This is a genomic window from Kribbella sp. NPDC043289 (genome assembly GCF_056436705.1).
This window is the reverse complement of record NZ_JBWKCB010000002.1, coordinates 377,337-433,043: the sequence shown is the minus strand read 5'-3', so window position 1 is coordinate 433,043 and position 55,707 is coordinate 377,337. Positions and strand designations below refer to the sequence as shown.

The window sequence follows — 55,707 nt, the reverse complement described above, 5'->3', positions numbered from 1 at the left end:
GCGATCAGCTGCCTCGGATCGGCCTTCCACCTGATCGAGAACGAGATGCCGTCGGTCCGGCTGGCGCCGTCGCGGTACTCGATCCGCTCCACGCTCCAGGCGTTGATCCTGACGACGACCGGCCAGCACGTCGGCGACGCGCAGGTCGCGCTCGGCGTCATCGATCTCCAAGAACCGGACGACGCGCTCGCCGCCGACCTGATCACGCTCGGCGGCAGCCTCGCCGCGCTCCCCGACGGCCGTCATCTCGTCGTCACCACCCGCGGACTGCTGGAACAGGCCACCGAACAGTTCGCCCGGATGCCGCTGCTCGACCACCTCGCGGCGCGACACAGCACGGCGTACGTCGGGTTCGGCGTCGGCCGTACCGCGGCAGAGGCCGAGGCGCTGGCCCGGCGTGCCGTCGGCCGGGCCGCCTCGATCGGGTCCGTCGCTGGCGTGGTGTCGATGTCCGACGACGTCGAGATCGTCATCGAGCCCTCCGGCGACCAGCCGTCCACCGCCCGCGGCACCGAGAGCCTGCCGCTGCTGGCCCGCCGGGTCGGCCTCAATACGCAGACCCTCGCGCGGATGCGCGAACTCACCGCCGCACTCCCCGACGGTCTCACCACGCAGGACGTCGCCGACCATCTCGCCGTACAGCTCCGCACCGCGCGCCGCGTGCTGAAACGCCTGGAACGAGCCGGCCTCGCCGCCCCCACCGGCACCCAACAACACGGCCGCACCGGCCGCCCGCCGACCGTCTACCTGATCCGCCTGTAGTCGCAGTCGTCACGTTTCGCACCGCTGCGGGATCTTCGCTGTATCAGCGAACGAAAGGATCCCGAGGATGCAGGTTGTCATCGTGTGTGTCTCCGTGTCGCACGGCAATACCCGGCGGGTCGCCGACAGCATGGCCGACGCACTGGATGCGAAGGTCGTCTCGCCTGAACAGGTCGACCCGGCGGAGCTGGCCGCGGCCGATCTCGTCGGGTTCGGATCGGGCGTCTTCTACCAGAAGCTGCACCCGGCCCTGACCGACTTCGTCAAGACCCTCCCGGCCGCCACAGGGCGCGCGTTCGTCTTCGCCACCAGCGGATTCCCCGAAGTACTGCGCTTCACCCGCCCCCTGGTCCAGCTCCTCGACACCAAGGGGTACGCCGTCGATGCGACGTTCACGTGCCGCGCGTACGACACGTGGGCGCCGCTCAAACTCGTTGGTGGGCTCAACAAACGTCGGCCGAACGCCGCGGATCTGACCGCGGCGCGGGCGTTCGCGGAGCGGCTCGTTACGGGATGATGACGGTGACGCCGGCCGGGGTGCCGTTCGTGAGGGCGGCGAGGGCGGCCGGAGTTTCGTCCAGGGTGATGCTGCGGGTGACGAGTTGGGTGGGATTCAGGTTGCCGGTGGCAACCAGATCCAGCATCTCGGGGTACGCGTGGGCCGGCATGCCGTGGCTGCCCAGCCAGGAGAGCTCCTGACCGATGAGCCGCCCGACGTCCAGCGTGACGGCGGACGGGAGGAGGCCGACCTGGACATGGCGGCCGCGAGGGCGCAACGACTGCAGGGCCTGCTGGACGATGTCGCCGGAGCCGAGCGCGTCGATGGTGACGTGCGCTCCGCCCAGAGCTTTGAGCTGGCCGACGGTGTCGGCCGATGCCAGCAGCGTGCGAGCGGCGCCGTACTCGCGAGCCATCTGCAGCGCCTGCGCGTTGGTGTCGATCGCCACGACTTCAGCACCCAGCGCGGCGGCGATCATCACGGCGGACAGACCCACGCCACCGCAGCCGAAGACGGCGACGCGTTCACCAGGCGCCACCTGACCGACCTGGTGGACGGCGCGGAACGACGTGGCGAAGCGGCACCCAAGGCCCGCCGCGGTACCGAAGTCCATGTCGTCGGGCAGTCGCACCAGGTTGACCTCGGCGTACGGCACCGCGACGTACTCGGCGAAGGAACCCCAGTAGTTGAAGCCGGGCTGCAGCTGGTTGGGGCAGACCTGCTGGTCGCCAGCGCGGCACTGCTCGCACTCGCCGCACGCGCAGATGAACGGCGTGGTGACGCGGTCGCCGATCTCCCACCCGGAGACCCCGGGACCGACCGCGGCAATGGTGCCGGCGAGCTCGTGCCCGGGGACGTGCGGGAGGACGATGTCGGAGTCATGCCCCATCCACCCGTGCCAGTCACTGCGGCACAACCCGGTGGCCTCAACCTTCAGAACCACCGAACCTGCGGCGACCTCGGGCTCCGGAACCTCACGGACCTCGGGCAGGACGCCGTACTCCTCGATGACGACAGCGCGCATCCCCGCAGCTTAATCAGCCGGCGCGCGGCGGTTCCGGGCGGTCCACGCCCAGAACCGCGCGGAAGATCAGCCGCCGGCGACCGCGGGGATGATCGAGACCTGGCCGCCGTCCTTGATCGCGGTCTGCAGACCCTCGGCGAAGCGGACGTCGTCGTCGTCGACGTACACGTTCACGAACCGGCGCAGCTCGCCCGAGTCGTCCAGCACGCGCCCCTTGATCCCGGGGTACGACGCGTCCAGCGAGTCGAGCACCTCGGTCAGCGTCGCGCCCTCGGCGGACACCTCGGACACGCCCTGGGTGTAGGGCCGCAGGATGGTCGGGACCCGAACGCTCACACTCACTGCAGTCCTGCCTTCACGAAGGCGTCGTACGACGCGGGGATGGTCACCTTGGGGCCGACCCGGTCGGCCACGGCGTCGAGCGTCTTCAGCCCGTCGCCGGAGTTGATGATCACGGTCTCGGCCTCGGGGTCGAGCTGGCCGGTGGCGATCAGCTTCTTCAGCGTCGCGACCGTCACGCCGCCCGCGGTCTCGGCGAAGACGCCCTCGGTGCGGGCCAGCAACTGGATGCCCTCGACGACCTCTTCGTCGCTGACGTCCTCGATCGCGCCACCGGTCCGGCGGGCCACGTCCAGCACGTACGGCCCGTCGGCCGGGTTGCCGATCGCCAGCGACTTCGCGATCGTGTCCGGCTTCACCGGCTTGACCACGTCGTGGCCGTCCCGGAACGCCTGCGCGACCGGCGAGCAGCCGGTGGCCTGAGCGCCGTAGATCTTGTAGTCGGTGGCGTCGACCAGCCCGAGCTTGCCGAGCTCGGTGAAACCCTTGTCGATCTTGGTCAGCTGTGAACCGGAGGCGACCGGGATAACGACCTGCTGCGGGATCCGCCAGCCGAGCTGCTCGGCGATCTCGAAGGCCAGCGTCTTCGAGCCCTCGGAGTAGTACGGGCGGACGTTGACGTTCACGAACGCCCAGCCCTCCTCCTCACCGGCGATCTCGGAGGCCAGCTTGTTCACGTCGTCGTAGTTGCCGTCGACGGCGACCAGCGTCCCGCCGTACACGGCGGTGGTGATGATCTTCGGGCGCTCCAGGTCCTTCGGGATGAAGACGACCGAGCGGATCCCGGCCCGGGCGGCGGCCGCGGCCACCGCGTTCGCCAGGTTGCCGGTGGAGGGGCAGGCGAAGACCTTCATGCCCAGCTCGCGGGTGGCGCTCAACGCGCTCGCGACCACTCGGTCCTTGAACGAGTGCGTCGGGTTGCCGGAGTCGTCCTTCACCCAGAGCTTCTTCAGGCCCAGTTCGCGGGCCAGGTTCTTGGCGTCGATGAGCCGGGTGTAGCCGGGCTCGGTGTTCGGGTAGCTCGCCACGTCGACGGGGACGGGGAGCAGCGGCTGGTAGCGCCAGATGTTCTTCGGGCCGGCCTCGATCTGCTCGCGGGTGATGGTCGGGTACTCGTATCCGACTTCCAGCGGGCCGAAGCACTCCATACAGGCGTAGAACGGACCGAGCGGCGACTTCGCGCCACAGGCGCGACAGCTCAGGTGCGTACCGTTGCCAAAGGCACCTTCACGGATGGTGTGGGTACCGGCGGCGGTCAGGCTCATGAGTGAGGTTCCCTCCTCATCTTCCCCGGACGCCGGATCTCGGCGCGGGACGGATTTGGCACCGGTCCCTCGCGGATACGCCCCGGACGGGGGCTCCACGGGGAGGGTTGCCGGGACGTCAACGGGCCGTTTCCCTCAGTCCCTCTGGATGAGCTCCCCCGAGATTACCCAATTGGGTCCAAATTGTGTCGCCCGGTCCCACGATCCGAGACGCACGATCTCAGCCCCACGGCCCGGATCCCCAGGCCATCACAATCCCGCCCGCCCGTCACCCGTGAGCGTGAACACACCCCCGGCCCGCCGATTGTGATGGCCTGCAGATCCGCACCTCGAGCCGGCGGGGTCAGCGGAGGCGGTGGGTGGCGCCGGGGGTGTGGGTGGGGAGGGATTTGCGGGGGCCGAAGCGGGGGTGGCCGATGCCGGTGAGTTCGAGGAGGCGCTGGACGCGGAAGCGGTGCCCGCGGTACGGCTCGATGAGCTCGGCGCAGCCGTCGTCGTCCAGCTCCTCGCCGATCAGCGCGTAGGACACGTTCCGGGAGACGTGGTAGTCCGCGAACGAGAACGCGTCCGCGTCACCGTGCGCCCGCTGCCGGACCTCGGCCGCGGTCCACACCCCCACGCCGGGCAACGACCGCAACCGCCGCTCGATCTCGGCCGAATCGGTCAGCTCGAGCGTCCGCTCCAAGGCCCGCGCTCGCGAGGCCGCCGTCAGCACCACCCGCGACCGCCGCCCCTCGACCCCGGCCCGCAGGAACTGCCACGACGGGATCAGCCGCCACTCCTCCGGCGCCGGCGGCACCATCATCGGCCGTCCCTCCGGCCCACCCGGCCCCGGCGCGGGCTCGCCGTACTCACGCAGCAGCAGCCGCCACGCCCGGAACGCCTCCTTGCCGGTCACCACCTGCTCGATCCCGGCGGCCGCCATCGCCTCGAACACCGCCCGCGACCGCGGCACGCGCACGTGCGGGAACCGCCGCGCCGCATCCACCAGCACCTGATGCTCCGGCAGCGGCTCGAACCCGTCCCAACTGTCGAGCTCCCCGAGCAACTCCGGCACCCCGTCGAGCGCCCACTCCGCGCCCGGACCCCACGCCTCCGCCTCGACAACACCGTCGTACGGCGAGAGTCGCAACAGCACCGGCCCCTCGGGTGTCCGGGTCGCCCGCCACACGGTCCGCCGGCCCGCGTCGAACACGTATGCCGGGTCGCCAGGGCCCTTCCGCAACCCGCCGATCACCGAATGCGGATCCACCACGCGCCCAGGCCGCCAGACCCGCACCACCGAACTCACCCGCCAAGTCTTACCCACCCCACCGACAGAACCCATACTGAGTGCCATGAGTGGCTGGCAGTGGGTGAAGCTGATCGGCAACTTCGTCAACCTGTCCACCCTCGCCGGCGCCTTCGTCGGGAAGCTCGGGCGGGCGACGTTCAGCCGCGGGCCGCGGGGGCTGTACTTCGCGAACGGGTACCGGCTCGGCTTCCCGGTCGCCGGCGCGTTCACGATCGGGAACGTGATCCTGAGCAAGCACGACCGCTCGTACTTCGACGACCCGGCACTCGTCCGGCACGAGGAACGGCACTCCTGGCAGTACTTCTGCCTGCTCGGTCTCCCGATGCTCCCGCTGTACGTCGTCGGCGTGGTGATCTCGTTCCTGCTCACCGGCGACCCGGCGTCCCGGAACCCGTTCGAGCGGCTCGCCGGCCTCAAGGACGGCGGGTACGTCGAGCATCCGGTCCAGCCGCTCGGCAAGACCGTGACGCAGGCGTTCAGCGAGCTGAGATCGCGTCCGAAAGGGCCGTGAGAACCGTCACGACGCCGCTCGGGTCGTCGACCACGATGTCCGCGGCCTCGATCAGCTCGGTCGCGTTCGACGACCGGGTCGCGAGCAGTACGGCGCGCAGCCCAGCCGCCCGCTGCTCCTGGATCGCCCGGAACGCGGCGAGATCGCCGAGGTCGTCACCGGCGTACAGGATCGACCGGGCGCCGGTCGACTCGATCAGGCGGCGGAGTGCGACGCCCTTGTCGATCCCCGGCGGGCGCAGCTCGAGGACCAGGTTGCCCGGCTCCAGCCGCAGCTCGGTCTCCGCGGCCAGCGCGGTCAGCGGACCCCTGAGCAGCTCCAGCGCCCCAGCCGGATCGTCCAGCCGACGCGTGTGCACGGCCAGGGAGCTTTCCTTGTCCTCCACGAACGCATCCGGTACGCCGACCTCGCTCAGCAGCCCCGGGAGCCGGTCACGAGCGGTCGCTACGCCCGCCGGCACCGCGTCGCTCGTCACTTTGCCGGTCGCCGCTTCCCATCGCTCGAGTCCGTAGTGGCCGAGCACGACGAGCCGGCCCAGACCGGGGTGAGCGGTCACGCCGGAGAGCTCCGTCACCACCAGCGCCGGGCGACCGGTCACGATCGCCACCTGGTCGACCGAGCGGGCCAGCCGGGCCAGGGCATCCAGTGCACCCTCGACGGGCCGGGACCGGGCCGGGTCCTCGACCAGCGGCGAGAGCACGCCGTCGAAGTCCGACGAGATCACCGCGGTCGCCGGATCGGTCACGATGGCTTCCCAGCCCTCGTGTCCGGCGTCGGTCTGGATGACCGGAACGTTCATCCGGCCGTCATCCCGCATAGTCCGAGGTGAGGATCACGGTCAGGCGGTCCTTCTTCATGTTGTCCAGCGCACCCTTGGTCCGGCCGACGCCGAGGTCGCGGGCGAGCTGGTTGGCGGCGTCGAGCATGCCCGGCGGGTAGTACACGGTGCTCTCGGCGACCTTGCCGTGCCAGTTGTCCGGCGACCCGGCCACGGTCCAGCCGGCCTGCCGCGCACGGCCGGCGACCTGGTCGGCCAGGCCCTTGCGCGGAGTGTTGTTGTAGACCTCGATCGCCGGCCGCTCCTCGGCCGGGATCGTCGCCGGCTGCCCCGGCGGCTGGGTGCTCGCCGGCGGCTGGGTGGGCTCGGTCGACGTCGGCTCGCTGCTCGGAGCCGTGGTCGGGGTCGTCGACGGCTGGGTCGGCTGGGTCTCCGTCGGTTGCGCGGACGGCTTCGGCACGCTCGCACCGACGGTCGACGGCCCGGCCGTGGGCTTCCCGGTCTCCGAGGACTTCGGCGTACTGGCGGCGGCCGGCTTCTCGTCGGCCTGGCTGTCGTGCCCCCGGGTCCCGAACAGCACCAGCAGACCGGCCACGATCGCGACGACGGCGGCCACGGCGACGAGGGACGACAGCACCTGTCCCTGATCGCCGCCCCTAGGGCGGGACATGCTCAGACCTCGATACCCAGGCGGCGGGCGGAGCGGGCGCGCTGGCGGGCGGCCCGCAGGCGGCGCAGGCGCTTGACCAGCAACGGGTCGTGCGCGAGGGCCTCCGGCCGGTCGATGAGCGCGTTCAGGACCTGGTAGTACCGGGTCGCGGACATCTGGAACTGGTCCCGGATCGCCTGTTCCTTCGCGCCGGCGTACTTCCACCAATGGCGCTCGAAGGCAAGGATCTGGCCGTCACGTTCGGAGAGCCCCTCGATGACCGGCGGCGCAGCTTCGGCGGGGCCGGGAGAGCTGGCGTTGGCGCTGTCCATCTGCTGCTGACTCCTGTGCGGTCGGTGATCGTCCGTCCGCCAGCCACTGTACGTGTTGAACAACAGCGATGTCATTCACCGGTCAGGCGACACGAGGCGTGTCGCCCGGCGGACGGCTCGACCCGGTCAACTCTGGCAGGATCGTAGGGGTGAGCTCAACTGTGTCCAGCTCGGCGCTGGTGGAAGAGCTGGGGGCCCGGATTCGTCAGGTGGACCAGCTGGTCAACGCCATCTGCACGCCGAACCCCGCCGCTCTCACCGATGCCGCCCGCCTCGACACGGAGCGTGACGAGGGAAGGGTCCGCGGGCCACTGCACGGCGTACCGGTCCTGGTGAAGGACAACATCGACACCGCCGACCTGCCGACCACCGCCGGTTCGCTGGCGCTCGCCGACCAGCCACCGCCGCCGGAAGACGCCACCCTGGTACGGCGGCTGCGCGCGGCCGGCTGCGTGATCCTGGGGAAGACCAACCTGAGCGAGTGGGCGAACTTCCGCGGCTCGGCGTCCTCGTCCGGCTGGAGCGCGTACGGCGGCCTCACCCGCAACCCGTACGCCCTGAACCGTTCGGCCGGCGGTTCCTCGAGCGGTTCCGGTGCCGCAGTCGCCGCCGGACTCGCGGAGTACGCGATCGGCACCGAGACCAATGGCTCAATCGTTTGCCCAGCCGCGCTGAACGGCGTCGTCGGCTTGAAGCCCACCGTCGGACTGGTGCCGCAACAGGGCATCGTTCCGATCTCGCACTCGCAGGACACTGCCGGCCCGATGACCAAGACCGTCCGTCAGGCAGCTGCTCTGCTTTCGGTCCTGACCGGTGACCACATCGACTACACCGAGCACTGCCGGGGCGCCGACCTCAGCAACGTGCGCATCGGCGTACCCCGTGGTCCGTTGTGGGGCTACTCGAACGGACTGGATCAGGTCACCGAGCGTGCGCTGGAGCTCCTCAGCCAGTGCGGAGCCACCGTGGTCGACGGTCTGTCGCTGCCGACACCAGGTGGCGACGAGGACCAACTGCAGGTGCTCGCCCACGAACTCAGGGTCGACCTCGCCGCGTACCTCGCCACGCGCGCGCCCGGCGGTCCGCGGACGGTCGACGACCTGATCGCGTTCAACAACGAGCACGCGGACGTCGAGCTGCAGTGGTTCGGCCAGGAGCTGTTCGAACGCGCCGCCGCGACCGACGGCCTCAGCTCACCGGTGTACGTCGCCGCTCGGCTGACCGCGCTGCGGGCCGGGCGGGACGGTATCGACAACCTGCTCCGCGACAACCAGCTCGACGCGCTGGTGAGCCCGTCGTACTCGCCGGCCTGGGCAATCGATCTCGTCAACGGTGATCACGTTCTCGGCAGCTCCTCGTCACACGCCGCACTGGCCGGCTACCCGCTGATCTCCGTGCCGTCCGGGCTGGCCTCCGGACTGCCGGTCGGAATCACCTTCAGCGGTACGGCGCGGAGTGAGGTCACGCTCATTCGCTTGGCTCACGCCTTCGAAACCGCGAGAATCGCAGCAGACGGACCGTTCCCGACCCCGGAGTTCACACAGTGGGTATAGATCGCGTCAGGTGGGGCATCGTTGCTACTGGCAACATATCGACCCAGTTCACCCACGATCTGGGCCTGATCTCCACCGATGCCGTCGCCACCGCGGTCGCGTCCCGGTCCCAGGCGAGCGCGGACAAGTTCGCCGCCGAGTTCGGCATCCCGCACGCGTACGACGACTACCGCCGGCTGCTCGACTCCGGCCAGGTCGACGTGATCTACATCGGCACACCGCATCCGCAGCACTACGCGATCGCCCGCGCCGCGTTGCAGGCCGGCATCGCCGTATTGTGCGAGAAGCCAGTGACGTTGACCGCCAAGCAGGCGCGGGACCTGATCGCGGTCGCCACCGAACACGACGTGCTGTTCGCCGAGGCGATGTGGATGCGCACCGATCCGGTGATCCGGGCGCTGTTCGAGGATCTGCGCTCCGGCGTGATCGGTGAACCACAGCAGGTGGTCGCGGACTTCGCGTTCCACAAACCTTCATTACCGGTTCGCCTGCTCGATCCCGCCCTCGGGGGAGGCTCGTTGATGGACGGCGGCATCTACCCGATGACGCTGGCCCACATGGCCCTCGGACGTCCGGCGGAGGTGAAGGCGGTCGGTTCACTCAACGCCGACGGCATCGACGTGAACGTCGCGATGGCCTGGCGGTACGACTCCGGCGCGGTCGCCGCGCTGACCTGCGGCCTGCGTTCGCAGAACCCGTGGGTCGCCTCGATCAGCGGTCCGGACGGCAGTCTGCAACTCCCGCACCGCTTCCATCACCCCGAGTACTACCTGCGTACGACCGCTTCCGGAGCGGAGCGGATCGACGTACCCACGCATGGCCGTGGGTACCACTATGAGGCAACCGCGGTGATCGACGCGCTGCGTGCCGGGCTGCACGAAGTACCGGTCCTTCCCCATGCCGCCACCCTCGAGATTCTCGATCTCCTCGACGAGACCCGGAGCCAGATCGGGGTCCGCTACCCCGGTGACGACGACGACCTGAGTGGATGACGCTGACCATGGCTGACGTGCCGAACGGTAGGAGTTCCTTCGTAGTGGTGGCCAACCGGCTGCCGGTCGACCGGATCGAGATGCCCGACGGCAGTACGGCGTGGCGCCGCAGTCCAGGCGGACTCGTCACAGCCCTGGCGCCGGTGATGCAGTCCCACCACGGCGCCTGGATCGGCTGGACGGGCAGCGCCGACGAGAAGGTGGACCCGTTCGACAACGACGGCATGCACCTGGTCCCGGTGATGCTCACCGCCGAGGACGTGCAGCTGTACTACGAGGGTTTCTCCAACGCCACGCTCTGGCCGCTGTACCACGACGTGATCGTGCCCCCGGAGTTCCACCGGGAGTGGTGGGAGTCGTACGTCGCGGTGAACCGGCGGTTCGCGGAGGCCGCCGCGGAAGCCGCCGACGACAACGCGGACGTGTGGGTGCACGACTACCAGCTGCAGCTCGTTCCCGCGATGCTGCGCCGGCTGCGCCCCGACGTACGGATCGGGTTCTTCCTGCACATCCCGTTCCCGCCGACCGAGCTGTTCGCGCAGATGCCGTGGCGACGACAGATCCTGGACGGGCTGATGGGCGCGGACCTGGTCGGCTTCCAGCGGCCCGGCGCGGCGTCGAACTTCGCCCGGCTGGCCCGGAACCGGATGGGCCTGCGGACCCGCGGCGACCGGATCCACCTGCCGGACGACCGGATCGTCCGGGCGAAGGCGTTCCCGATCTCGATCGACGTCGGCGAACTGGAGACCCTGGCCCGTCAGCCGGAGACCACGGCGCGGGCGGCGGAGATGCGGCAGGAGGTCGGCAACCCCCAGCACGTGCTGCTCGGCGTCGACCGGCTCGACTACACCAAGGGCATTCGGCAACGGATGCGGGCGTTCGGCGAGCTGCTGGACGAGAAGCGGGTCTCGGTCGACGACGCGGTGTTCATCCAGGTCGCGACGCCGTCCCGGGAACGCGTCGAGCAGTACCGGGTACTGCGCGACGAGATCGAACTGCTGGTCGGCCGGATCAACGGCGAGCACGGCCGGATCGGTACGCCGGCGATCAACTACCTGCACACGTCGTACTCGCGAACCGAGATGGCCGCGCTGTTCCGGGCCGCGGACGTGGCCGTGGTGACACCGCTGCGGGACGGCATGAACCTGGTCGCCAAGGAGTACGTCGCCTGCCGGTACGACGACACGGGCGCGCTCGTACTGAGCGAGTTCGCCGGCGCCGCGGACGAGTTCCGGCAAGCTTTCCTCGTGAACCCGCACGACATCAACGGCATGAAGGACACCATCGTCGACGCGATGAACACCGACGACCGGCAGCTCGGCCGCCGGATGAAGGCGATGCGCAAGCACCTGGCCGCGCACGACGTGAACATCTGGGCCCAGACCTTCCTGAAGGCGTTGCATGACGAAGACTGACGGGCGCGTCCTCGCGCTCGACCTGGGGACATCGTCCGCGCGCGCACTGGTCCTGTCCGAGGCCGACGCCTCGCCGGTCCCAGGAGCGCTCGCGCGGCACAAGATCTCTCCGACGTACGGCTACGACGGCTCCGCGACGCTGGACCTGCACGAGTACGTCGAAGGTCTGCTCGGGTGCCTCGACGAGCTCCAGCAGAACGACCACCTGGACGGCATCGGCGCGATCGTGCTGTCCTCGCAGTGGCACTCGATCGTTGCCCTGGACACCAAAGGTGAAGCGCTGACGCCGGTGGTCACCTGGGCGGACACCCGCTCCGTCGACCTCGACCTCGGTACGTCGTTCGACGAGCAGGCCTTCCACGCCCGCACCGGCACCTGGCTGCACCGGTTGTACTGGCCGCGGCGGATCCCGTGGCTGCTGTCTGCCGGCGCACCGGCCGCGTTCGCGGGCCTGCCCGATCTCGTGCTCGAACGCTTGACCGGCGAGCGCGTCACGTCGGTGTCGGTCGCGTCCGGGACCGGCACGCTGGATCTCGCGACCGGCGAGTACGACGCCGAGGCGCTGCAGATCGCCGGCGTCGGGGCCGACCGGTTGCCCCCGATCGTGCCGAGCGGCTGGACCGGGACGTTGTCCCCCGAGTACGCACGCCGGTGGCCCGCGCTGGTCGGCGTACCCGTGCATCCTCCGACGGGTGACGGGGCCGCGTCGAACGTCGGGACCGGCGGGTACGACGTGGGGACCGCAGCGGTGACGGTGGGGACGTCGGCCGCCGTACGGGTGGTGCACCCGATCGACGACGCACCGGAGCTGCCGTGGGAGCTGTGGCGCTATCGGGTCGACGACCACCGGGCCGTCACCGGGATGGCGTTCTCGGCCGCCGGGAACCTGCACGCGTGGCTGACCGGCGTACTGCGGCTCGAGTCCGACGAGCCGACCGGTGTCGAGATCGGGGCGTCGCGCTCGATCGCGATCCCGTTCATGGCCGGCACCAGACCGCCCGCGAACGTGCCGGGTGGCTCGGGCGTGTACTTCGGTCTCTCGTTCGACGACACCTCGGCCGACCTGCTCGGTGCGGCGTTGCAGGGCGCGTCGCTGGAGATCGACCGCGGCCTGCGCCAGCTCGACGCGCTCTTCGAGCGGCGGTTGGACGTCGTGCTCGGCGGTGGCGGCATCGATGCGTCGGAGTGGTGGCGGCGCTGCCTGACCGCGACGTTCGCCCGACCCACGACGGTCTGCGCGGAGCCCGAGGTCGGCGCCCGCGGCGCGGCCGCCGTCGCGCTCGGTCTGTCCCCGGAGCCCGGCGGCGCACACCTCACCCCGGTCAAGGACGAGGTGGAGCGGGTCGCGGCGCTGCGCGAGCGGTACGAGGCGCTGCGCGAACTCGCCGTACGGGCGTCCGAGCTCTGATCAGGGTCTCGGTGCAGCGGTCGAGCCGCGGACGATCAGCGACGTACCGAGGCTGACCGGCTCATCGGGGTCGGCGTACGGGTCCGCGCCGTCGGTGACGTGGGCCAGGCCGGCCTTGACCGCCTCCCGACCGATTGCCTCGGTCGGGACCCGCACCGTGGTCAGCTGGGGATCGAGCGCCCGCGACAGCGGCACGTCGTCGTAGCCGACGATCGACAGGTCGTCCGGGATCCGTAGGCCGCGTTCCTTGACGGCCAGGTAGACACCGGCGGCCACCAGGTCGTTGCCGCCGAAGACTGCCGTGAAGTCCGGCTCGTGCTCGAGGATCTCCTTCATCCGCCGGTACCCGAAGTGCTGGGTGAAGGCGCCGGTGATGATCAGCTCCGGGTCCACCTTCAGGCCGCGGGTCCGGTGCGCCCGCTCGAATCCGGCGATCCGGTTCTTCGTCGTGGCCAGCGCGGGCGGTCCGCCCAGGTACAGGATCCGGTCGTGTCCGAGGGTCAGCAGATGGTCGGTGACGGCGAACGCGCCCTGCTCGTTGTCGAACTCGATCCCGATGGTGTTCGGCTCGTCCAGCGGCGGCCGGCCGCAGTGCGCCAGTCGGCACCCGGTGCTGGCCAGCCGGCGCGCCCTGGTCCGGTTCGTCTGCTCGTACCGCTCGTCCGTCGTCGCGCCGCCGACGACGACCACCAGGTCGGCCCGGTGTTCGAGCAGTAGGTCCAGGAAGCTGTCCTCCAGCTCCGGATTGCCTTGCGTGTTGCAGACCAGGCTGAGGCGGCCGCGGGCGGTCGCCTCCAGTTGCGCGCCGCGCGCGATCGCAGCGAAGTACGGGTCGCCGAGTTCCTCGATCAGGATGCCGATCAGGCGCCGGCCGGATCCCGCGAGCGCCCGGGCGTGGGCGTTGGTGACGTACCCGAGCTTCTGCATCGCCGCCTCGACCCGGGCCCGGGTCGCCGCGCTCACCGAGTAGTTGCCGTTGACGACGCGGGAGACCGTGGCGATCGACACCCGGGCCTCGTGGGCCACGTCGTAGATCGTCGCGCCCGGCTCCTCCCGGCGCGTTCTGCCCCGGCCGGTGCTTCGGTCTGCCATCGCTCGCATCATCCCTTCGGTCCGCAAGCCAACAGTAGCGATCGGAGCAGAGCGGGTCGATCCGATAGAAAGCCCTTACATTCTGCTTTCCACACGATGCCACGACTGCCTCCGAAACGCACCAAAGAGTTCCTATTGACAACGGATCTACGGCACAGCATGCTCCTTCCGTCAGCTGGTAAGCGCTTTCAAGATTGGAAGTAAGCCGATGGCGACGGACACCGAGGTGCGCGGTACGCACCAGCTTCGGCACCGGCTCGGGCACCGGATCCGCAAGGACCGGGCGATGCTGCTGCTGGCGCTGCCGGGCTTCTGTTTCTTCGTGGTTTTCCACTACGTGCCGCTGCTCGGCAACCTGATCGCGTTCAAGGACTACCAGCCGTACCTCGGCTTCCTCGGGTCGAGCTGGGTCGGGCTGCAGAACTTCGCCGTACTGGGCGATCCGGACTTCCTGCGCGCGCTGCTGAACACTCTGAAGTTCTCGTTCCTGCAGCTGGCGCTGTTCTTCCCGGCGCCGATCGCGCTGGCCCTGTTGCTGAACAGCGTCACGAGTTCGCGGATCAGACGGTTCGTGCAGAGCGTGGTCTATCTGCCGCACTTCATCGGCTGGGTGATCCTGGTGTCGATCTGCCAGCAGCTGATCGGTGGCACCGGTCTGCTGCCGCACCTGCTCGGGTCGGTCGGGCTGCCGCGCCTCGACCTGATGACCAACGGATCGTTCTTCCCGTTCCTGATCACCCTCCAGACGATCTGGAAGGACGCCGGGTGGGGCACGATCATCTATCTCGCTGCCCTGCTGAACATCGACACCCAGCAGTACGAAGCCGCGGCCATCGACGGCGCCAACGGCCGCAAGCGCCTGTGGCACATCACGCTGCCGGCGATCATGCCGGTGACGATCCTGCTTCTGATCCTGCAGCTCGGCAGCATCCTGTCGGTCGGCTTCGAGCAGATCCTGTTGCAGCGCGACGCCGTCGGCGCCGACTCAGCCGAGGTCCTCGACACCTACGTGTACTTCCACGGCGTGGTCGACGGCGACTTCGGCACCAGTACGGCCGTCGGCCTGGTCAAGGGCGTCGTCGGCCTGATCCTCATCCTCGGCGCCAACAAGCTCGCGCACGTCTTCGGGCAGGAAGGGGTCTACTCCAAATGACCACCGTCGTATCCGAAGCCCGGCGCCTCGGCACCCGGACCGCCGCCGAGAAGGCCTACATCCGGGACAGCCGGCGCCCACCGTGGATGGAGAAGCCGCCGGCGTGGCTGTCCGCGCTGAAAGGGATCGCGCTGGTGCTGGTCTGCCTCGCGGTGATCTACCCGTTCTGGAACATCATCGCGACCAGTTTCGCCTCCGAGCACGAGATCACCCAGCACGGCGGCCTGATCCCGTTCTTCCCGCAGGCGCCGACGCTGGCGGCGTACCGGACGATCTTCGCCGGTGGCACCGTCACCCGGGCGATGCTGATCAGCATCGGCGTCACCGGGGTCGGGACCGTGCTGAACGTGCTGGCCACCGCGAGCCTCGCCTATGCCCTCAGCCGGCCGATCGTCGGTGGGCGTCTCATCCTGACCACCGTCCTGCTGACCATGCTGTTCGGTGCCGGGATCATCCCGAACTTCCTGCTGATCAACGCGCTCGGGCTGTACGACAACCTGGCCGCCCTGATCCTTCCGGGCCTGGTCAGCGCCTTCAACTTCCTGGTGATGCGGAACTTCTTCCAATCCATCCCCGGTGAACTGCTGGACTCCGCCCGCGTCGACGGGGCCGGTGACGTGGCGATCTTCGTCCGGATCGTGCTGCCGCTGTCGAAGGCGGTCACCGCGGTGGTCGCGTTGTTCTACGCCGTCGGCCACTGGAACGCCTACTTCAACGCGTTGCTCTACCTGCAGGACCAGAACAAATGGCCGCTGCCACTGGTCCTCCGGCTCTACGTCCTGCAGGGCCAGCCGGTCGGCAACACCAGCAGCGCGGTGAGCGATGCGATCCCGTCGATCCAGGCGATCCAGATGGCGGTCGTGGTCGTCGCCCTCGTGCCGATCCTGCTCGTCTACCCGTTCCTGCAGCGCTACTTCACCAAGGGCGTCCTGACCGGCGCCATCAAGGGCTGATCCACCCGCGATCAGCCGACGTAGAAAGGACAGTCCCTGATGTCATCGAATGCGACGCCGCTCAGCCGCCGCAGCATCCTCCGCGGGCTGGCGGGGGCCGGCGCCCTGGCCACGGTCGGTACGCCGCTGCTGTCGGCGTGCTCCACCGGCCCGAAGGTCGCCAACTCCAAGCCCGCCGTGAACACGGTCAAACTGCCGACGTACGTGGCGTTCGACGGACCGAAACCACAGTTCCCGTCCACCGTGCCAGGCGCGCCGGCGGGCTTCTCGAAGTACCCGGTCGACGCCGTCAAGACCGTCACCGAGGCGCCGCTCACCAAGCCGATGTCGGGGATGGTCGGCATCTTCAACCCGCTGCCGACGCCGCGGGCGAAGAACGCTGCCTGGCAGGAGGTGGAACGCCGGCTCGGGGCCCAGCTCGATCTGACGATCGTGCCGAACAGCGACTACCTGACGAAGTTCCAGACCGCGGTGGCCGGTAAGAAGCTGCCCGACGTCTCGCTGTACTCCGTGGTCGACCATCCGGCCCAGTTCTTCAACGCGCTGGCGGTCGACCTGACGCCGTACCTGTCCGGCGACGCGGTCAAGGACTATCCCAACCTGGCAGCGATCCCGACGATGGCCTGGAAGGACTGCGTCGTCGACAACAAGCTGTTCATGCTGCCGATCCCCCGCGGCGGCTGCGCGGGCGCCGGCTTCTACAACCAGGCCTTGCTCGACAAGGCGGGCATCTCGGCGATGCCGACCAGCACCGAGGAGTACTACGACGCGCTGGTCGAACTGACCCGGCCGCAGGACGGGCACTGGGGTTTCATCAACACGACCGGCAACACGTACTTCCAGATCATCGCGATGATGTTCGCCGTGCCGTACGGCTGGCGCAACGACAACGGCAAGCTGACCGCGGATGTGGAGACGGACGAGTACGCGGCCGCGATCGAGTTCATGACGAAGATGGTGAAGAACGGGCTGCAGATACCGGGCTCAGACGGCATCGACGGCACCGCGCGGAGCAACGGCTTCAAGGCCGGTAAGGCGGCCTTCGTCCAGGACGGTCTGCCGGGCTACCTGGGGTACTGGACCGGGATGCCCGAAGGCAAGCCGCTGCCGTACATCCCGGCCGGTCAGCCGGGGAAGAAGGCCGTCACCTACTACGACAACGTCACCTTCGGATCGACCCTGATCAGCAAGAAGAACGACGAGGCCAGGGTCAAGGAACTCCTGGGTGCGTTGAACTTCTTCGCCGCGCCGTTCGGCAGCGAGGAGTACACGCTGCTGCACTACGGCGTCGAGGGCAAGGACCACACTCTCGACAAGAACGGGTTCCCGGTGCTCACCGACCAGGGCACTCGGGACATGACCGTGCCGTGGAACTACCTGGCCGGCCCCGGGCTGACGATCTCCAATTCCGACGCGGAGTACGTCAAGCGCTACATCGAGGCGAACGCGACGGTCGACAAGACGGCGATCGAGAACCCCTGCAAGAACCTCATCTCACCGACTGCCGACAAGGTGGCCAAGGAGCTCGGCAGCGACATCAGCGATGTCCGCAACGACATCATCGCCGGGCGCAAGAAGATGACGGACTGGAAACCGGCCGTCGAGAAATGGCGCAAGGACGGCGGCGACAAGATCCGCCAGGAGTACCAGACCGTGCTCTGACATCGGGAGAATTCGACAGAAGAGGACCCGCCCATGCACAACGAATCATCGAACGTCAGCCGTCGTACCGCTCTCGGGCTCGGCGCCGCCGCCGTCGCCGGTCTCGCGGTACCGGCCCTGTCCACCACGACCGCGGCGGCAACACCGGCGCTGCCGCCAGATAAGGCGATCCCCGGGAACTTCCTCGCCACGGTGGCCGCCGACTCCTCCGCCGTACTCAAGAATCCCTTGTCCGGTTGGGTTCTGTACGGCACCACCGGGGTCGCCGACGATTACTGGTCGTCGCTGGATGCACTGGCCGCGCCGGTGCAGATCCAGGAGTACGCGCACACGCTCTACATGCGGATCGCCTGGTCGGTCCTCAACCCGGCCGAGGACGTGTACGGCTGGGACACCGACGAGAAGCTGAAGGCCCTGATCGCCACCGCGCGCCAACGGGGCATGAAGCTCGCGTTCCGGGTGGTCACCGACAGCCGTGACAAGACCACCGATTTCACACCGGCCTACGTCCGTGCCGCAGGTGCTCAGGGGTACGAGACGAAGACCGGCAGCGTGACCGTCTGGACGGCGTACCCGGACGATCCGATCTTCCAGGCGAAGTACGAGAAGTTCATGGCCGCGTTCGGGGCCAAGTTCAACGATCCCGGACTGGTCGACTTCATGGACGGCTACGGGCTGGGCAAGTGGGGTGAGGGTCACTCGCTGATCTATCTCGACGACGCCCATCGCGAACCGGTCTTCCACTGGAGCATCGACCTATGGTTGCGGGAGTTCTCCAAGGTGCCGGTCGCGATCAACTACCACCGGTTCATCGGCTGGCACAAGCCTGGCGACCCGCCGTCGGTCTCCACGGCGTGGGGCGCTCCCGCTCCGGGCAGCGCCGACCTGCTCAACTCGGCGTTCGAGAAGGGTTGTGTACTGCGGCACGACGCGTTCGGGATGACCGGCTACTACCAGCAGTGGGAGAAGGACCTCGCGGCGCAGTGGCAATACCAGCGGCCGGTGATCATGGAAGGCGGCTGGATCGTCGGATCGATGAACTACAAGGTCGACCCGCGCGGGTACCAGACCGTCCACGACGTCCGGCAGGGCGAGTACGACGACTCGGCCCAGGCGCACGTCAACATGATGGACTTCCGCGTCGGCAACGAGACCAAGACCTGGTTCACCGACGCGCACGACCTGATCGACGGTTTCGTGGCCGAGGGCTCCTACCGGCTGTACCCGGACACGCTGTCGCTGCCGCGGGTCGCGCATGCGGGTAGTCGAGCGACGATTAGTCATCAGTGGACGAACGACGGGTGGGGGTACCTACCGAACAACATTCCGGCCTACGGCCACAAGTACAAGCCGGCGTTCGCGCTGCTGAATGCGGCCGACCTGTCGGTCGCGCAGGTCTTCGTCGACCGTGACGCCGAGCCGTCGTCCTGGCTGAAGGGGTCGCCGACGGGCTACACGTTCAGCCCGGCGCTGCCCGCGGTCCGTTCGGGCCGGTACCGGTGGGCCGTCGCGATCGTCGACACGACGCAGCAGAACCGGCCGGGGATCCAGCTCGCGGCCCAGGGCGAGATCACCGGCGACGGCTGGCTGGTTCTCGGAGACTGCACCGTCGCCTGACCGCCTGGTGACCGGATGCCCGCTCACGCTCTCCGGTGAGCGGGCATCCGGCGGCGTGACCACGGCCACTGACAGCGGGCGGCCGGAACCGGATGATGTCCCGCATGTGGCGGGAGATGATGAAGTCAAAGGTGCACCGGGCGACGGTGACACAGGCCGATCTGGACTATGTCGGATCGTGCACGCTGGACGCCGAACTGATGGACGCGGCCGACCTGCTGCCCGGTGAGAAGGTGGACATCGTCGACATCACCAACGGTCACCGACTGTCGACGTACCTGATCGAAGGTCCGCGCGGGTCCGGTGTGGTGGGGATCAACGGGGCCGCGGCGCACCTGATCCACCCGGGTGATCTGGTCATCCTGATCGCGTACGGGATGTTCGACACCGCCGAGGCGAAGGTCTTCGAACCGAGCGTAGTCTTCGTGGACGAGCACAATGCGATCACCCGCATCGGCTCCGACCCCGCCGAGGCGCTGCCCGACACCGGCACGCTTCGCGGCGACGAACTGCACCCGTAGAACCGACCTGGCGCCACCCACCGCGCCGAGATGAGGACTGGTCGACGATGACCGACACGACCGAGACCACCCCCGCCGAAGGCACTGAGGTCGCGCCGAAGACGGCGTCGCACGACAACGAGCCGAGTGCGAAGCTGCGCGCGTTCATGAACTCCGGCTGGGCCGACTCCGAGCGGCACGACCTGGCGCTCAGCGACGTCGGCGTCTGGGCGGCGAAGCGCCGCGACGCGCTCTCGCAGGCGTTCCCCGGCGAGCGGCTCGTGATCCCGGCCGGCACCTACAAGGTCCGCTCGAACGACACCGACTACGTCTTCCGCCCGCACACCGACTACGTGTGGCTGACCGGCAGCCAGACCTCGGACGCCGTCCTCGTCCTGGAGCCGAACGGCACCACCGGCCACGACCCGGTCCTGTACTTCCGCCCGCGCGCCGACCGCTCCGAGGGCGAGGAGTTCTGGCGCGACCGGATGTACGGCGAACTGTGGGCCGGCCGGCGCCCGTCGCTGACCGAGACCGCCAAGGAGTTCGGGATCGAGACCCGGCATGTCGACCAGTTGGCCGACGCGCTGAAGGGCGACGTACCGACCCGGGTCCGGCGCGCCGAGGACGAGTCGATCGCGGCGCTGCTGAGCGGTGCTCGCACCGAGGACGCGAAGGACCACGAGCTGGCGGCGACGCTGTCCGAGCTCCGGCTGGTCAAGGACGCGTACGAGCTCGAGCAGCTCCGGGACGCCGTCGCGATCACCCACCGCGGCTTCTCCGACGTACTCGCCGAGATGGACAAGGTCCGGCAGTACGGCGAACGCTGGATCGAGGGCACGTTCTGGCGCCGGGCACGCGCCGAAGGCAACGACGTCGGCTACACGTCGATCGCGGCCGCCGGTCCGCACGCGACCACGCTGCACTGGATCGAGAACGACGGCGCGGTCAACGACGGCACGCTGATGCTGCTAGACATGGGCGTCGAGAACCGCCAGCTGTACACCGCGGACATCACCCGGACGCTGCCCGTGAACGGCGAGTTCACGCCGCGCCAGCGCGACCTCTACCAGCTGGTGCTGGACGCGCAGAACGCCGGCATCGCTGCCCTTACCCCCGGTGCCGCCTTCCGCGCCGGCCACGAGGCTGCGATGGAGGTCATCGTCCACGGCCTGGACGCGATGGAACTCCTCCCGGTGTCCGCTGCGGAAGCGCTCGATCCCGAGAGCCGTCTGTACCAGCGCTACACGCTGCACGGCGTCAGCCACATGCTCGGCCTCGACGTCCACGACTGCGCCTCGGCCCGCGACGAGAACTACCGCAAGGGCACCGTCCAGCCCGGCTACGTCCTCACCGTCGAGCCCGGCCTCTACTTCCAGTCCGACGACCTGACCGTCCCCGAGGACCTCCGCGGCATCGGCATCCGCATCGAAGACGACATCCTGATCACCGACCAGGGCCCCGAAAACCTCTCCGAAGCCATGCCCCGAACCCCCGAAGCCATCCAATCCTGGATGACCTCCTAACTACACCCCCGGCAGGTGCCCCCGCCGACCGCCACAAGGTCCTCCCGGGGCACCTGCCCAACCGCCCCTCCGCCCCACCGCTAGACCTGAACGCGCGCCCCCACCCGCCCAAACCCCAACGCCACAGGCGATCCCGGGCAGCACACTCACCTCCTACGATCCGCGCCGGCCGATCCCCACGCGAGCGCCCGAGGAGAGCGCGCCCGACGTACGACCTCAACGACGGCCAACTTCCCCCAGTCGTGGCAATCGGCGGACATCCCTCATCCCGAGTCGTGACTTGTGGCGCCAAAACCTCAGCCAGTCTCCACGACTCGACGACGAGCCACCGGCAAACCGGCGCACCAGCCGCAGGGGCGCGAGACACGGCTCTTCGTCGCTGGTGGCATGAATCGCGAACCCGACGCGACGCGATACACCACCGAGCCCCACGCGGCGCAGTACACCACCGAGCCTTTACGCTCGCGCGCGCCGAAGTACCGCATCCACCAACGCCAACCCGCCTGGACCGCCGGCGCCCATCACCGGGCAAACCTCGCGCAACGCGACGGCCGAGGCCCGAACCCGCCGAGTCGTGGCGATCGGCGGACACCCTCCATCCCGAGTCGTGACATGTGGTTCCCAAACTTCAGCCCGTCTCCACGACTCGACGACCAGTCGCGTGCAAGGCCGGCGTACAAGAACGTACGCGTGCGGCACGGGTTGTTTCGGGTGCGAGATGGGAGCGGGGATTCGACGTTGGCGCCGAGAGGGTGAGGTGCGCACACGCGCCTTGGTGTGGGAAACCCGCTGGCGCAGGTGATCGGCATCGGACGGGCCGTGAAGCGCGCAGGACGCGGAGCGCGGGTGACGGCCGCACCACGTGGAGGGCGGGCGCCTGACGCACTACGTGTGGAGGGCGAGTGCCCGACGGACCACGCGTGAATGGCGGGCGCCTGAGGTACTGCGCGATGCGGGGGCGCGGGGCACCGGACGTGCCGCGCGTGAAGGGCGGGTGTCTGAGGGTACTGCGGGTGCGTGGCGTACTGCGGGCGTGTGGCACCGGATCACGCGGCGGGTGGGTGCGGCGGGTGCCGGGGTGTTGAGGGCTGGTACCTGCGTACCTCGCGCGGCATCGGACGACCGGCTGGGTGAGAGACCTGAGGCGGAGCGCGAGAGAGGCCTACTCGCAGGAACGAAGGATGCCGGAGTACGCCTGGATTGATGCGCGGGTGGTTACTCCGTGGTGCTTGGCCCAGGGCTGGGTGGGCCAAGCACCGCGGGTTGCTACCAGATGCGGACTCGTTCGTCGGGGGCTAGCCACATGCCGTCGGAATCGGTTGTTTTGTAGGTGGTGTGGAATTCGTCGATGTTCTTGACTACTGCGTTGCAGCGGAATTCCGGTGGGGAGTGGGGGTCGATGGTTAGGCGGCGGGCGGCTTCTTCGGGGCGGGTCTTGGTGGCCCAGGCGTGGGCCCAGGCTGCGAAGAAGCGCTCGCTACCGGACTGATCGCTCGTGCCGTCGCCGGATGCATCTGCGGCGGGTGTGTCGTTGCGGGAGAGTTGGTAGGCGACGTACGCGATGGAGAGGCCGCCGAGGTCGCCGATGTTCTCGCCGAGGGTGAGTTTGCCGTTGACGGTTTGGCCGGGGGTTTCGGCTGGTTCGAGGGCGTTGTACTGGGCGACGAGTTTGTCGGTGCGCTGTTCGAAGGCGGCACGGTCCTCGTCGGTCCACCAGTCGTTCAGGTTGCCGTTCGCGTCGTACCGTGAGCCCTGGTCGTCGAAGCCGTGGCCGATCTCGTGGCCGATGACCGCGCCGATCGCGCCGTAGTTGGTGGCGTCGTCGGCCTCGAGGTCGAAGAACGGCGGCTGCAGGATGCCGGCCGGGAAGACGATCTCGTTCATCCGCGGGTTGTAGTACGCGTTGACCGTCTGCGGGGTCATCTTCCACTCGTTGCGGTCGACCGGCCGGCCGAGCTTCGCGAGGTCGCGCGCGGTCTCCACCGCGACGGAGCGGCGGATGTTGCCGAACAGATCGGTCGGGTCGATCGCGAGCTCCGAGTAGTCCTTCCACTCGTCGGGGTACCCGATCTTCGGCACGAAGGTGCCGAGCTTCTCGAGCGCCCGCTGCCGGGTGTCGGGGCCCATCCAGTCCAGTGCCTCGATGCGCTGGTGGTACGCGGCGACCAGGTTCTGCACGAGCTCGACCATGCGGGCCTTGGCGTCCGGCGGGAAGTGCTCGGCGACGTACAGCTTGCCGAGGGCTTCGCCGAGGGACTGCTCGACGGCGCCGACGGCGCGCTTCCAGCGCTCACGCAGCTCGGGCGCACCGGTCAGGGTCTTGCCGTAGAAGGCGAAGTTCTCGTTGACGAAGGCGGAGCTCAGCAGCGGCGCGGCACTGTGCACGATCCGCCAGCTCAGCCACTCCTTCCAGCGGTCGAGCTCGATCTCCTGCAGCGCGGCCGCGGCGGCGCTCAGGAAGTCCGGCTCCCGGACGACGACCTGCGCGAACGCGCTCTCCGGTACGCCGGCGCCGGCCAGCCAGGTCGACCAGTCGACGCCCGGCATCAGCGCATCGAGCCGGGCGCGGTCGAACTTGTTGTACGTCAGCTGGACGTCCCGGTCCTTCACCCGGTCCCAGTGGGCGCCGGCGATCCGGGTCTCCACCTCGAGAACACGCTCGGCGGCACCGGTCGGGTCGGTCACGCCGGCCAGCTCGAGCATCTTCGCCACGTGCGCGACGTACGCCGTCCGCACCTCGGCGAAGCTGTCCTCGCGGTAGTACGACTCGTCGGGCAGGCTGATGCCGCCCTGGGTCAGGTGGACGACGTTCTCGTCGGACTTCTTCGCGTCCGGGTCGACCCAGTAGTGGAAGACACCGGGCACGCCCTGCAGCTCCAGCTGCCCGAGCACCGAGACCAGGCCGGTCACGTCGGTCACGCCACGGACCAGCGCCAACTGGTCGGCGATCGGCTCGGCACCGAGTCGCTCGATCGTCTCGGTGTCCATAAAGCTGCTGTACAGATCGGCGATCTTCCGGGGCTCGCTGCCCTCGGGGTGACTGGCCGCGACGGTCTTCTCGACGATCGCGCGGACGTCCTGCTCGGCCGTGTCCCAGAGCGCGTGGAACGCACCGTGGATCGCCTTGTCCGCGGGAATCTCGTGCTCCGCCAGCCAGGTCCCGTTCACGAACCGGTACAGATCGTCCTGCGGGCGCACCGCGCCGGCCGCCGCGGAGCTGTCGATTCCTGCTGTCATCCCTGACCCCTTGTCCCGAGTGGAGTTGCTGCCAGCGAACATACCCGTTTCGCGATCGGCCGGTCTGAACTATCCACAGGTTCCGCCCGTTCTCTCAGGCAACGCCCACGGATCAGGGAGGACCCCCGCCCATGTCACGCCTCGTCCGTCGGCTCACCGCGCTCGCCGGTGTGCCGGTCATGCTCCTCGGTCTGCTGACCCCAGCGACCGCCGCCCCACTCACCAGCTCTCAATTCCCGACCCGCATCGACCTACCCGACGGCTTCCAGCCGGAAGGCATCGCGATCGCCGGAGGTACGGCGTACTTCGGCTCCCGCGCCGACGGGGACATCTACGCCGCCGACCTGCGCACCGGACAGGGCAAGGTGATCAGCCAAGGCCCCGGCACCGGCTCGCTCGGGATGAAGGTGGACCGCTCCGGCCGCCTGTACGTCGCCGGCGCCGCCGGTGGGAACGGGCGGGTGATCGACACCCGCACCGGAAAGCTCCTGGCGAGCTACACGTTCACCACCGCGACGCCGACGTTCGTGAACGACGTCATCCTCACCAACGACGCCGCGTACTTCACCGACTCGCAGCAGCCGGTCTTCTACAAGGTGGCGCTCAACCGACCGTCAGCGAAGCCTCAGACGATCCCGCTGACCGGCGACTATCAGCACCTGCCCGGTAACAACGCGAACGGCATCTCACTCACACCCGACGGCCGTGCGCTGATCATGGTGCAGTCGTCGACCGGCTTCCTGCTTCGCGTCGACCCGAAGACCGGCGTGGCCCGGCGGATCGACCTCGGCGACGCGCTGATGACGAATGGCGACGGACTGCTGCTCATTGGCAACACGCTGTACGTCGTGCAGAACCGGTCGAACAAGATCGCGGTCGTCACTCTGAACAGCACCGGCACCAGGGGCCGGCTGGTCCGTGAGATCACCAGCCCGGACTTCGACGTACCGACGACGGCTGCGGCGTTCGGTAATCGGCTCTACCTGCCGAATGCGCGTTTCACAACGTCACCGACGCCAACCGCGCCGTACTGGGTCACCGCTGTCCGGCGCTGAGCGGTTCACGAGGGCGGCTGCTCGTCCTACGTTGGCGACAGGGGAAGGGGGAATCATGAACATCCGTCGCATCACAGCCGCCCTCGGAGTACCAGCACTCGTGCTGGGGCTCGTCGCCACGTCGGCCACCGCGACCGCCGCACCGTCGGCGCAAGGTCAGGTCGTCAAACAGTCCAAGAACTTCCCGTCACTGATCAGACTCCCGAACGGCTTCCAGCCGGAAGGCATCGCGATCAGCCACGGTACGGCGTACTTCGGCTCGCTCGTGGACGGTGACGTCTACGCCGCCTCGCTGCGGACCGGCCGAGGGAAGATCATCAGCCAGGGCCCAGGGACCCCGTCAGTCGGTCTGAAGGCGGACAACCACCGGCGGCTGTGGATCGCCGGCGGTCCCAGCGGTACCGCGCGGGTCGTCGACATCCGCACCGGCAAGATCCTCAAGAGCTACAGGCTGACCAGGTCCACCTCGACGTTCATCAACGACGTCGTCCTGGGTCACAACAGCGCGTGGTTCACCGACTCGAGCCGCGCGGCCATCTACCAGGTACCGATGGGACGCCACGGCAGGCTGCTGAACAAAGTCCGGACCATCCCGCTGACCGGTGACTTCAAGGAAGTCCCGAACGCGTTCAACGCCAACGGCATCACGCTCACGCCGGACGGCCGCGGGCTGATCATCGTGCAGTCGGCAACCGGGTTCCTGTTCAGGGTGAACCCGCGCACCGGCGTGACCCAGCGCGTGGATCTCGGCCGCACGGTGATGACCAACGGCGACGGCCTGCTGCTCCTCGGCCGCACGCTGTACGTCGTACAGAACGCCTCGAACCAGATCGGTGTGCTGAGCCTCAACCGGGCCGGCACGAGGGGCCATCTGGTCAAGACGATCAGGGATCGCACCTTCGACGTCCCCACGACCGTGGCGGCGTTCGGGCCGCGGCTCTACCTGCCGAACTCCCGGTTCAACACCGTCACGCCGACGCCGACGACCCCCTATTGGGTCACCGCCGTCCGCCGCTGACGGTCAGCCGGCTGTGCGGAGGCCGCCTCGGGCCGCGGCCTTGAGGCGGCTTCCGCACGACAGGCGCACGGAGTACCCGGCCGGGATGGTCAGCGGCTCTCCGGTCTGCGGGTTGCGACCGATCCGCGGGGCGCGCATGACGCGTTCGATGCTGAGCAGCCCGGTCAGTGACACCTTGTCACCGCGCTGGACCGCTTCGGTGACGACGTCGCCCAGCGCGTCGATGACCTTCTCGGCCTGGTTCCGCGGGATGTCCGCCTTCTGTGCCACGCCGATGATCAGTTCGTTCCGGTTCACGGCTCTCCTCAGACTCGGTTCACGCTTCCGGAGCACCTTAACCGAAATGATTGTCATTAGCGAATGTCAGAGCCCGTCCCGGTCGTGCCAGTGGTTCTGCCAACGCGCATCGACAGCGTCGTCGGCACGCTGGTACCGGATGTCGGTCGACAGCCGCATCTCGGCGGACACGTTGTCCAGTGCGGCGTGGACTGTGTGTGCAGTGTGGACAACCACGTCTCCGGCCGCGTAGTCGGCCACCAGCCAGTTGGCGTCGTACTCCGTCGCGAGAGCGGGCAGGTCCGCGGTGATCGATGCTGCGGGGCGTTTCAGTCGCCCAGCGGCCTCTTCCTCGAGCACGCGGTGGTGGCTGCGCTCCAAGTACGTCAGTCCGCCGAGGCTGACCGGGCAGTCGCCGAGCGGGATCCAGGCCGACAACACCTGGTCACTGCCGCCCCGCAGGTACACCAGGTCGTAGTGCGCCTGGGTCGCCGTACCGATGCCGTTCTCCCCCGGCGCCGTCTGCCGGATGATCTTCCGCCGGTGCAGAAACGGTTCACCACCAAGAAACCACTCGAACCAGCCCTTCAACGCCGGCTGCGCACAGAAGGCGGCGTACTCCGGCCCTGGCACGACCTCCTCGAACAGCACCTTCCGGTACGACGCTCTGTCGCTAGCGGCCCCAGTGAGTCGGAAGTAGTACTCGCGGAACTGCAGTACCACCGCCGGATCCAGCAGCCCAGTCAGGTACAGGTACCCGTCCCGCTGCAGCCGGGACCGCAGCCGCTCCCGATCGCCACGTTCCTCCTCAGGCACCGCGACCAGTTCACCCAGCCGATGCTCTTCCAGCACGTATCCGTTCGACGTCAGCACACCACCATTCCACCGGCGTACGCCGACCAGCGGAATGGACACGTGCGGTCGGCTCCTTGGACTCTTGTGACGTGCAGAACTGGTCGATCTACCTGACTCCAGGAGCTGTAGAGCGCCAACTTGGACTCTTCTGCCTCGGCGCAGGTGAGCAAACACACGGCCCGGAAGCCGCGCCGGAACGCGCTCTCGGCTGCCACGCGCTCGTCTGGCTCAAAGAGGGACGCGGCCACCTGCTGCACGGCCCTAACCGTGAACTGCACGAAGTACGCGCACCAGCGATGCTCTGGCTGTTCCCCGGCGTCATTCACGGCTACCGACCCGCATCGCGCTGGCGGCAGGCGTGGGCACTGTTCAGCGGCCCTGCGACCGCAGCGCTCACGTCACTCGGCCACCTCGACGTCAACCAACCAGTCCGCCGGTACGCCGACCCACGTCCGGTCGACCGCGCATTCACTCGCCTGCTCCGCGTCAGCACCCAACACAGCGCCGTACAACTCACCGGGGCGCTGTACGACGTGATCGGTCAGGCTGGAGCTCCATCTGGTGGCGACGTGGCCGCACAGCTCGCTGAGCTCGCCAGTACGCCAATGAGCGTTCAGGACTACGCCAGTGAGCTCGGTCTCACCGTGAAGGAGCTGCGCGATGCCGTCCGCCGTACCACAGGTTCAACTCCGCATGAACTCGTGCTGAGCACCAGACTCAGCAACGCAAAGGTTTTGCTCGCCGAGGAAGACCTGCCGGTGGCCGTGGTCGCCCGGCGTGTCGGGTACGACGATCCGGCGTACTTCAGCCGCCTGTTCGCCGCCAGGGTTGGGATGTCGCCGGTCGCGTTCCGGCGGTCTGGTTCGCTCTCGGGACGGATTTCCTCCCTTTGAAGGAGGTGCCATCGACTTTCCGACGTGTAAAACCATTCAGTGGGGTGACGTGTTCGGAGGCCGGACACCGATACGGTCGTCGCATGAGTGAAACGCAGCCCATCGACCCGCGATACGCGAACCCGTCGCCGCCGCGACGCCCGAAGAAGCGGCGTAACTGGTTCCTCCGGACCGTCGGACTGATCGTCCTGCTGTTGGTCCTCATGCTGATCTCGGTCCCGCTCTACGCGTGGAGCCGGATCGACAAGATCGAGGCGATGCCGACCGGTGACCGGCCGGCCGAGACCTCCGGGACGACGTACCTGATGGTCGGGTCGGACGCCCGCGAGGACCTCAGCCGCGCCGACCGGGCCCGCCTGCACACCGGTGGCAACGCCGGCCCGGCGCGGACCGACTCGATCATGTTGATGCACGTCCCGAAGTCCGGTCCGACCGTGCTGGTCAGCATCCCGCGCGACAGCGCGGTCAACATCCCCGGCACCAGCGGCAAGCAGAAGATCAACGCCGCGTTCAACAAGAGCCCGGCGCTGCTCATCCAGACCATCGAGAACGTCAGCGGTCTGCGCATCGACCACTACGTCGAGGTCGGCTTCGGCGGCTTCGCGTCGGTGATCGACAGCGTCGGTGGGATCAACATGTGCTTGCCGAAGGCAATGAAGGACCAGCAGGCGCACATCGACCTGCCGGCCGGCTGCCAGGACCTCGACGGCGTCAAGGCGCTGGGGTACGTGCGGTCCCGGCACGCGGACGGCAAGAACGACTTCGGCCGGGTCGAGCGGCAGCGGCAGATGGTCGGTGCGGTCGCGAAGAAGGCGAGCTCGCCGACGACGTTCCTGAACCCGGTCCGCTACTACAACGTCGCGACCAAGGGCGTGGACGCGCTGACCGTCGACAAGGACATGAGCCTGTTCGACTTCATCGGGTTCGCGCGCGGTATGAGGGCGATCTCCGGGAGCGGTGGGGTCACGCTGACCGTGCCGATCGCGGACGACAACTACCAACTCGGCCACGGACGTGGTGTCGCCGTGAAGTGGGACACCGCCAAGGCCAAGGCGCTCTTCGACGCTTTGAAGTCGGACAACACGAGCGGCCTGAAGAGTAGTTGACCGTCCTGGTCCACGCGGTGGTGAGCCTGGGCATGCTCATCGTCGTACCCCTCGGCCTCACCCTGCTCCCGACGCGAACCACCAGCACCCGCTGGTGGTTCGCGTTCGCCGTTCCAGGGGTAGTAGCGCTCTGGCTGCCCCGTGGTGCGGTCTCGATCGTGCTGGCCTCGATCTACCTCGCCGGCACGGTCGTCCTGATCACACTGGCCGCGCGGCACTTCTGGCAGCACAGGAGGTTGAGCGCGTGGCGCGTCGCTCTCTACACCGCACTGGCCACTCCGTCGATCGCCGCGCTCGCACTGGTCGCCGAGCGATCGTCGTACGAGCTGTTCGGGTTCAACCTCACGGTGCTGTCGCTGACGGTCGCACACTTTCACTTCGCGGGTTTCGCTGCCGCCCTGATGGCCTACCTCGCTGCGGACGGGCTAGCGGCCGTGAGTGTGCCGTTGGGTACTGGGATCGTTCTGCTCGGGTTCTTCCTCGGCGACGCGGTGGAACTCGCAGGAGCCGTCGTACTGACCACAGGTATGTGGCTGGTGGGCTGGAACCTCTGGCGGCGTTCCCGACGCGCGGACCGGAGTACGGCGATCCTGCTGGTGGTGTCGGGGTCTGTGTTGGTGATCACGATGCTGTTGGCAGTCAGCTGGGCACTGGGACACGTGGTCGACACGCCGTACCTGCCGTTGGAGTGGATGGTTGCCACACATGGCGTGGCGAATGCGGTTGGCTTCGGGTTGTGTGGCGTGCTGGCCATGCGGAGGGAGAGAGTTCGTGACGCTGGATGAGTTGGCGGGGCTTGAGTTCACGTACGACATCGTGGGAGCCACGCAGTACGACGAGACTCCCGATGGCTACCACCGTCTGGAGCACCGCGAGCGGATCGGGGACGGGGACGAGGTGTTCACCCGTGCCGCCGAGGCGCTGATGACGTGGCGGATGCACCGGGCCGCAGGGCTACCCATGACGGCGACGGACACGCCACCACAGGTGGGCACCAACTCGCTGGCGCGGCTCGGCCCGGGAATCCTGATCGGCCGACTCCGGACTCTCGCGCCACTCGGGCGGATCGGCGTACCGGTGCCATGCCGTGTGGTTTGGACGGTCGACGAGCCGGATCGGGTCGGTTTCGCGTACGGAACGCTCCAAGGGCACCCGGAGGCCGGTGAGGAGTCTTTCGTCGTCTCCCGCGACTCCGACGGTGTCCACGCCACTGTCCGTGCCTACAGCCGCCCCGCGACCTGGTACACCCGCGTGGCCGGTCCAATGACCCGCACTGCCCAGCGCTACGCGGCCGGCCGCTACACCGCGGCACTCCGGCGCCTCTCCACCCCATAGCGAAGGCCCCGCAGACTCATACTCTGCGGGGCCGCCACCTTTGTACAGGGCGTAGTAATACCAGCGTTTGAGCGACACGCGAACAGTGGGCGACTACCCGGGGTGCAGCGCAGGTCGCCGTACTGCGAGACTGTGGCGGGTGAGTCCTAAGACGTTGGCGGATCTGGTGGCGCCCGACTGGGCCGAGGCGTTGGCCCCGGTCGAGGACACGGTGACGCGGATGGGTGAGTTCCTGCGCGGCGAGATCACCGCGGGCCGGGCCTATCTGCCGGCTGGGGAGAACGTGCTGCGCGCGTTCCACCGGCCACTGGGACAGGTGAAGGTGCTGGTGGTCGGCCAGGACCCGTACCCGACACCAGGACACCCGGTGGGTCTCAGCTTCTCGGTGGCGCCCGATGTCCGGCCGATCCCGCGAAGCCTCGCGAACATCTACCGCGAGCTGATGGCGGACGTCGACGTACCGGCGCCGTCCAACGGTGACCTCACGCCCTGGGCCGACCAGGGCGTGCTGATGCTCAACAGAGTGCTGACCGTGCAGCCGGGCAAGTCCGGCGCGCACCGCGGCAAGGGCTGGGAGTCCGTCACCGAACAGGCCATCCACGCGCTGGTGAACCGCGGTGGCCCGCTCGTCGCGATCCTCTGGGGCCGCGACGCCCAGACGCTCAAGCCGATGCTCGGCAGCACGCCGTACGTCGAGAGCGCGCACCCGAGCCCGATGTCCGCGGACCGCGGGTTCTTCGGGTCGCGCCCGTTCAGCCGGGTCAACGCGCTCCTGGCCGAGCAGGGCGCCGAGCCGGTGGACTGGCGACTCCCCTAACTCCTCCAGCAGTACGACGCCGACGCGCCGGGACCCCCGTGGTCACGGCGCGTTACTGCGTGCTGCCGACGATTTGTTCGAATGATCCATTGCAGGATCGTTCAACAATCCTTAAGGTGAGCGGAACATCTCCCCCAGTCACACCGTTCCGTCCCCGGGAGGAACCATGTGGGTTCTGCTCGCAATCGCGGTGGTGGTCGTCGGGTTCGCCCTCCGGATCAACTCGATGCTGGTCGTCACCGCGGCCGGCATCGTGGCGGGCCTGATCGGCGGCCTGTCTCCGGTCAAGATCCTGAACGCGTTCGGCGACGGTTTCGCCGGCAGCCGATCCGTCACCGTCTTCATCGTCACGCTGCCCGTCATCGGGCTGGTCGAGCGCTACGGCCTGCAGCACCAGGCCCGCAAGCTGATCAGCAAGCTCAAGGTGCTCACCACCGGACGCCTGCTGGCCATCTATCTGCTGATCCGCCAGGGCACCGCGGCCCTCGGCCTGACCAGCATCGGCGGTCCCGCACAGGCGGTCCGCCCGCTCATCCATCCGATGGCCGCCGGCGCCGCGGAACGCCGGTACGGCAAGCTCCCGGACACGGTCCAGGAGAAGATCAAGGGCTTCGCGGCCAGCGCCGATACGGTCGGGTTGTTCTTCGGTGAGGACATCTTCGTCGCGATCGGCTCGATCCTGCTGATCACCGGGTTCGTCGACACGACGTACGGGCTGCACCTGGAGGCGATCGACATCGCGCTCTGGGCGATCCCGACCGGCATCTGCGCGCTGCTCATCCACGGCACCCGGTTGCTGCTGCTGGACCGCCAGCTCGACAAGCTGGCCGCCGAGGAGCGGGCGGCGGCGAAGGAGGCCGCGCGATGATCAAGGTCGAGTGGTTCTACTGGCTGTGCGGGATCTTCTTCGTACTGATCGCGCTGCAGGTGCTCAACGACCGCAGCAACCCCAAGCGCGTCGGGAGCGCCGCGTTCTGGGGCATTCTCGGCGTCTCGTTCGGCTATGGCACCTTCGTGGTCGACAAACGGGCACCGGCCTGGCTGCTGGGCATCGCGGTCATCGGTCTGGCCGTGCTGGCCGGCACCGGCTTCCCGGGCAAGGGCGAGGAGCGTACGACGCCGCCCGCCGAGCGCAAGCACCTCGCCGACCGGTTCGGCAACAAGCTGTTCCTGCCGGCGCTGGTGATACCGGTCGTCGCGGCGATCTTCGGGGCCTGGCTCGCCAAGGTGAAGCTCGGTGACGGCACGCTGCTGCTGCAGTCCGGGTCCGCCACGATCATCGGCCTCGGCGTCGCCTCGATCCTTGCGCTGATGCTGGGCATGGTGCTGCTCCGACCGAAGTCCCCCGCGGTGCCGCTGCACGAGGGACGCCGGTTGCTCGAGCACATCGGCTGGGCGGCGATCCTGCCGCAGATGCTGGCGACGCTGGGCCTGCTGTTCAACGCGTCCGGGGTCGGCAAGGCGGTCGGCCGGATCACCGATCACCTGGTCCCGAAGGGCTCGCTGATCGCCGCGGTCGCGCTGTACTGCATCGGGATGGCGATCTTCACGATCATCATGGGCAACGCGTTCGCGGCGTTCCCGGTGATGACGGCCGCGGTCGGTTGGCCGCTGCTGGTGCAGCAGTTCGACGGCAACCCGGCGACCGTGTTCGCGGTCGGCATGCTGGCCGGCTTCTGCGGCACCCTGTGTACGCCGATGGCCGCCAACTTCAATTTGGTGCCGGCCGCATTGCTACAGATGAAAGATCAGTACGGCCCGATCAAGGCGCAGCTCCCGACCGCCGTACCCCTGCTGGCCTGCAACATCGTCCTGATGTACTTCTTCGCCTTCTGAGGAGTCCCATGGAGTACGTGGAGTACGCCGCTTGGGCGACCATCGCCTGCGAGGTTCTCGAAACGCCGTACCCGTACGGTTCCGGCCACGCGTCGCAGGGCCCGGACGACGTCGACGTGACCCCTGATCGGCTGCACCCGGCCTTCCACGGGTCCTACGACTGGCACTCCAGCGTGCACATGCAGTGGTCCCTGGTCCGGTTGCTCACAATGGCGCCGGATCAGGTCGGCCGGCGCCCTATCGACGTACTGGATCAGCGGCTGACGCCGGCGGCGATCGCGACCGAGGTGAGGTATCTGCGCGAGCGGCCGTCGTACGAGCGTCCGTACGGCTGGGCGTGGGCGGCGATGCTGGTCGCAGCCGGGCGTACGACGAAGTGGGCGGACGCGCTCGTCCCGTTGGGCGAGGTGATCGCGGACCTCGTCCTGGCCTGGTTGCCGAAGCAGGTGTACCCGGTGCGGCACGGCGTACATCTCAACTCGGCGTTCGCTTTGGCTCTGTTGCTGGAGGCGTACGACGAGCTCGGGCGTGCTGATGTGGTCGACGCGATCAGGACGCGGGCGCTGGAGTGGTTCGGAGCGGACACGGCGTACGACACTCGCTTCGAGCCGTCCGGGACGGACTTCCTGTCACCGGCGCTGAGCGAGGCCGAGCTGATGCGTCGGGTACTACCTGAGCAGGAGTTCGGTACCTGGTTGGCTGCTTTCCTTCCAGGACTGGGTGCCGACCAGCATCTGCTGGAGGTACCAGTCACTGACGACTCTGGTGATGGACAGTTGGCGCATCTGTCCGGGCTGGCGCTGAGCAGGGCGTGGCAGCTCAGGACACTCGCACCGGCGTTGCCTGACGTGGCCGAGGTGCTCAAGGCCGGCGCGGATCGTCAGGTCGCCGCAGTGCTGCCAACTGTCACCGAGGGGGACTTCATGTCGACACACTGGCTGGTGTCGTTCGCCCTCCTGGCAGATCAGGCGTAGACGTACCGGTCCAGCTCCGCCACAGCTGCGCATACCGCCCACCGTCGGCCAGCAACGCCGCATGGGTCCCCGACTCGACCACACGACCCTGCTCCAGTACGACGATCCGGTCCGCCTGCTCGGCCTGAGTCAACCGGTGCGCGACAACCAGCGTCGTACGGCCGGCGGTGGCGGCTGCACTGGCACGCTCCAGCTCACGAGCACCCGCACTACCCGCTTCCGCAGTCGCCTCATCCAGTACGGCGATTGGCGGGTCAGCGAGCACCAGACGCGCGAAGGCAAGCTGCTGCGCCTGCGCACCGGTGAGCGGGTGACCGTTCTCCCCCACAACCGTCTCGAGCCCTTCTGGCAGAGCACGTACCCACGAGAGCGCACCAACCCGTTCCAGTGCCGCCTCTACTTCTCCAGCTGTCGCGGAGGGTCGTGCCAGTTGCACGTCCTCCATCAGCGTTCCAGAGAAGACATGCACCTCTTGGCTGAGCAGTGCGACCTGCTGGCGAGTGCGCTCCTCACCCAGCTCGCGTACGTCGACCCCACCGAGACGCACCGCGCCGTCAGACGGCGCAAGCACACCGGCGGCAATCGCCGCCAGCGTTGTCTTCCCAGCTCCACTCGCACCAACCAGTGCGACCCGTTCGCCTGGTTCTAGGCGCAATGCCACATCAGTGAGCACCTCAGGACCGTCGTACCGATGACCGATCTGCTGCAATTCCAGCGACGCGTCAACCGGGTCCGGGCTCGCCGGTGGTTCGGCAGCCGGCTCGATCTCCAGTACGCCGGCCAGACGGGACAGCCCCGCGGCCGCCGTCTGGATCTGGTCGAACTCCATCAGGACGACGTTCACGGGATTGAACAACCGGTGGAAGTACAACGCCGCGGCGGTCACCGCGCCGACGCTGACCGCGTCCTCCCGGACCAGGAAGAACCCGGTCACCAGGATCGCCGTCAGGCCGACGAACTCCGCATGGTTGATCCGCGCCGAGAAGAAGCTGAACAGCCGGAACACCGTGATCGAGATGTCCCGCGCCGTCCCGGAGGTCTCGCCGATCTTCGCCAGCTGACGATCCTCGAGCCGGTACGCGCGGACCGTCGCGCTCCCCCGCAACGACGCGATGATCGCCTCGGACCGCTCCCCCATCGCCACGCGTTCCTGCTTGTAGTACGGCGCCGACCGCCGCAGATACCACCGCAGCGCCAGGAAATGCATCGGTACGGCGAGCAGTCCCGCCAGACCGAGTCGCCAGTCGAGCGCGAACATCCCGACTGCGGTCAGCACGATCGTCAGCGTCGCACCGAGCACCGAAGGTCCGACCTCGGTCAGCGCGGACGCGACCGACGCCACGTCGTCACCCACCCGCGAAAGCAGGTCACCGGTCCGCACCTTCTCCAGCACCGGCGCGGGCAGCTGCAGCACCCGATCGAGCACCTGCTCACGGATGCGCGCCAGCACGGTCTCACCGACTCGCGCCACGAGTGTCACGCCCAGAGCAGTCAGGACACCGGCCAGCACCGCCGCGAGCGCGATGAGCAGCACCACGCGCACGATGACCGACTTGTCGCCGATGTTGTCGATCAGCACACCCAGCGCCCACGGTGCGACCAGACCGGCCGCACTGGCGCCGGTGATCACCAGAGCTGCGACAGCGGACAGCACCGGTAGCCGCCGAATCTCTCGCCACAGAACGGCCCACGTCACCCGCGGACCCGCAATCGGCAGCAGGTTCATCGCAGCACCGCCTCCTGGTAGACCGGGTCCGACCCGGCCAGCTCGGAGTGGATGCCCTCAGCAACCACCTTGCCGTCGTCGATGACCACGACGCGGTCCATCTTCCCGAGCAGCGCCGGGCTACTGGTCAGCACCAGCGTGGTCAGCCCGGCGCGCTCCTCGGCCAGACCTTCCGCCAGCAACTCCTCGGTCACCGCGTCGACCGCCGTACTCGGATCGTGCAGCACCAGCAGCGGCGGCTCGGCCAGGAGTGCACGGGCCAGACCGAGTCGTTGACGTTGCCCACCGGACAGCGACTGCCCGCGGTCAGCGAGCGGGCGGTCCAAGTCGTCGATCAGGTCTGCTGCGCCGGCTGCGGTCATCACGCGTTCCAGTCCGGTGTCGGCCAGGAGGTTGCTGCGCAGCGTTCCCTCGAACAGGTCTGTCTCGTGTCGCTCCAGCAGCACAGTGCGCCGTACCAGATCGACGTCCAGCTCTTCGAGAGCAGTGCCACCGACCAGCACCGAGCCAGTGTGCTCAGGCGCTCGCCCACTAACAACCGTCAGCAGAGCGTCCGCGTCGCGTGGGTCGTAGCAGAGGACGCCGACTGACTCACCTGGCCTGAGGACGAGGTCCACTGCCGACAGCGTGCCGTGCGAAACGGACTGCAACGTCAACACGGGCTGACTCGAGTCGATGGCAGTAGACGTGCCTGTGACGGCATGAGGCGGTGCAGACAGCACGGAGGCGAGTCGCGCGGCGGACGCCCGTGACATCGCGAGTACCTGGCTCGCGTACCCCAGCGTCCCTACCGGTTCGGCCACGAACTGCGCCAGCCCGACCACAGTGATCAGCTCGCCGATCGTGATCCGTTCGTTCAGAGCAAACCAGCCGGACACTCCAGCGACCGCTGCGAGCAGCAGACCGCTGAGTGCGGTCGTCACCCCGTCCTGCAACCCGTTCGTCGACGCAGCCCGCAGCGTGGCCTTCAGCGTCGCTTGGCTGGAACGCCGGTACCGGTCCGCCGCGCTGTGCTGGGCCCCGATACCGCGCAGCGTCCGCAGCCCACTGACCAGGTCCGTCGCCAGTGCGGTCGTCTGCGCCACCGCCTCCTGCTGGCTCGACGTACGGCGGGTCAACAGCGGCGACAGCGCCTGAATCCCCAGCACCAGCAGCGGTACGCCGATCAACACACCGAGCCCCAGTGGTACGTCGACCAACAGCAGCGACACCGAGGACACGATCAACGCCGTACACGCGGCTGCACCCATCGAGACCGCCCGCATCACCAGCGCGGCCTTCTCCGCGTCGGACGTCGCGATCGAGAGCAGCTCGCCCGACCGCAGACCGGTCCGGTGGCCGCGTGGATCCAGCACGCGCTGCGCGATCTCCAACCGCAGCAGGTGTGTCTCGTACTCGATCGCCCACACGACCTGTCGCGCACCGGTCTTCCATGCGTTCGACAGCACGGCGAACAGCACGATCATCATCAGCACACACCACACCAGCGGCTGCACCCGCCCGGTGGACACCGCGCGATCCACGAAGACACCAATAGCGACCGGAACCGCGGCCTCGGTGGCCTGGTGCAACGACAGCACCAACACTCCCACAGTCATCCGCCCACGGTGTCGTCGAATCGCCCGCCTCAAAAGCTCCCCAGTCGACATAGTTAGGCAACCCTAACCTACCGCAGCCGATTGACACCCGCCGAAGTCCGCCGTACGGTCTCGCGTTAATAGGAAACTTTCCTAACAGTTCACGAGATCAGCGCGGCGAGTACCCGCGGGCGGCGAAGGGAGGCAGGGTTGGCACATGGCAACGACACCCGGAACGCCGCGCCTGCTGCGCGCGATGAACGACCGCGCCGCCCTGGACCTGCTGCTCAGCCAGGGCCCGCTCTCCCGCACCACACTGGGCAACCTGACCGGCCTGTCCAAGCCGACCGCGTCGCAGTTGCTGGCGCGACTGGAGGCAGCCGGCCTGGTCCGCGCCAGCGGTACGTCGGCCGGGCGCCCCGGACCGAACGCGCAGCTGTACGAGATCAACGGCGACATCGCGTACGTCGCCGGCCTGGACGTCACCCCGGCCCGGATCCGGGCCGCGGTGGCGGACCTCACCGGCAACGTCGTCGGCAGCTACGAGCTGGCCACGCCGGGCCGCAGCGCGAAGGGCACGGTCGACCGGGTGGTGAAGGCCGTCGACGGTGCGGCCGGCGAGGCGGGCCTGGACCGCGAGCGGCTGCACCGGGTCTCGATCGGGACACCGGGCGGTTTCGACCCGACCACCGGCCGGCTGCGGTACGCGACGCACCTGCCCGGCTGGCACGCCCCGCACCTGCTCGAGGAGCTGGCCGCCGCGATCGCCGTACCGCTCGAGGTCGAGAACGACGTGAACCTGGCCGCGATCGCCGAACAGCGGGTCGGCCATGCCCAGGAACACGCGAACTTCGTGCTGCTGTGGGGCGAGGAAGGCATCGGCGCCGCGATCGTGATCAACGGCCGCCTGCACCGCGGTGCGACCGGCGGCGCCGGCGAGGTCGCGTTCCTGCCGCTGCCCGGTACGCCGCTGGTCCGCAACGTCGGCCGCAACAACGCCGGTGGCTTCCAGGAACTCGCCGGTGGCGAACCGGTCCTCGAACTCGCCCGTGAACACGGCCTGAAGGCCCGTACGCCGGAAGCCGCGATCGCCGCCGCGCTGCAGACCGAGGGCGCGGGTGACGCCGTACTGACGGAGTTCGCGCACCGGCTCGCGGTCGGTCTGGCCGCGATCGTCGCGGTCGTCGACCCCGAGCTGATCGTGCTCGCCGGTGGCGTCATCACCGCCGGTGGCGAACGCCTGCGGGGCCTGGTCCAGGACGAGCTCGCCGATCTCGCCGTACCCCGGCCGCAGTTGCTGATGACCGCGATCAGCACCGATCCCGTGCTCTCCGGAGCACTGCAGTCCGCCCTCAGCACCACCCGTGACGAAGTCTTCGACACCGCTGGTCCACCTATCACCTAGGAGAACGAACGGATGCAACGCCTGACCCGTGCCGCCATCGGCACCGCCGCGGTCGCCCTTCTGGCGACGGCCTGCACCGGCACTTCGAACGCACCGCAGGCCACCGACGATGCCACGAAAGACGTCACCATCACCTTCTGGCACGGGTGGAGCGCACCGTCCGAGGTGGCCGCGATCGACGCCGGGGTCAAGGCGTTCGAGGCGAAGCATCCGAACATCCATGTGACCGTCGTCGGCAACATCAACGACGACAAGATCAAGCAGGCGCTGCGGGCCGGCGGCTCGAACGCGCCGGACGTGGTGTCCTCGTTCACCACCGACAACGTCGGGACGTTCTGCGCGTCGAACGTGTTCAGCGACCTGAAACCGTTCCTGGACAAGTCCGGGATCGAGCTGGACAAGACGTTCCCGAAGCCGCTGCAGGACTACACGCAGTTCCAGGGCAAGCGCTGCACCCTGCCGCTGCTGAACGACGCCTACGGCCTGTACTACAACAAGGACGCGTTCAAGGCGGCCGGGATCACCGCGCCGCCGAAGACGCTGTCCGAGTTCGACGCGGTCGCGAAGAAGCTGACCAAGACCCAGGGCGACAGCTACAGCCAGCTCGGTTTCATGCCGACCTTCCACGGCTACGAGTCGACCACCTCGCATTTCGCAGCGCTCTGGAACCCGACGTACTTCACGCCCGACGGCAAGTCGAACCTGGCCAAGGATCCCGCGTTCTCGAGCATGCTGACCTGGCAGAAAGGGCTGGTCGGCCAGCTCGGTGGGTTCGCGAAGCTCGAGAAGTACCGCGCGACGTTCGGTGACGAGTTCGGCGCGAAGAACCCGTTCCACACCGGACAGGTCGCGATGACGATGGACGGCGAGTGGCGGCTCGGGATGGCCCGCGAGGCCGGCGTGAAGTTCGACATCGGTGTCGCGCCGTTCCCGGTGCCGGACGAGCAAGCCGACAGCTACGGCAAGGGCTACCTGTCCGGCACGGTGATCGGTATCGCGAGCACCAGCCAGAAACAGAACGCCGCGTGGGAACTGGTGAAGTTCCTGACCACCGACACCGACGCCGTGGTCGACTTCGCGAACGCCATCCACAATGTGCCGTCCACACTGGCTGCGCTCGAGTCGCCGAAGCTCACTGCTGACGTCAAGACGTTCGTCGGTATCGCGCAACACCCGAAGAGCAGCACGACACCGGCCAGCCCGAACGGCGGCGCGTACCAGCTCACGCTGCAGGACTTCGGCTACGCCTACGAGGCCGGCAAGGTCACCGACCTGGCCGCCGGGCTGGCCAAGACCGACCAGCAGATCGACAAAGACCTGGCCCAGGCGAAATGACGACGCTCCGGCAGAAGCAACGCAGGGAATCGCTGCGCACGGTCGCCTTCCTGTCCCCCTGGCTGATCGGCGTCAGCGTCTTCTTCCTGTACCCGTTGATCTCCACCGTCTACTTCAGCTTCATGAAGTACGACGGGTTCACGCCGCCGACCTGGACGGGTCTGAAGAACTGGCAGTACGTCTTCACCGACTACCCGTTCTTCTGGCCGGCGCTGCGGAACACGCTCTGGCTGGTCGTCGTGATGGTGACGCTGCGAGTGCTGTTCGGCCTCGGCATCGGGATGCTGATCACCAAGGTCAAGACCGGCGCCGGGTTCTTCCGGACCGCGTTCTACCTGCCGTACCTGGCTCCGCCGGTCGCGGCGACGATGGCGTTCGCCTTCCTGCTCAACCCGGGCACAGGTCCCGTCAACAACATCCTCGGCAGTCTGGGTCTGCCCCAGCCCGGGTGGTTCAACGACCCGAGTTGGTCGAAGCCCGCGCTGACGATGCTCGCGTTGTGGGGCATCGGCGACCTGATGGTGATCTTCATGGCGTCGCTGCTCGACGTACCGCAGGAGCAGTACGAGGCGGCGTCGCTGGACGGGGCCGGCGCGTGGCAGCGGTTCCGGTTCGTGACGCTGCCGAACATCTCGCCGATCGTGCTGTTCGCAGTCGTCACCGGCGTCATCCAGACCATGCAGTACTACACGCAGCCGCTGGTGGCCGGGAAGGTCGCCAGCGGGGTGATCGGTGGCTCCGGGCAACAGTTCGAGCCCGGGTACCCGGAGAAGTCCACGCTGACGTTGCCGCAACTCGTGTACCACCTGGGCTTCCAGCGCTTCGACACCGGCGGAGCATCTGTCATCGCCCTCGTGCTGTTCGCCCTGGCGATGGTGTTCACCGCGTTCCTGATGCGCTCGATGAGTGAAAGAGGTACGGCGGCATGACCGCGACCGCTCTGGAGTCACCTGTCACGCTGACGCCCGCCGCCCGCACTGCACGGCGTACCCGCTTCTTGAACTGGGTCGGCGTGCACTCACTCGCTATCGCTGCCGCACTGTTCTTCGTGCTCCCGTTCGTGTTCATTTTCCTCACTGCACTGATGAGCGACCAGCAGGCGCTCACTCGCAACCTGTGGCCGGACACCTGGCACTGGGAGAACCTGCGGACGGTCTGGGAGACACCCGGCTTCCTGACCTGGTGGAAGAACACCCTGCTGTACGCCGGACTCGGGACAGCGCTGACGTTGTTGTCGAGTATCCCGGTCGCCTACGCCCTGGCCCGGTTCAAGTTCCGCGGCCGGAACGTCGTACTGATGCTGGTGATCTCCACGATGATGCTGCCGCCGCAGGTGGTGATCGTGCCGATGTACCTGTTCTGGGCCAAGCAGATGCACCTGTCCGGGACGCTGTGGCCGCTGATCATCCCGATGGCGTTCACCGACGCCTTCTCGGTCTTCCTGCTCCGGCAGTTCCTTCTGACCATCCCGAAGGACTACGTGGACGCTGCCAAGGTGGACGGCTGCGGTGAGTTCAAGGCACTCGTTCGCATCGTCCTACCGATGGCAAAGCCCGCCATAGCTGCCGTAGCCCTCTTCCAGTTCTTCTACTGCTGGAACGACTACTTCGGCCCACAGATCTACGCCAGCGAGAACCCGGCCGCCTGGACCCTCAGCTACGGCCTGGAGTCCTTCAAAGGCGCGCACCACACCAACTGGAACCTCACCATGGCAGCCACCCTCCTGGTGATGGCCCCAGTGATCATCTTGTTCTTCTTCGCCCAAAAAGCCTTCATAGAAGGCGTCACACTGACAGGAGTCAAGGGATGAAGCTGACTGTCGTTGGTGGTGGGTCCACCTATACGCCTGAGCTTGTTGACGGGTTCGCGCGGTTGCGGGACACGTTGCCGGTGTCGGAGCTGGTGCTGGTCGACCCGGTGGCTGATCGGCTCGAGCTGGTCGGCAGTCTGGCTCGGCGGATCTTCGCGAAACAAGGACATGCGGGCCGCGTGATCACCACGTCCGATCTGGATGCGGGTATCGACGGCGCGGACGCCGTACTACTGCAGCTGCGGGTCGGCGGGCAGGCTGCGCGCAACGAGGACGAGACGTGGCCGCTGGAGTGCGGATGTGTCGGGCAGGAGACGACCGGCGCAGGTGGCCTCGCCAAGGCACTGCGGACGGTCCCGGTCGTGCTGGACATCGCCGAGCGGGTACGGCGTACCAATCCGAACGCCTGGATCATCGACTTCACCAACCCGGTGGGGATCGTCACGCGGGCGCTGCTGTCGCACGGGCACAAGGCAGTCGGCCTGTGCAACGTCGCGATCGGGTTCCAGCGCCTGTTCGCTGCGATGCTCGGGGTCACGCCGGAGGAGGTGTCGCTCGACCACGTCGGGCTGAACCACCTCACCTGGGAGCGTGCAGTCCGGGTCAACGGCGAGGACGTACTGCCCAAACTGCTGTCCGAGCACCTGAGCGAGCTGTCGGACGACCTCATGCTCCCGTCGGACGTGGTGCGGCAGTTGGGCGTCGTACCGTCGTACTACCTGCGCTACTACTACGCGCACGACGCTGTGGTGCAGGAGCTGCTCACCAAACCCTCTCGGGCCGCTGAGGTCGCCGCACTCGAGAAGGAACTGCTGGACATGTACGCCGACCCGCAGCTCGACGAGAAGCCCGCACTGCTCGAGAAGCGCGGCGGAGCGTACTACTCAGAGGCAGCGGTCGCACTGGCCTCGTCACTGCTCAACAACACCGGTGACGTCCAAGTGGTGAACACACTGAACAAGGGCACGTTCCCCTTCCTCGCCGACGATGCTGTCATTGAAGTGCCGGCCACGGTCGGCGCCGAGGGAGCGACGCCGGAGCCGGTGGCGCCACTGGAGCCCTTGTACGCCGGACTGGTCGCGCACGTGACGGCGTACGAGGATCTGGCGCTGGAGGCTGCGGTGAAGGGTGGATCGGAGCGGGTGTTCAAGGCTCTGCTGGCGCATCCACTCGTGGGGCAGATCTCGATCGCACAGGAGCTGACCGACCGCCTGCTCGCGCACAACAAGGCGTACCTGCCGTGGGCACGCTAGTCCCGGGCGGAGTCCTCGCCTTCGACGCCGGCAACAGCAAGACCGACGTCGCACTGGTCGCCACGGACGGCACAGTCCTCGGTACGGCGCGGGGCGGTGGTTTCGAGCCGCAGAAGATCGGAGCGGATGCCGCAGTGGCCGGACTGCTGCCATTGGTCGACGCAGCGGCCGCAGCGGCTGGTTTGCGTGTTGGCGACGTACCGCTCGTGCAGCAGATCTCGGCGTGCCTGGCGAACGCTGACCTGCCCATCGAGGTCGAACAGCTCACCAGTGTGTTCGAGCGGCACGGGTGGGCGGAGTCGGTGTACGTCACCAACGACACCTTTGCGCTCCTGCGCTCCGGAGTGGACGAACCGCGTGGTGTGGCCGTGGTGTGCGGTGCCGGGATCAACTGCTCCGGAATGCTGCCGGACGGTCGTACTGCGCGATTCCCCGCGCTGGGGAAGGTCACCGGGGACTGGGGTGGTGGTGCGCAGCTAGCGGAGGAGGCGTTCTGGTCGGCGTCGCGGGCCGACGACGAACGGGGGCCGGCGACCGCACTGCTGTCCGCGCTGCCGGCGCATTACGGGATGGCGTCGTTGACCGCGGTGATCGAGGCCTTTCACTTCGGTGACCTGCCGGACGATCGGCAGTTGGAGGCGGTGCCGGTGCTGTTCCAGGTCGCGGCCGCCGGCGATACAGTTGCCCTGGGCATCGTTCAGCAGCAGGCCGAGGAGATCGTCGCGATGGCGGTCAGTGCGCTGCGACGGCTGGAGCTTCTCACTGAGCCCGTGACCGTCGTTCTGGGCGGTGGAGTGCTGACGGCTGGTCATTCGGTTCTGCTGGATCGCGTCACCAGGTTGCTCGCGAATGTCGCGCCGAAGGCGGTTCCGCGAGTGGTCGACGTACCGCCTGTTGTCGGGGCGGCTCTGCTCGGGCTGGATCACACGGCCGCCGGGGCGGGCGCGCAGGCGCGGCTACGTGCCGCGTTCGCGCCGTCGCCAGCTGCCTAGTGTGTTGCAGCCGTGTCTCAGGATCGCCGTCCGCAAACTCCCGAGTGCGATATGGCGTCGCACCAGTAGAACCACATCCACTCGGGAGGTCGATGATGATTCGAAGGATTATGGGTCTTGGCGCGACGACGGCGCTCGCGGTGAGTGCGCCGCTGGTGCTCACGGGCGCCACGCCGGCCAACGCCGGCACGACAACGGCCGCTAGCTGCAGCCGGCTGACATCTGCGACGAACATTTCCGCGGCGGCGTATGCCGACCGCTTGGTGCGGGCCTGGGGTACCGGCGACACCGCGACCGCGAACTGCTATGCCTCGACGGCCACCGCGAACACGCTCTACGGACAGGCGACGCCAGGCGGTATCCACTGGCGGCGCGTCTCCACCGAGGGCGCCGCGGGCACGATCTACGTCACGTACCACGACGACGCGCGCGGCGGGAACCTGACGATCGGCGTACAGAACGTCGGTCTGCGCGCGGCGGACGGCTGGCACGCGGCGTACACGGCGAAGTTCAGCGGCGAACCGCAGGCGTGGAACGCGGTGCAGTGGTCGGACAACCTGGTCCGCGCGTGGGGCCGCGGAGACACCAAGTGGACGGCGTACTACGCGACGCCGGCCGCCGCTCAGGCGCTGCGCAAGGTCGGCGCCACCGGCGGGTCGCACTGGACCCGGATCGGTGCGGAAGGCGCGGCCGGTACGACGTACGTGACGTACCGGAACGACGTCACCCGGCACACGCTGGTGATTGGTGTCTCGAACGTGGGACTGTCCCAGGGCGAGGCGCACGCGGCGTACACCGTGCAGTATCACTGAGTAGTTTGAGCTGGGACTGCTTCGGTGTAATCATGATTACATGAGTACGCAGACCGAGCAGGAGAAGGTGCGGGGCTGGCTGACCGGGCGGTTGCCAGGCGCCTGGTTCGAGGGTGAGACCGAGCTGTCGATCGACCGGGACGAGATCCTGATCGTCGGCCGGATCCCCGCACCTGAGCAGAACAAGGACGTGAGCGCCGCCGAGCGCTCCGCCGCCGAGGACGGCCGGATCAAGCAGTTCCGCGAGGACACCCGGGAGCACCGGATCGAGATCGCCCGCGAACTCGAGCACGCCACCCGCCGGAAGGTCGCGTGGGGTGTGCGCTGCGGCGAGACCCGCACCGTCTTCACCTCGCTGTCCGCGCCGGTGATGACCCGGCTCCGGCAGCCCGAACGCCAGGTGCTCGACACCCTCGTCGACGCCGGCGTCGCCCGTTCCCGCAGCGACGCACTGGGCTGGTGCGTCAAGCTGGTCGCCCAGCACAGCGAGAGCTGGCTGTCCGACCTCCGCGACGCGATGACCAAAGTAGAAGACGTCCGCCGCGCCGGCCCAGACGCGCCTCAGCAGTAATCCCCAGCGAAGAACACAGCAGGGGAACAGGCGACGGGCGGCAGACCCGATCTGGATCTGCCGCCCGCCTGAGGAGAACTGTCAGCTATTGCGGGACCATCACCTCCAGGTGATTACTGACCGCCTTGCCAGGTGCCGTTCGGCGGGGTTCCGTTGGACCAGTTGCCGGAGCTGTGCGCGGCCGGGTGCTGCTCGGGCTGCGCAGGAGGTGCCGGGGGCTGGGCGGGCGGCTGGTAGCCGTCGCCGTAATTGCCCTGGTAGTTACCTTGGTACTCACCCTGCGTCGGGTACGCCGCCGTACCGTTGGCCGTCCCGTTGGAACCCATCGCATTCGGGTCCGCGACCGGCTTGTTCATGTTCTCGCGGGAGAACAGCGTGGTGAGCGCACGACCGGCCATCTCGCGGCCCCCGAGGCCGAAAGCGAGACCGAGGGCCAGCGCGGCACCCGCCAGCACGATCAGCAGCGTGTTGCCGGTCAGCTGGACGGCGACACCGAGCTGGGTGAGCGCGGCGAAGGCGGCGTACACGAGGATCGCGTACCGGCCGACCTTGGCCAGGGTTTCGTTGCCGGTGGCACCCCGGATGATCGCGGCCAGGAAGTTCGCGAACAGCGCGGCCAGGCAGACGATCACGATGGCGGCGAAGATCCGCGGGATGTAGCCGAGCATGTCGCTCATGAAGTTCGAGATCTCCGGTACGCCGAGCGCGGAGGCGAACATCGTGAAGCTGATCAGGAACACGAACCAGAACACGACCTTGCCCAGCATCGCCGACGCGGTCAGCCCCGTGCCCGACCGTTGCAGCACACCCGAGACCCCGGCTCTGTCCATCCACTGGTCGAAGCCGACCCGGCCGAGCAACTTGCCGACGAGTTTGCCGAGCACCTTGGCGACGAAGTAGCCGACCACCAGGATGACCAGACCGCCGAGCAGGTTCGGGATGAACGACAGCAATTTGCTGAAGGCATCTTCGAACGGCCCGGTGAAGTCGATCGCTAATGCGGACATCGGGGACTTCCTTCCGAAATGGCCCGCATCCGCTGTCGCGCAGCACTGCACACGACCCCGGCACGGGCGGATGCAGTGGTGTCCAGTATGACTCGTACCCTTCGATGCCGGAGGCAAACAGAACTCATCGGCGGGGCGCCCAACGAAAGGTGTTTGCATAAGGCAATCACCGTTCCGGTACGTCGGTCCTTACCCTGCCGACTGAACCGCTTCAGCTGTTTGCGATCCTGACTCCATGAACGATGTCCTGATCCGCCGGGCCACCGCCGACGACGTCGCCGTGATCGTCGCGATGATCGCCGACGACCAGCTCGGCGCGACCCGCGAGTCGGTCGACGACCTGACGCCGTACCTGGCGGCCTTCGAGCAGATCGACGCCGACCCCAACCAGGTGCTGGTGGTTGCCGAACGCAACCAGGAGGTGATCGGCACGCTGCAGCTCACGATCATCCCCGGCCTGTCCCGGCGCGGTTCCACCCGCGGCCTGATCGAGGCCGTCCGGGTCGCCGCCTCCGCCCGCGGCGCCGGCCTCGGCAGCACCCTGGTCCAGTGGGCCGTCGACGAGTCCCGCGCCCGCGGCTGCACCCTCGTCCAGCTCACCTCCGACAAGACCCGCACCGAAGCCCACCGCTTCTACACCCGCCTCGGCTTCGCCAACACCCACGAGGGCTTCAAACTCAAACTCAGCTGACGCTGCCCGCCGGTGCGGCCCAGGTGTTGCACGCGCTCGGACCCTTCGCCCGGAACGCCTGCCGCAACCACCGGTCGAAGGTGACCATGTCCGCGTCGTGCCGGTCGTACCCGATGTGCCCGTAGTGGTCGAGGCGCCAACCGAGCAGTACGGCAAGGAGAACGGCCAGCCCGCGGACCGTACCGCGCACGTCAGCTGACCTTGGTTGCGGGGGCGGTGAAGGTGTTGCAGGTGGCGGGGGTGGTGGAGGTGAAGGCTCGGGTCGACCAGTAGGAGTGGTTCTTGCGGGAGCCGTGGTCGCGGACGGTGCTGTACTCGTCGCCGACGTGCAGGACGATGTAGCGCCACATCTGGAGGCGCAGGCCGGAGATCCGGAAGAGTTTCTTGTTCGCGCCGAGGAACGCCGCGCCGAAGCAGCTCGCCTGCAGTTCCTTGCGTCGCTCGACCTCGAGCTGGCCGGTCTTGTTCTTGCCGCGCAACAGCTCGCCGTACAGCGTGAGGATGCCGACGGACTGCTGGACGTGGTGCCCGTACTCGTGCGCGATGACCTCCTCGAAGTAGATCTGCCTCATCGTCTGGTCCTTGACCTCGAGGAAGTTGTCCCACGCGAAGCAGATCTTCCCGCTCACACCGGAGTAGTAGTAGAACGCGTCGGTGTTCTTGGGCGCGTTCGTGCAGTCCGGCGTCGCCTTGGGGGTGCGCAGGCTGTAGGCGAACACCTCGGGCGGGAACAGGTACGCGTCGGACTTCTGCACCATCGGTCCCCACGCCTTGTCCATGCACGCGATCAGCACCCGCGCGTACGCGACCATCCCGGCCTTCGACCTGAGGTTCGCGCGCGGCAGCGAGCACCGCACCACGGGAACCTTGCCCGCGGCGTACAGCTTGTTGTTGAGGACGCCGCCGGTCAGATCGATCGAGACCGGCGCGGACGGCTTGGTCGACGTCGGCTTCGGTGACGGCTTCGGAGTGGGCGTCACGGACGGCGTCCGCGCCGTGATCGGGCTCAACCGGGCCATCGTCTCGGACTGTCCACAACCAGTGAGGGCGAGTACGGCGACACTCAGCAGCGCCAGCGCGCGACGCATCAACTGACCTTCGCCGGCGCGGCGCTGAACGTGTTGCACATCTTGGGATCCGCCGACGTGAACGCCGGCTCTCCCCAGACCCAGTGGTTCTTCCGGGACCCGTGGTCGCGAATCTTCTTCGGGTTGTACTCGTCGCCGCTGTGCTGGACTTCCCACTGCCACAGCTCCAGCTTCCGGCCGCTCAACCCGAGGGACTTCTTGTTCGCCCCGAGGAACGCCGCGCCGAAACAGCCGGCCTGCAGTTCGAGGCGACGGCTCCACTCGAGCTCCTCGGCCTTCGTCTTGGCCCAGCCCGCACGGGAGTCGGAGGCGGTGAGCATCTCGGTGAGGTTCTGCACGTGGTGCCCGTACTCGTGCGCCATCGTGTCGATCATCCACACGCGCGCGGCGAGCGGCTCGTCCTTGTAGTAGCTGAGGTCCTTCTTCCAGCTGACGTAGATGCTCTCGTCTGCCGGGCAGTAGAACGCCACGTTCATCTCACCGGTGCAGCTCGCGGACGTGTTCTGGCTGGTCTGCAGCACCACCTTCGGCGCGCGGAACGGATAACCGGACTTCTTCAGCACCGGCGCCCACGCCTTGTCCAGGCACGGCACGAGAGCCTTGTAGTACCTGAGGATCGCGGACTGCGAGTCCGGCTTGATGGCCGGCTCCTTGCAGCTGACGGCTGCCACCTTGCCGGACGTGTAGATCGTGTTCTTCTGCAGGCGGACCATGTCCGGGACGCCCTGGACCGTGACCGTGACCGTCGGGTCCGGCGGGATCGGGAGCGGGGCCACGGACTTCTTGACCGACGGCTGCGCGAGCGGGTTGTCGACGCGTTCGCCGTACGAGTTCAGGAGCTTGAAGCCGGCGAAGGTGGCGCCGGTGAGCATCACGAGGACGAGGGCCGAGAGGCCGGCGACGACCTTGCGGGAGTGCTGGCGCGGCGGCTTCACCGGTGGTGGTTCGGACGAGAACTGGGGAGCGGAGCGCGACGGGTTCGAATGCCAGCCGGTCGGGCGGGAACCTCCGAGGCGGCGGGTGCCCGAGAGGGGCGTCAGCGGAGCGGTGGTGAGCGGCGCGACCGGCGGGCCGCTGTAGTCGCTCGTCGTCCCGGGATCGGTCGGCAACGGGCGCGCCTTACGGCGTACCGGGGTTTCCTCGACCGCGATCGATCGTGCCCTGCTCAGGGCGCCGATCCGGCCGCCCGTCAGCGTCAGCGGCTGGGTGCCGGCCTGGGACTCGCCGGTCCCGTCGGGCAGGAAATGCCCGGGCTGCGGCGTGCCCTCCTCGGTGTCAGGCATCGATCGTTCCCGTCTCGCTCAGCTGACCTTGGCGGATGGTGCGACGAAAGTGTTGCAGGCGCCCGGGTTGGTCGTCGCGAAGCCCTGGTTCATCCACAGCGTGAGGCTCTTGCTCGAGCCGTGGTCGCGGACCTTGTCCTTGGTGAACTCGTCGCCGCGGCGGTGGACCAGACCGTTCCACTGCCGCAGCAATTCACCGCGCAGCGGGAAGCTCGTCCGGGCCGCGCCGAAGAACACCGCACCGAAGCAGTACGCCTGCAGCGCCGCGCGCCGCTGCTGCTCGAGCTTGCCGGCCGCGTTCGCCGCGGTGTCGCTGAGGTTGTCGGACGCTTCGGCCATCCCGGTCAGGTTCTGCACGTGGACGCCGTACACGAAGCCGAAGGACTGGGCCATCTCGGCGCGGACCTCGGCCTTGCGCTTCGGGTACTCCTCGACGACGCTCTGCCAGGGCATCGTCGCGCTGCCACCCTGGTCGTCCTGGCAGTACATCGCGAGATCCTTCTGGACGCCGCACGCCGTCTCCTCGCCCTCGTCGAAGACGATCAGCCGCGGCGGCCGGAACTCGAACCCGGCCTTGGTGACGATCGGTTCCCAGGCCTTGTCCAGGCACGCGGTCAGCGCCTCGTAGTACGAGCGCACGTTCTCCTTGGACGTCGGCCGGAACGCGGGCTCCTGGCACGTCACCACCGGCATCTTCCCGGCGGTGTAGATCGCGTTCTTGCCGACGATGTCCGCGTCCGGCGTGCCCTTCCCGACGGGTTGGTTCGTGGTCGCGCCGTCGCTCGGCCGGACCGACGGCGTACCCATCGGGTTCGCGACGAAGTCGTCGTACGACGAGAGCATCTTGACCGCGAACGTCACGCCGCCACCGACCAGCAGCAGGGCCGCGACGACCATCATCACGACCAGGCCCTTGGAGCGCTTCTTCGGGTCGAACGGGATCGGCTCCGGGTGGAACACCTTCCGGTACGCGGCGGCCGCGGCGTCGTCGGCGGGCGGCGGTCCGAGCCGGCTCCCGGACAACGTCGTACGGCGGGAGTCGATCCGGGTCCCGGTCAGCTGTGGCTGCGCGGGCGGCGCGTCGCCACCCAGTCGTGGTGTGGGTGCGGCCAACGGACCGGCACCACCGGCGCGGGCCTGCGGGGCATCCGTCGTCCCCTGCTCACCGTCGCCCCCGGGCAGGAAGTGCCCAGGCTTGGGTGCCGGCTTGTCCGCCATGACTTCGCTTCTTTCCCCAGTACCGGTCGATCGCCGGTCCCACCCGATGCATCAGAACGGCCGGAACACCCCCAGGGCCGGCCGAGGGCTGATATTACGGCCTGGACCGCCACTCCGAGAACCGGATTGCAGCTATTGACATCGTTTCGCGACCGCCCGCGATCGTTGGGTACGGAACGCATCCGGACGGCTACCGCAATCGGTGCCAGTCTGGACAAATGGACCGGATCGAACCCCGCGACGCACTGGCGTTGTGGGACGACTTCCCGATCGACCGCCGGCCCCGGCCGATCGTGCTGATGAGCTTCAGCCGCGGCCCCGGCGGCGCACCGACGCTCGAGGACCGGGCGACGGTACTGCGGCATGCGGCCGTCGAGTCGGACGTGGATCTGCCGCCAGGACTGCTGGAAGCGCTGCAGCCGGATCCGAAACCGCACTGGCATGTCGATCCGGTGCGGGTGCGGTCGGTACGGCGGGTGCACCCGGAGTTCCGTACCGATCGCGGGTACCGGCCACTTCCGGCGTACCGGGTCGAGTTCGTGGGACCGCAGTACCCGCCGGGGAAGGCGCCGAACCCGAAGGCGGAGGGGATCGGGTATCCGGCGATGCATGCGCTCGACGCGGGTCTCGACCTGTGGTGGCCGGGCCGCTTGAGCTCGGACTATCGCGGCGGGCTGAGCGGACTGCCTCCGGCTGTACTGATGGATCGCGGCCGGACTGTGCGGTGGATGGTCCACGGTTCGCCGCCGGAGTACACCGACATGTGGGTGGAGGCCGTCCACGAGTCGCCAGCCGCAGTGCTGCTCGTGCTCGGAAGCAGCCCCCGCCCAGGCGTCACCACGATTCCACTCGTGGCCGTCGGCCGGGTCGTCACCGCGAAGTTGGCCGCCCCCTTGGCCGACCGGGCGCTGTTGCAGCCCGACGGCATCCCCATCGAGGTGGTCCCCGGCTAGCCTGAGCCGATGGTTGAGCTGAAGCACGCGGACTATCCGCGGTCCAACGGGTACGACGCCGAGTGGCTGCTGGCCGGCGACATGGGGCCGAACCCGCTCTGGTTGCTGGAGGATCTCGCGCGGGACCTCGACCCGCGGCCTGGTCTGCGGGTGCTCGACCTGGGCTCGGGCAAGGGGTCCACCGCGGCGTTCCTGGCGAAGGAGTACGGCGTCCAGGTGTGGGCCGCCGATCTGTGGGTCGAGCCGACGGACGCGGCCACCCACATCGGATCCGGCGACGTCGTGACTCTGAAAGCAGAGGCGCACGCGCTGCCGTTCGCCAAGGAGTTCTTCGACGCGATCGTCTGCATCGACGCGTACGAGTACTTCGGCACCGCCGACAACTACCTGGCCTATCTCATCAGCTTCCTCAAGCCCGGCGGGCAGCTCGGTGTCGCGACGCCGGCGATGACCCGGGAGATCCGCGAGCTGGGGTACATCCCGGAGCACATCAAGAAGCTTGTCGGATGGGAGGCGCTCGCCTGGCACACCGCGGACTGGTGGCGGTTCCAGTGGGAGATCACCGAGCTCGTCGACGTCACCGCGGCCCGTCTGCAGCCCCACGGCTGGGCAGACTGGGTCGCCTGGTCGCGTGCGGTCTCGGAGTACCGGGGCGAACGCGACGGCGCGCTGGACATGCTCGAGGCCGACAACGGTCAATACCTGACCTGCGCGGTGCTGTCGGCCCGGAGGCGGTGACTGCCTGGCATGCTTGGGGGCATGAGTTGGGCTGTCTATGCGGTGCGCGGACCAGGAGGCGTACGTCGCCTCGACGACATGCCGGTCGACTACGAACCACCGTCGGTCGGGCTGGTGACCGACGTGGTGGACACGGTGCGGGAGGTGGTGCCGAACGTCGACACGAGCCGGCCGTCCTGGCTGACGTTGCGAAGTCCGGACTACGACGTGGAGATGACCGTCGGCAAGGGTGTCGAGGTCCGCGACATCACCTTCTACCTGAACGACGGCCCGCGGTCGATCCCGATCGTGATGGAGATCAGCCGCCGTCTCGGCGTGACGCCGTACGACACCGAGTCCGGCGACTTCCTCACCGAGGAGTCCCGGCCGCCGGTCCCGCCGCCGATGACCGCGGACGAGATCAAGATGAACAAGCCGAAGTGGTGGAAGTTCGGGCGTAAGTAATCCGGGCGCGGTTGCCCCGGCTGCTGGCACGTCCTAGAATCAGGGCGATCGTACAGAACGATCGTCCTGGAGGATGAGATGGCACCGACGGCGAGTCATGGGCAGGAGGTGCGCGGCCGGCTGCTGGCCGCGGCCGCCGAGCTGATCCCCGAGCGCGGTTGGTCCGCGGTGAGTACCCGGATCCTGGCCGACCGCGCCGGTGTCACGGCGAGCGTCGTGCACTACCATTTCTCGTCCGTGCAGGACGTGCTGACCGAGTCCGCGATCACCGCGATGCGCCAGGTCCTCGCCGCGACCGACGAACTGTTCACCGCCGCGACGACACCGACCGCCGCGATCGACGCGCTACATGCCTCCGTCGAGCAGTACGACGGGACCGACCCGACCTCGCTGCTCTTCACCGAGACCTACCTGGCCGCGACCCGCGACGAGCACCTCCGCGCCGAGATCGCCACGCTGGTCGCCGACTTCCGCACTCGCGTGGCCGACTGGCTGGCGATCCACCAGGTCGCCGAGCCGGCCGCGACCGCCGCCGTCCTCGCGGCGACCCTCGACGGCCTGCTCCTGCACCGGAGCCTGGGCCCCGAATCCCCTGCCCTGAAGACCGTTCTCCGAAGGTTGGTGAGTTGATGCACGCGATCATCTGCGGCGCCGGAATCGCCGGTCTCGCCCTGGCGAACCGCCTGTCGACACTCGGCCAGGACGTCACCGTCCTCGAACGCAGCCCCGGCCCGCGCGGCCAGGGCTACATGATCGACTTCTTCGGCCCCGGGTACGACGCGATGCGGGCGATGGGACTGTTACCGGCCCTCGAAGCGGTCGCGTACAACGTGATCGAGGCCGCCCTCGTCGACGAGCACGGACGACGGCAGGCGGGGATCAACATCCGCCAGTTCGCCGAGGGTGAGCTGCTCAGCGTCATGCGCCCCGACCTCGAACAGGTCCTCCGCGAACACCTCCCGACGGCCGTCGACCTGCGGTACGGCGCGACGCTCGCCACGGTCACGCCGCGCGCGGACGGCGTACGGGTGGAGCTCGCGGACGGGTCGACGGTTGACGGGGATCTGCTGATCGGAGCCGATGGCATCCATTCCGCCGTACGCCGGTCCGTGTTCGGGCCGGAGGCGTCGTACCTGCGGTATCTGGGGTTTCACACCGCGGCGTTCAGTTTCGACGCGCCGGAGATCCATGACGAGGTGGGTGGACGGTTCTGTCTGACCGACACGATCGGCAGCCAGTTCGGGTTCTACGCGTTGCGCGACGGGCGGGTCGCGGCGTTCGCGGTACACCGGTCGGCAGATCCCGCGGTGCCTGCTGATCTCCGCGGCGCGATGCGATCGGCGTACTCAGGGCTCGGGTGGGTGGTGCCCAAGGCGCTGGCGTCGTGTCCGGACGAGGACCAGATCTACTACGACCAGGTCGCGCAGATCGTGATGCCGCGCTGGAGCTCGGGTCGGGTCGTGCTCGTCGGTGACGCCTGCGGAGCGGTGTCCTTGCTCGCCGGGCAGGGTGCGTCGCTCGGGATCGCCGGCGCCTTCGTGCTCGCGGAGAAAGTGGTGAACTCGACGTCGATCGAGGACGGGCTCGCAGAGTACGAGCAGGTCTGGCGGCCGGTGGTCGAGGAGAAACAGAAGACCGGCCGGTCGGCAGCACGCTGGTTCCTGCCGGGCTCGCGCGCCGAACTCGTCGCACGCCGGCTGTTGCTGCGAGTGCTCCGCGCGCCGGTGCTGCGCAGTCTGCTGCCCGCTGCGCTGGCGGGAAAGCCGACCACGTTGATCCGGGAGTTCGCGGATAGCTCGCCAGTCGGCTGATGTGCAGGCGTCACGACGAACGGGTGGCGGTCAGCGTGCCGATCTTGTTGATGCGGTGTTCGGGGTTGCCGAGGTCGTCGTGCCAGTAGTTCCCGGCCGCGTGGTCCTCGATGGTGGCGCACGTGGAGATGGTGATCATCGCCCGGGTCGGCGTCACTCCCGGGCGGCCGGGTACGGCGGCGTTCTGTTGCGCCTTCTCGGTCGGCTTCCGGAACGAGATCCGCATCGTCCGGGTCACCACGTAGTCGTAGACGGTCCCGCCTACGG

The 55,707-nt window shown here is 68.2% G+C and carries 56 protein-coding genes and 1 riboswitch (2 of these 57 running past the window's edge); of the genes, 37 read left to right on the top strand and 19 right to left on the bottom strand.

The window, feature by feature from the left end; translation table 11 throughout:
• A protein-coding gene (locus AC0662_RS13910; protein ID WP_478300752.1) for a hypothetical protein crosses the window boundary here: on the top strand, window positions 1–762 show its 3' portion. 462 nt of this gene lie to the left of the window's left edge; only the last 762 of its 1,224 coding nucleotides appear in the window; the start codon falls outside the window, past its left edge; its stop codon occupies window positions 760–762.
• A gap of 67 nt (window positions 763–829) precedes the next feature.
• The gene (locus AC0662_RS13905; RefSeq protein ID WP_478300750.1) at window positions 830–1,279 is read left to right on the top strand and encodes a flavodoxin family protein; all 450 of its coding nucleotides are present in this window, start codon (window positions 830–832) and stop codon (window positions 1,277–1,279) included.
• On the opposite strand, the gene AC0662_RS13900 is transcribed toward AC0662_RS13905, so the two are convergent.
• From AC0662_RS13900 to AC0662_RS13885, 4 genes are all read right to left on the bottom strand, one after another.
• A complete protein-coding gene (locus AC0662_RS13900; protein ID WP_478300748.1) occupies window positions 1,269–2,285 on the bottom strand; it encodes a zinc-dependent alcohol dehydrogenase family protein in 1,017 nt (338 codons plus the stop codon). The two genes, AC0662_RS13905 and AC0662_RS13900, sit on opposite strands and share 11 nt — an antisense overlap.
• A 66-nt stretch (window positions 2,286–2,351) precedes the next feature.
• Window positions 2,352–2,627 (bottom strand): ubiquitin-like small modifier protein 1, encoded by a 276-nt coding sequence (locus AC0662_RS13895; protein WP_452198939.1) that lies wholly within the window; start codon window positions 2,625–2,627, stop codon window positions 2,352–2,354.
• A complete protein-coding gene (gene thrC / locus AC0662_RS13890; RefSeq protein ID WP_452198941.1) occupies window positions 2,624–3,889 on the bottom strand; it encodes a threonine synthase in 1,266 nt (421 codons plus the stop codon). Before thrC ends, AC0662_RS13895 begins: the two co-directional genes overlap by 4 nt.
• 13 nt (window positions 3,890–3,902) lie before the next feature.
• Window positions 3,903–4,044, bottom strand: a riboswitch (SAM riboswitch).
• A 188-nt stretch (window positions 4,045–4,232) separates the two neighbouring features.
• On the bottom strand, window positions 4,233–5,180 hold the full coding sequence (locus AC0662_RS13885) for a DNA-3-methyladenine glycosylase family protein (protein WP_452198943.1): 948 nt from the start codon (window positions 5,178–5,180) through the stop codon (window positions 4,233–4,235).
• Window positions 5,181–5,226: 46 nt separating this feature from the next.
• Between AC0662_RS13885 and AC0662_RS13880 the strand changes: the two genes are divergently transcribed.
• A complete protein-coding gene (locus AC0662_RS13880) occupies window positions 5,227–5,694 on the top strand; it encodes a hypothetical protein (protein WP_478300746.1) in 468 nt (155 codons plus the stop codon).
• On the opposite strand, the gene otsB is transcribed toward AC0662_RS13880, so the two are convergent.
• Genes otsB through AC0662_RS13865 form a run of 3 tightly spaced genes read right to left on the bottom strand, consistent with a single transcriptional unit; the run spans window position 5,660 to window position 7,453 of the window.
• Window positions 5,660–6,493, bottom strand: a complete 834-nt coding sequence (gene otsB / locus AC0662_RS13875) for a trehalose-phosphatase (protein ID WP_452198947.1) — start codon at window positions 6,491–6,493, stop codon at window positions 5,660–5,662. The genes AC0662_RS13880 and otsB overlap by 35 nt on opposite strands.
• 7 nt (window positions 6,494–6,500) lie before the next feature.
• Entirely contained in the window at window positions 6,501–7,142 is a 642-nt protein-coding gene (locus AC0662_RS13870; RefSeq protein ID WP_478300744.1) for a LytR C-terminal domain-containing protein, read from the bottom strand.
• A gap of 2 nt (window positions 7,143–7,144) precedes the next feature.
• Entirely contained in the window at window positions 7,145–7,453 is a 309-nt protein-coding gene (locus AC0662_RS13865; RefSeq protein ID WP_452198950.1) for a DUF3263 domain-containing protein, read from the bottom strand.
• A gap of 149 nt (window positions 7,454–7,602) precedes the next feature.
• Here AC0662_RS13865 and AC0662_RS13860 point away from each other — a divergent pair, with 149 nt between their 5' ends.
• The 4 genes from AC0662_RS13860 to AC0662_RS13845 are packed head-to-tail and all read left to right on the top strand — an operon-like array spanning window position 7,603 to window position 12,821.
• Window positions 7,603–9,006: an amidase gene (locus tag AC0662_RS13860; protein ID WP_478300742.1), complete on the top strand. Its 1,404-nt coding sequence runs from the start codon at window positions 7,603–7,605 to the stop codon at window positions 9,004–9,006.
• Complete coding sequence (locus AC0662_RS13855; RefSeq protein ID WP_478300740.1) at window positions 8,997–9,998, top strand: Gfo/Idh/MocA family protein; 1,002 nt, start codon at window positions 8,997–8,999, stop codon at window positions 9,996–9,998. The genes AC0662_RS13860 and AC0662_RS13855 overlap by 10 nt, the downstream gene beginning before the upstream one ends.
• 8 nt (window positions 9,999–10,006) lie before the next feature.
• Window positions 10,007–11,413: an alpha,alpha-trehalose-phosphate synthase (UDP-forming) gene (locus AC0662_RS13850; protein WP_452198954.1), complete on the top strand. Its 1,407-nt coding sequence runs from the start codon at window positions 10,007–10,009 to the stop codon at window positions 11,411–11,413.
• Complete coding sequence (locus AC0662_RS13845) at window positions 11,400–12,821, top strand: FGGY family carbohydrate kinase (RefSeq protein ID WP_478300738.1); 1,422 nt, start codon at window positions 11,400–11,402, stop codon at window positions 12,819–12,821. The genes AC0662_RS13850 and AC0662_RS13845 overlap by 14 nt, the downstream gene beginning before the upstream one ends.
• Here the strand turns inward: AC0662_RS13845 and AC0662_RS13840 are convergent, their stop codons facing one another.
• The gene (locus tag AC0662_RS13840; protein WP_478300736.1) at window positions 12,822–13,913 is read right to left on the bottom strand and encodes a LacI family DNA-binding transcriptional regulator; all 1,092 of its coding nucleotides are present in this window, start codon (window positions 13,911–13,913) and stop codon (window positions 12,822–12,824) included.
• Between the two features lie 208 nt (window positions 13,914–14,121).
• Here AC0662_RS13840 and AC0662_RS13835 point away from each other — a divergent pair, with 208 nt between their 5' ends.
• The 6 genes from AC0662_RS13835 to AC0662_RS13810 all read left to right on the top strand — a co-directional run bounded on the left by AC0662_RS13835 (window position 14,122) and on the right by AC0662_RS13810 (window position 21,324).
• A complete protein-coding gene (locus AC0662_RS13835) occupies window positions 14,122–15,066 on the top strand; it encodes an ABC transporter permease (protein ID WP_478300729.1) in 945 nt (314 codons plus the stop codon).
• Complete coding sequence (locus AC0662_RS13830) at window positions 15,063–16,019, top strand: carbohydrate ABC transporter permease (RefSeq protein WP_478300727.1); 957 nt, start codon at window positions 15,063–15,065, stop codon at window positions 16,017–16,019. Before AC0662_RS13835 ends, AC0662_RS13830 begins: the two co-directional genes overlap by 4 nt.
• 39 nt (window positions 16,020–16,058) lie before the next feature.
• Window positions 16,059–17,681 carry an extracellular solute-binding protein gene (locus AC0662_RS13825; RefSeq protein ID WP_478300725.1) on the top strand — a complete coding sequence of 541 codons (1,623 nt, stop codon included), beginning with the start codon at window positions 16,059–16,061 and terminating at the stop codon, window positions 17,679–17,681.
• 33 nt (window positions 17,682–17,714) lie between these two features.
• Window positions 17,715–19,298, top strand: a complete 1,584-nt coding sequence (locus AC0662_RS13820; RefSeq protein ID WP_478300723.1) for a hypothetical protein — start codon at window positions 17,715–17,717, stop codon at window positions 19,296–19,298.
• Window positions 19,299–19,402: 104 nt separating this feature from the next.
• Window positions 19,403–19,819, top strand: a complete 417-nt coding sequence (gene panD, locus AC0662_RS13815; RefSeq protein ID WP_478300721.1) for an aspartate 1-decarboxylase — start codon at window positions 19,403–19,405, stop codon at window positions 19,817–19,819.
• Window positions 19,820–19,866: 47 nt separating this feature from the next.
• Window positions 19,867–21,324 carry an aminopeptidase P family protein gene (locus AC0662_RS13810; RefSeq protein ID WP_452198965.1) on the top strand — a complete coding sequence of 486 codons (1,458 nt, stop codon included), beginning with the start codon at window positions 19,867–19,869 and terminating at the stop codon, window positions 21,322–21,324.
• A gap of 1,266 nt (window positions 21,325–22,590) precedes the next feature.
• On the opposite strand, the gene AC0662_RS13805 is transcribed toward AC0662_RS13810, so the two are convergent.
• On the bottom strand, window positions 22,591–24,561 hold the full coding sequence (locus tag AC0662_RS13805) for a M13 family metallopeptidase (protein WP_478300719.1): 1,971 nt from the start codon (window positions 24,559–24,561) through the stop codon (window positions 22,591–22,593).
• A gap of 131 nt (window positions 24,562–24,692) precedes the next feature.
• Between AC0662_RS13805 and AC0662_RS13800 the strand changes: the two genes are divergently transcribed.
• Window positions 24,693–25,616 (top strand): SMP-30/gluconolactonase/LRE family protein, encoded by a 924-nt coding sequence (locus AC0662_RS13800; RefSeq protein WP_478300717.1) that lies wholly within the window; start codon window positions 24,693–24,695, stop codon window positions 25,614–25,616.
• A gap of 55 nt (window positions 25,617–25,671) precedes the next feature.
• Window positions 25,672–26,634, top strand: coding sequence for an SMP-30/gluconolactonase/LRE family protein (locus AC0662_RS13795; RefSeq protein ID WP_478300715.1), 963 nt, complete (start codon window positions 25,672–25,674; stop codon window positions 26,632–26,634).
• Window positions 26,635–26,637: 3 nt separating this feature from the next.
• On the opposite strand, the gene AC0662_RS13790 is transcribed toward AC0662_RS13795, so the two are convergent.
• Both AC0662_RS13790 and AC0662_RS13785 read right to left on the bottom strand, forming a co-directional pair.
• Window positions 26,638–26,931, bottom strand: coding sequence for an HU family DNA-binding protein (locus AC0662_RS13790; RefSeq protein ID WP_478300713.1), 294 nt, complete (start codon window positions 26,929–26,931; stop codon window positions 26,638–26,640).
• A gap of 66 nt (window positions 26,932–26,997) precedes the next feature.
• Window positions 26,998–27,825 (bottom strand): phytanoyl-CoA dioxygenase family protein, encoded by an 828-nt coding sequence (locus tag AC0662_RS13785; protein ID WP_478300711.1) that lies wholly within the window; start codon window positions 27,823–27,825, stop codon window positions 26,998–27,000.
• 29 nt (window positions 27,826–27,854) lie between these two features.
• Here AC0662_RS13785 and AC0662_RS13780 point away from each other — a divergent pair, with 29 nt between their 5' ends.
• The 8 genes from AC0662_RS13780 to AC0662_RS13745 all read left to right on the top strand — a co-directional run bounded on the left by AC0662_RS13780 (window position 27,855) and on the right by AC0662_RS13745 (window position 34,726).
• The gene (locus AC0662_RS13780; RefSeq protein ID WP_478300709.1) at window positions 27,855–28,658 is read left to right on the top strand and encodes a helix-turn-helix domain-containing protein; all 804 of its coding nucleotides are present in this window, start codon (window positions 27,855–27,857) and stop codon (window positions 28,656–28,658) included.
• An 83-nt stretch (window positions 28,659–28,741) separates the two neighbouring features.
• Window positions 28,742–29,764, top strand: a complete 1,023-nt coding sequence (locus AC0662_RS13775; RefSeq protein ID WP_478300707.1) for an LCP family protein — start codon at window positions 28,742–28,744, stop codon at window positions 29,762–29,764.
• Entirely contained in the window at window positions 29,761–30,549 is a 789-nt protein-coding gene (locus AC0662_RS13770) for a YndJ family protein (RefSeq protein ID WP_478300705.1), read from the top strand. The genes AC0662_RS13775 and AC0662_RS13770 overlap by 4 nt, the downstream gene beginning before the upstream one ends.
• Window positions 30,536–31,099: a DUF1990 family protein gene (locus AC0662_RS13765; protein WP_478300703.1), complete on the top strand. Its 564-nt coding sequence runs from the start codon at window positions 30,536–30,538 to the stop codon at window positions 31,097–31,099. The genes AC0662_RS13770 and AC0662_RS13765 overlap by 14 nt, the downstream gene beginning before the upstream one ends.
• 139 nt (window positions 31,100–31,238) lie before the next feature.
• Window positions 31,239–31,916 carry a uracil-DNA glycosylase gene (locus tag AC0662_RS13760; RefSeq protein WP_452198983.1) on the top strand — a complete coding sequence of 226 codons (678 nt, stop codon included), beginning with the start codon at window positions 31,239–31,241 and terminating at the stop codon, window positions 31,914–31,916.
• Between the two features lie 166 nt (window positions 31,917–32,082).
• A complete protein-coding gene (locus tag AC0662_RS13755; RefSeq protein ID WP_478300701.1) occupies window positions 32,083–32,784 on the top strand; it encodes a DUF969 domain-containing protein in 702 nt (233 codons plus the stop codon).
• Window positions 32,781–33,752: a DUF979 domain-containing protein gene (locus tag AC0662_RS13750; RefSeq protein WP_478300699.1), complete on the top strand. Its 972-nt coding sequence runs from the start codon at window positions 32,781–32,783 to the stop codon at window positions 33,750–33,752. The genes AC0662_RS13755 and AC0662_RS13750 overlap by 4 nt, the downstream gene beginning before the upstream one ends.
• Window positions 33,753–33,760: 8 nt before the next feature.
• Window positions 33,761–34,726: a DUF2891 family protein gene (locus tag AC0662_RS13745; protein ID WP_478300697.1), complete on the top strand. Its 966-nt coding sequence runs from the start codon at window positions 33,761–33,763 to the stop codon at window positions 34,724–34,726.
• Here the strand turns inward: AC0662_RS13745 and AC0662_RS13740 are convergent.
• Window positions 34,674–36,452: an ABC transporter ATP-binding protein gene (locus AC0662_RS13740; RefSeq protein ID WP_478300695.1), complete on the bottom strand. Its 1,779-nt coding sequence runs from the start codon at window positions 36,450–36,452 to the stop codon at window positions 34,674–34,676. The two genes, AC0662_RS13745 and AC0662_RS13740, sit on opposite strands and share 53 nt — an antisense overlap.
• Window positions 36,449–38,050 carry an ABC transporter ATP-binding protein gene (locus AC0662_RS13735; RefSeq protein WP_478300693.1) on the bottom strand — a complete coding sequence of 534 codons (1,602 nt, stop codon included), beginning with the start codon at window positions 38,048–38,050 and terminating at the stop codon, window positions 36,449–36,451. The genes AC0662_RS13740 and AC0662_RS13735 overlap by 4 nt, the downstream gene beginning before the upstream one ends.
• Before the next feature lie 196 nt (window positions 38,051–38,246).
• Between AC0662_RS13735 and AC0662_RS13730 the strand changes: the two genes are divergently transcribed.
• The 8 genes from AC0662_RS13730 to AC0662_RS13695 all read left to right on the top strand — a co-directional run bounded on the left by AC0662_RS13730 (window position 38,247) and on the right by AC0662_RS13695 (window position 46,207).
• Window positions 38,247–39,434 carry an ROK family transcriptional regulator gene (locus tag AC0662_RS13730; RefSeq protein ID WP_452198994.1) on the top strand — a complete coding sequence of 396 codons (1,188 nt, stop codon included), beginning with the start codon at window positions 38,247–38,249 and terminating at the stop codon, window positions 39,432–39,434.
• Window positions 39,435–39,446: 12 nt separating this feature from the next.
• Complete coding sequence (locus AC0662_RS13725) at window positions 39,447–40,769, top strand: ABC transporter substrate-binding protein (RefSeq protein ID WP_478300691.1); 1,323 nt, start codon at window positions 39,447–39,449, stop codon at window positions 40,767–40,769.
• Entirely contained in the window at window positions 40,766–41,698 is a 933-nt protein-coding gene (locus tag AC0662_RS13720) for a carbohydrate ABC transporter permease (protein ID WP_478300689.1), read from the top strand. Before AC0662_RS13725 ends, AC0662_RS13720 begins: the two co-directional genes overlap by 4 nt.
• Entirely contained in the window at window positions 41,695–42,579 is an 885-nt protein-coding gene (locus AC0662_RS13715; protein WP_478300687.1) for a carbohydrate ABC transporter permease, read from the top strand. Before AC0662_RS13720 ends, AC0662_RS13715 begins: the two co-directional genes overlap by 4 nt.
• On the top strand, window positions 42,576–43,832 hold the full coding sequence (locus tag AC0662_RS13710) for a 6-phospho-beta-glucosidase (RefSeq protein ID WP_478300685.1): 1,257 nt from the start codon (window positions 42,576–42,578) through the stop codon (window positions 43,830–43,832). The genes AC0662_RS13715 and AC0662_RS13710 overlap by 4 nt, the downstream gene beginning before the upstream one ends.
• The gene (locus tag AC0662_RS13705) at window positions 43,820–44,824 is read left to right on the top strand and encodes an N-acetylglucosamine kinase (RefSeq protein ID WP_478300683.1); all 1,005 of its coding nucleotides are present in this window, start codon (window positions 43,820–43,822) and stop codon (window positions 44,822–44,824) included. The genes AC0662_RS13710 and AC0662_RS13705 overlap by 13 nt, the downstream gene beginning before the upstream one ends.
• A 95-nt stretch (window positions 44,825–44,919) precedes the next feature.
• A complete protein-coding gene (locus AC0662_RS13700) occupies window positions 44,920–45,636 on the top strand; it encodes a hypothetical protein (RefSeq protein ID WP_478300681.1) in 717 nt (238 codons plus the stop codon).
• A gap of 40 nt (window positions 45,637–45,676) precedes the next feature.
• Window positions 45,677–46,207 carry a hypothetical protein gene (locus tag AC0662_RS13695; protein ID WP_452199008.1) on the top strand — a complete coding sequence of 177 codons (531 nt, stop codon included), beginning with the start codon at window positions 45,677–45,679 and terminating at the stop codon, window positions 46,205–46,207.
• A 113-nt stretch (window positions 46,208–46,320) separates the two neighbouring features.
• Here AC0662_RS13695 and AC0662_RS13690 read toward each other — a convergent pair whose 3' ends face one another.
• A complete protein-coding gene (locus AC0662_RS13690) occupies window positions 46,321–47,214 on the bottom strand; it encodes a mechanosensitive ion channel family protein (protein WP_452199010.1) in 894 nt (297 codons plus the stop codon).
• Between the two features lie 235 nt (window positions 47,215–47,449).
• On the opposite strand from AC0662_RS13690, the gene AC0662_RS13685 reads away from it, so the two are divergent.
• Window positions 47,450–47,905 (top strand): N-acetyltransferase family protein, encoded by a 456-nt coding sequence (locus AC0662_RS13685; protein WP_478300678.1) that lies wholly within the window; start codon window positions 47,450–47,452, stop codon window positions 47,903–47,905.
• Here AC0662_RS13685 and AC0662_RS13680 read toward each other — a convergent pair.
• Genes AC0662_RS13680 through AC0662_RS13665 form a run of 4 tightly spaced genes read right to left on the bottom strand, consistent with a single transcriptional unit; the run spans window position 47,898 to window position 51,494 of the window.
• On the bottom strand, window positions 47,898–48,095 hold the full coding sequence (locus AC0662_RS13680) for a hypothetical protein (protein WP_478300676.1): 198 nt from the start codon (window positions 48,093–48,095) through the stop codon (window positions 47,898–47,900). The genes AC0662_RS13685 and AC0662_RS13680 overlap by 8 nt on opposite strands.
• 1 nt (window position 48,096) lies before the next feature.
• Complete coding sequence (locus tag AC0662_RS13675) at window positions 48,097–48,993, bottom strand: neutral zinc metallopeptidase (protein ID WP_478300674.1); 897 nt, start codon at window positions 48,991–48,993, stop codon at window positions 48,097–48,099.
• Window positions 48,993–50,276 carry a neutral zinc metallopeptidase gene (locus AC0662_RS13670; RefSeq protein WP_452199018.1) on the bottom strand — a complete coding sequence of 428 codons (1,284 nt, stop codon included), beginning with the start codon at window positions 50,274–50,276 and terminating at the stop codon, window positions 48,993–48,995. The genes AC0662_RS13675 and AC0662_RS13670 overlap by 1 nt, the downstream gene beginning before the upstream one ends.
• An 18-nt stretch (window positions 50,277–50,294) precedes the next feature.
• Window positions 50,295–51,494, bottom strand: coding sequence for a neutral zinc metallopeptidase (locus tag AC0662_RS13665; protein ID WP_478300672.1), 1,200 nt, complete (start codon window positions 51,492–51,494; stop codon window positions 50,295–50,297).
• A gap of 218 nt (window positions 51,495–51,712) precedes the next feature.
• On the opposite strand from AC0662_RS13665, the gene AC0662_RS13660 reads away from it, so the two are divergent.
• From AC0662_RS13660 to AC0662_RS13640, 5 genes are all read left to right on the top strand, one after another.
• Window positions 51,713–52,447 (top strand): hypothetical protein, encoded by a 735-nt coding sequence (locus AC0662_RS13660; RefSeq protein ID WP_478300670.1) that lies wholly within the window; start codon window positions 51,713–51,715, stop codon window positions 52,445–52,447.
• 9 nt (window positions 52,448–52,456) lie between these two features.
• Complete coding sequence (locus AC0662_RS13655; RefSeq protein ID WP_478300668.1) at window positions 52,457–53,185, top strand: SAM-dependent methyltransferase; 729 nt, start codon at window positions 52,457–52,459, stop codon at window positions 53,183–53,185.
• A 21-nt stretch (window positions 53,186–53,206) separates the two neighbouring features.
• Window positions 53,207–53,629, top strand: a complete 423-nt coding sequence (locus tag AC0662_RS13650; protein WP_452199026.1) for a hypothetical protein — start codon at window positions 53,207–53,209, stop codon at window positions 53,627–53,629.
• Window positions 53,630–53,707: 78 nt separating this feature from the next.
• The gene (locus AC0662_RS13645) at window positions 53,708–54,259 is read left to right on the top strand and encodes a TetR/AcrR family transcriptional regulator (RefSeq protein WP_478300666.1); all 552 of its coding nucleotides are present in this window, start codon (window positions 53,708–53,710) and stop codon (window positions 54,257–54,259) included.
• On the top strand, window positions 54,259–55,440 hold the full coding sequence (locus tag AC0662_RS13640; protein WP_478300664.1) for an FAD-dependent monooxygenase: 1,182 nt from the start codon (window positions 54,259–54,261) through the stop codon (window positions 55,438–55,440). The genes AC0662_RS13645 and AC0662_RS13640 overlap by 1 nt, the downstream gene beginning before the upstream one ends.
• A 10-nt stretch (window positions 55,441–55,450) precedes the next feature.
• Here the strand turns inward: AC0662_RS13640 and AC0662_RS13635 are convergent, their stop codons facing one another.
• On the bottom strand, window positions 55,451–55,707 hold the 3' portion of the coding sequence (locus tag AC0662_RS13635; protein ID WP_478300662.1) for a class E sortase. 244 nt of this gene lie beyond the right edge of the window; only the last 257 of its 501 coding nucleotides appear in the window; the start codon falls outside the window, past its right edge; it ends in the stop codon at window positions 55,451–55,453.

Excerpts from the sequence above, each read along its gene's own strand:
- AC0662_RS13905 (WP_478300750.1), top strand. The coding sequence starts at position 830 with ATGCAGGTTGTCATCGTGTGTGTCTCCGTGTCGCACGGCAATACCCGG.
- AC0662_RS13900 (WP_478300748.1), bottom strand. The coding sequence starts at position 2,285 with ATGCGCGCTGTCGTCATCGAGGAGTACGGCGTCCTGCCCGAGGTCCGT.
- thrC (WP_452198941.1), bottom strand. The coding sequence starts at position 3,889 with ATGAGCCTGACCGCCGCCGGTACCCACACCATCCGTGAAGGTGCCTTT.
- AC0662_RS13880 (WP_478300746.1), top strand. The coding sequence starts at position 5,227 with ATGAGTGGCTGGCAGTGGGTGAAGCTGATCGGCAACTTCGTCAACCTG.
- otsB (WP_452198947.1), bottom strand. The coding sequence starts at position 6,493 with ATGAACGTTCCGGTCATCCAGACCGACGCCGGACACGAGGGCTGGGAA.
- AC0662_RS13870 (WP_478300744.1), bottom strand. The coding sequence starts at position 7,142 with ATGTCCCGCCCTAGGGGCGGCGATCAGGGACAGGTGCTGTCGTCCCTC.
- AC0662_RS13865 (WP_452198950.1), bottom strand. The coding sequence starts at position 7,453 with ATGGACAGCGCCAACGCCAGCTCTCCCGGCCCCGCCGAAGCTGCGCCG.
- AC0662_RS13850 (WP_452198954.1), top strand. The coding sequence starts at position 10,007 with ATGGCTGACGTGCCGAACGGTAGGAGTTCCTTCGTAGTGGTGGCCAAC.
- AC0662_RS13845 (WP_478300738.1), top strand. The coding sequence starts at position 11,400 with ATGACGAAGACTGACGGGCGCGTCCTCGCGCTCGACCTGGGGACATCG.
- AC0662_RS13840 (WP_478300736.1), bottom strand. The coding sequence starts at position 13,913 with ATGGCAGACCGAAGCACCGGCCGGGGCAGAACGCGCCGGGAGGAGCCG.
- AC0662_RS13835 (WP_478300729.1), top strand. The coding sequence starts at position 14,122 with ATGGCGACGGACACCGAGGTGCGCGGTACGCACCAGCTTCGGCACCGG.
- AC0662_RS13830 (WP_478300727.1), top strand. The coding sequence starts at position 15,063 with ATGACCACCGTCGTATCCGAAGCCCGGCGCCTCGGCACCCGGACCGCC.
- AC0662_RS13825 (WP_478300725.1), top strand. The coding sequence starts at position 16,059 with ATGTCATCGAATGCGACGCCGCTCAGCCGCCGCAGCATCCTCCGCGGG.
- AC0662_RS13820 (WP_478300723.1), top strand. The coding sequence starts at position 17,715 with ATGCACAACGAATCATCGAACGTCAGCCGTCGTACCGCTCTCGGGCTC.
- panD (WP_478300721.1), top strand. The coding sequence starts at position 19,403 with ATGTGGCGGGAGATGATGAAGTCAAAGGTGCACCGGGCGACGGTGACA.
- AC0662_RS13810 (WP_452198965.1), top strand. The coding sequence starts at position 19,867 with ATGACCGACACGACCGAGACCACCCCCGCCGAAGGCACTGAGGTCGCG.
- AC0662_RS13805 (WP_478300719.1), bottom strand. The coding sequence starts at position 24,561 with ATGACAGCAGGAATCGACAGCTCCGCGGCGGCCGGCGCGGTGCGCCCG.
- AC0662_RS13800 (WP_478300717.1), top strand. The coding sequence starts at position 24,693 with ATGTCACGCCTCGTCCGTCGGCTCACCGCGCTCGCCGGTGTGCCGGTC.
- AC0662_RS13795 (WP_478300715.1), top strand. The coding sequence starts at position 25,672 with ATGAACATCCGTCGCATCACAGCCGCCCTCGGAGTACCAGCACTCGTG.
- AC0662_RS13775 (WP_478300707.1), top strand. The coding sequence starts at position 28,742 with ATGAGTGAAACGCAGCCCATCGACCCGCGATACGCGAACCCGTCGCCG.
- AC0662_RS13755 (WP_478300701.1), top strand. The coding sequence starts at position 32,083 with ATGTGGGTTCTGCTCGCAATCGCGGTGGTGGTCGTCGGGTTCGCCCTC.
- AC0662_RS13750 (WP_478300699.1), top strand. The coding sequence starts at position 32,781 with ATGATCAAGGTCGAGTGGTTCTACTGGCTGTGCGGGATCTTCTTCGTA.
- AC0662_RS13745 (WP_478300697.1), top strand. The coding sequence starts at position 33,761 with ATGGAGTACGTGGAGTACGCCGCTTGGGCGACCATCGCCTGCGAGGTT.
- AC0662_RS13740 (WP_478300695.1), bottom strand. The coding sequence starts at position 36,452 with ATGAACCTGCTGCCGATTGCGGGTCCGCGGGTGACGTGGGCCGTTCTG.
- AC0662_RS13735 (WP_478300693.1), bottom strand. The coding sequence starts at position 38,050 with ATGACTGTGGGAGTGTTGGTGCTGTCGTTGCACCAGGCCACCGAGGCC.
- AC0662_RS13730 (WP_452198994.1), top strand. The coding sequence starts at position 38,247 with ATGGCAACGACACCCGGAACGCCGCGCCTGCTGCGCGCGATGAACGAC.
- AC0662_RS13725 (WP_478300691.1), top strand. The coding sequence starts at position 39,447 with ATGCAACGCCTGACCCGTGCCGCCATCGGCACCGCCGCGGTCGCCCTT.
- AC0662_RS13720 (WP_478300689.1), top strand. The coding sequence starts at position 40,766 with ATGACGACGCTCCGGCAGAAGCAACGCAGGGAATCGCTGCGCACGGTC.
- AC0662_RS13715 (WP_478300687.1), top strand. The coding sequence starts at position 41,695 with ATGACCGCGACCGCTCTGGAGTCACCTGTCACGCTGACGCCCGCCGCC.
- AC0662_RS13710 (WP_478300685.1), top strand. The coding sequence starts at position 42,576 with ATGAAGCTGACTGTCGTTGGTGGTGGGTCCACCTATACGCCTGAGCTT.
- AC0662_RS13700 (WP_478300681.1), top strand. The coding sequence starts at position 44,920 with ATGATTCGAAGGATTATGGGTCTTGGCGCGACGACGGCGCTCGCGGTG.
- AC0662_RS13695 (WP_452199008.1), top strand. The coding sequence starts at position 45,677 with ATGAGTACGCAGACCGAGCAGGAGAAGGTGCGGGGCTGGCTGACCGGG.
- AC0662_RS13690 (WP_452199010.1), bottom strand. The coding sequence starts at position 47,214 with ATGTCCGCATTAGCGATCGACTTCACCGGGCCGTTCGAAGATGCCTTC.
- AC0662_RS13685 (WP_478300678.1), top strand. The coding sequence starts at position 47,450 with ATGAACGATGTCCTGATCCGCCGGGCCACCGCCGACGACGTCGCCGTG.
- AC0662_RS13675 (WP_478300674.1), bottom strand. The coding sequence starts at position 48,993 with ATGCGTCGCGCGCTGGCGCTGCTGAGTGTCGCCGTACTCGCCCTCACT.
- AC0662_RS13670 (WP_452199018.1), bottom strand. The coding sequence starts at position 50,276 with ATGCCTGACACCGAGGAGGGCACGCCGCAGCCCGGGCATTTCCTGCCC.
- AC0662_RS13665 (WP_478300672.1), bottom strand. The coding sequence starts at position 51,494 with ATGGCGGACAAGCCGGCACCCAAGCCTGGGCACTTCCTGCCCGGGGGC.
- AC0662_RS13660 (WP_478300670.1), top strand. The coding sequence starts at position 51,713 with ATGGACCGGATCGAACCCCGCGACGCACTGGCGTTGTGGGACGACTTC.
- AC0662_RS13655 (WP_478300668.1), top strand. The coding sequence starts at position 52,457 with ATGGTTGAGCTGAAGCACGCGGACTATCCGCGGTCCAACGGGTACGAC.
- AC0662_RS13650 (WP_452199026.1), top strand. The coding sequence starts at position 53,207 with ATGAGTTGGGCTGTCTATGCGGTGCGCGGACCAGGAGGCGTACGTCGC.
- AC0662_RS13645 (WP_478300666.1), top strand. The coding sequence starts at position 53,708 with ATGGCACCGACGGCGAGTCATGGGCAGGAGGTGCGCGGCCGGCTGCTG.
- AC0662_RS13640 (WP_478300664.1), top strand. The coding sequence starts at position 54,259 with ATGCACGCGATCATCTGCGGCGCCGGAATCGCCGGTCTCGCCCTGGCG.